Raw genomic sequence first — 41,799 nt, 5'->3', positions numbered from 1 at the left:
GAGCGAGACAAACCGTGAAACAGAAATCAGGATGATTTCGTTTTTGAATGGTTCTAACGCGGAAGTCGGAATCGACTTCGGAGTCCCCGCAAGCGCAAAAAGGGTTTCAGAGTTCGGTTTTGCCGAGCACTGGAACCCATTTGCGTACTGCGCCGTTCATATTTTATCTAAGTAAGGGGATTGTGTCACAGCCCCTCATCAAAATTATTTAGCCTTCGTACTTTTCACCCTTGGTGCTCTTGCTCAAGTCGACCTGCCGGAGCGGAATCATGTGTGTCCGGTACCGAATCTTGTAGTAGAAGAACAGGACTAGGAACAGTGGCACACTCATGTAGGTGATTAAGATGTTCGACCAGTCCATCTTAGCAAAGGCCTCAACGTTTTGCCCACAGATAACCACGATACAGAGGATGAAGGCAAAGATCGGGCCAAACGGGAACAGGGTCGCGTGGTACTTCAACTCATGCACGGAGTGGCCCTGGGCGATGAACGCCTTGCGGAAGCGGAAGTGCGAGATAGCAATTCCCAGCCATGCGATGAAACCGCACAGTCCAGAAGCGTCGGTCAGGTACATATAAGCCTGCGGCACCACAAACTGGGTGGCAAATGCCAGCGTCGAAACAATCATCGTAAAGATCAGCGCGTAGATCGGAATCCCCCGTCGGTTAACGTAGCCCAAGAAGCGCCAAGCGTAACCCTCCCGCGCCTGGGAATACAACATCCGGGTGGAGGCGTACAGACCAGAGTTGGCGGCCGAAATTACTGCCGTCAGGATTACGGCATTCATAATGCTAGCAGCAACCGCCAAGCCGGCCCGCTTGAAGATAATCGTGAAGGGACTCATCGTAATGTTTTGCACATCTGCATTCATCAGGTTCTTGTTGGTGTACGGCAAGATGCAGGCAATCACGAAGATCGCAAAAATATAGAAGAGTAAGATCCGCCAGAAAGTCGAGTGAATTGCCTTTGAAATCGACTTTTCCGGGGTCGCGGCTTCCCCGGCCGTAATCCCGACCAGTTCCGTCCCTTGGAAGGAGAAACCAGCCACCAGGAAGACGCTGATTACAGCTGGTGCCCCGCCAACGAAGGGGGCCTGCTTGTAGTGAAAGTTGCTAAAGCCCACCGGCTTGCCGCCCATGATTCCGAGGATGATTGCCACCCCGACCACCAGGAAGACGATTACGGTAACGACTTTTACTAGGGCCAGCCAATACTCGGTTTCCCCATAGGAACGCACGGAAAGGTAGTTAATCAAAAAGATCAGGACCAAGACCACCGTGCTGAAGACCCAGCTAGGTACGTGGGGCAGCCAGAAGTTCATCACAATTCCGGCACTGGTAACGTCAACGGGAATCGTAATTGCCCAGTTAAACCAGTAGTTCCACCCCATCGCAAAGCCGAGGGCCGGGTCAACAAACTTGGTTGAATAAGCCGAAAACGAACCGGTCAGCGGCATGTAGGTCGCCATTTCGCCTAGACTAGTCATCAGGAAGAAGACCATGATTCCCATGATAACGTAGGCGGTTAGGGCGCCCCCCGGCCCGGCGGTGGAAATTGCGGACCCTGACGTGATAAAGAGCCCCGTTCCGATGGTTCCACCGAGCGCAATCATTGCCAGGTGGCGGGTTTCAAGGGTTCGCTTGATATGCCCCTCCTGGTGCCCCTGTGTACTTTCTGCCATATAACAATCCTCCAAATAATTTCTTTGAAGAGGAAAATAAAAAGCCTCCCAACGGTGACCCCGTCAGAAGACTCCATTAACTTCTTAAATTAACGAATCAATCTTTAGGAAGCGCTCCGCAGCTGTGCGACAGTCTATGATCTCTTAAGTCATAGCCCAACGGCTGACAGCAATAAGGCCACCGCCGTTTCGGCACCTTCCCCTTTCACGGCTGGTCCAGCGCTTATTCGCCTCGCAACCGCTACTGATGAAAAGTGCAACCTCTTCATTTCATCAATATTATACACTCTTTACCGGTGACTGCAAGGAACTTTTTCCCACAGCATTTGGTTAGCCGTTTGCTTCACCAGTTGAAAGCCCGCTCGCCGCAGGACCCCTTGCGATGGCAAGTTATCCTGGTCGGTAATTGCAAGTGTGGCTTGTCCCGACCAGTCAACGAAGGCGCGAGCGGCTTCCGTCATAATTCCCCGGCCCCGACTGGTCGGTGCCAGGAGGTAGCCGAGCTCAACTGCTGGTTTCTTAGCTAATTCAGCCGGTTGGGTGAAGAGCAAGCCGAGGATTAGCTGGGGTTGCTCTTGCCCATAAATGGCGTAAAAATCCCCAGTTTGCAAGAGAAAGTCAACTTCAAAACTGGTCGGGTGCAAGTTCGTAAAGGTGAGCCGGGCGCCTTGTTGGATTGTCGGCTCGGCGAGCAATTTAGCCAGCTGCCCGTCACGGTCTTGGGTAATTTTTTTAATTATTAAGCGGTCAGTTGTAATCATGATTATTTCCCGGGAAATTAAAAAGGCCGGGCGATTGCTTCCCTAACCTTTTCCATTACTAGATATTAGAACTCGACAGGAACGGCACCTGTTTCAGCCGCGGTGCCCAGGCCACGTATAGCCATTCGGCGACCTGCAGCCAGGCGTAGGCCAACAGCATCGCACTGATGGTATCGAACGGCCAGTGAGCGTACAGGTATACTCGGGAAATTGCCACAAAGAAAATAACAAATACAATCAGAATTTGGCAAATCGTCCGTACCGCGCGTCGCTGAACCAACGGCAGGACCACGAGCAGGATAATTGCTGCTACTAAGAAGATGCCCAGCGTATGGCCACTCGGAAAACTGTACCCATCATCTGCCGGCAGGTGCTGTGCTGGCCGGGCCCGCTTAACGATGTGCTTAACAACCGTCCCGAGCACGTCACCGCCGAGAATGGTTCCGATTGCCCATAGCGCCGGAATCTGGCAGCGATGCAGCCACAAAAAGATGGCGCTAATCAGTACCCATAGCAGGTCCAGCTTAGGACTCGCTAAAAATGATAGCAGGGTCATCAGGGCGTGGAACCAGCCCAGTCCCTCTATGCGCTGGCTGGTAAACAGCGACTGCAAAACGGCATCCATCATCGTAACGACTGATGAATTATACTTAATCAGCAATAATAATGCCAAGAAGAAGCCACCGCTAAGCAGGAAGCGCCGCCACCGATGGCTATCACGTTCAATAAACATATCCTTACTCCTATTTCAAAATAATCTGACAATGGTTTGAGTATACCACAAGGCCTGGCCCGTTTGCAGGTCTGAGATAGAATAAGGCCCGGAGAGCAGCGATTGGCAAACTCCCTGGGCCCGAGCACTTATTAATCTTTTACAACGTTGACTGCCTGTAAACCACGGTCGCCTTCTTCAACGTCAAAAGTAACCTTCTGACCTTCGTCCAGGCTCTTGAACCCTTCCCCTTGAATTGCGGAGAAGTGCACGAACACGTCATCGCCGCTTTCCCGGGAAATAAAGCCGTAGCCCTTATCATTGTTAAACCATTTAACAGTTCCTTGTTCCATTATTAGAACTCTCCTCTGCGCTTACACGCCTAAATTTGTAATTAATTTAGTGAAAATTGGATCCGGTTCTCATAACTGAAACAAACCAACCGCACTTCAAAAACTACAATGGTCAGTATACCACAAAAGCAATCATTAACCTAACTACTTAATAAAGATGTTATGAGCAGCCTTATAAGAGACGTTGATTTTGTGTTCATTCCCGTCTTTTGTGATTACAATTGGGCCTTCAAATGGCTCATGGCGAATTACCCGCACTTCATCCTGAGGCCGCAGGTGTAACTCTTCCAGGTAGGTTAACAGTTCGTGGTTATCCAAGAACCGTTCCAAAACCACCGTTTCCCCATCTGCTGCTTCGGCGAGCAAGCGGTGGCTGACATCCGGAAACTTACCGTTGGCAGACGGAATCACCCCGCCGTGGGGGCAGTGATCCGGGTGCTGGAGAAAGTCATCCAGCGCTTCGGCAAGCCGGTCACTAGTTTGGTGCTCCAACACCTCCGCCTCCGAATGGACATCCGCAAAGTTGTAATGCAGTTTATCCACCAGGAAAGTTTCCCAGAGGCGGTGTTTACGAACCAATTCTGCCGCGTACCGTTGTCCCTTGGCAGTAAGTGAAATCCCTGCATAGGGTTCGTGAACCACCAGCCCCTCGTCGGCAAGTTTGGAAATCATTTCCGTCACCGAACCGGCCGCGATGCCCAGTCCGAGCGAAATCTCCTTATTAGAAACTTTTTTATGACTGCCGCCGAGCTCAAAAATAATCTTCAAGTAGTCTTCTTTCATGGGAGTCAATCTAATTCACCTCGTATTAAATTTGGCCTACGTGCGGTCATCAATGTAATTCTCTGTATTGAATATATTACGATTATAGCATAATATTAAACTGTCTAGTTCGGAGTGCCTAACTTTTTCGTTAGTTCTAAGTACTAATTTTAATATACTAGCAACGAGCAATTTTATTTTGAGGAGTAAACTGCAATGAAAAGTAAAATTACTGGGCAACGGTTCCTCGCCGTCACCCTGCTAAACGTTTTGATTACCGTCGTTGAAATCATCGGGGGCCTGCTCTCCGGTAGTCTGGCCCTGCTCTCCGATGCCTTCCACAACATGGGCGATTCCTTTTCCATCATCCTTGGCTACGTCGCGCAGCAGCTCGGCGGCAAGTCGGAAAATCGAAAGCAGACCTATGGCTACCGGCGGGCAGAAATCTTATCGGCCCTAACCAACAGTCTCCTGCTCCTGGTGATCGCCATCTTCCTAATTGGCGAGGCCATCCAGCGGCTCGGCCATCCCGAACACATTAACGGCCGCCTGATGCTAGTTGTCGCCGTCGTGGGGCTGCTGGCCAACTTCGCTTCGGCCGCCCTCCTGCACTCCGGCAGTCACGACAGTCTAAACGTCAAGGCCACCTACCTGCACGTGTTAAGCGACGCGTTGTCGTCGGTTGCGGTGATTATCGGGGGGATTATCCTCAGCTTCGTTAATATTCCCTGGCTGGACCCGCTCCTAACAATTGGGGTCGCCATCTACATTGGCCTTGAGGCCCTGCCAATTATCAGCCAAACGATTAAGATCCTGATGCAGTCTTCGCCCGATTTGGATTATGATAACATCACCGCTGATCTCAAAGGCGTCGCCGGAGTCAACGATGTCCACCACGTTCACGCCTGGATGATCGATGAAAATCATATTATCTTTTCCGCGCACCTCAATTGCGACGACTTACGGCTGAGCGAAGTGGAGGGAATTTATTCACAGGTTGAGCAAATCCTCCGGGAGAAGTACCATATTTGTCATATTACCATCCAAGCCGAATATGGCCGGGGACGGGACGAAAACCTCTTCAACACCCCGGTTGACAAACAGCACATGATTAACGACAAGGATAACGATAAATAATAGAAGAAACGGAGCTGTGACCCAACCCACGGTTAGGGACTGTAAGGCTAGCCTATCTGGGGTCACGTGATATCTTTAAAGTATTCGGAACTAAAGCGAAAGCCTGCGGCAAAACATAGTTTTGTCACAGGCCCGCTTTTGTGCATCATTACTTAATCTTAAAAGAGTTTCCCGACACCGTAGTGAATCGTGATGGTAATCAGTCCGATAATAATGTTGCGGATAACGGCAACTTTAACGAGGCCGTTCCCCAGCTTAGAACTAATGTACCCGGTTAAGGCGGAAGTAAAGGCCACGGCGAGGATCACCGCGTACCATTTATAGGCTTCTGGCGCCAATGTCATTGCCATTAACGGGAAGAGGCCCCCGGCAGCCGCAGAAAAGAGGGAGGAGAAGGCCGCATCCCACGGGTTAAGGTAGTGGCCAAGTTCAATGTCGTACTTGACCCGGACCACCGTTGCCAAGGGTTTCTTTTTCAGCAAGTCGGCCGCAATCGCAGCGGAGGTTTCCCTGGAAACACCCTTGTTGACGTAGTAGTCAGTAACTGCCTGCAGTTCACCCGCAAAATCAGTCTTGAGCAGTCTCTCCTCCTGGGCTACCGCTGACTTTTCGGTATCCTTTTGGGTCGAGACCGAGGCGTATTCCCCGGATGCCATGGAAAAGGCACAGGCTAATAAGTCCGACAGACCGGCAATAAAAATTGTAAACCGGTCGGTAGTCGCTGCCGCCACGGATACCAAGACCCCGACAACAGTTAAGATACCGTCATTGGAACCAAGCACTCCTGCCCGCAGCGTGTTTAGTTTTTCTTCCATTGTCTTCTTTTGCTGTTTAATCTTTACCACTAATTGTCACCCCTTACCGTGCAAATAGCTGACCAATCAGGAAAGTAACTCCCATCGTCAGTAAACCAGCTGCCGCGTTTCGCAGCATCGATTTGACCCGGTTTGACTTGCCAAGAACTGCCGCTAGGTAACCGGTAATCAGGAGAGCAATCAGGACCGCCACCATCGTCGCCCAGATTCGATCGGCCGCTGGCGCCATCGTCACCGCTACCATCGGGAGAATTGAACCGGTAGGAAAAGAGATAAATGACACGATCGCCGCGGCATAGGGGCTGGTAAAGTCCTGAGGGTTGAAACCGTACCGTTCTTGGACGACCGCTCCCAGTGGATCCTTTTTCATCAATTCAGCCGTCGCCTGGTGTGCTAGTTGAGGGTCAATGTCTTGTTCCTCGTATTTCCGCTGAACATAGTTAAATTCGTGCTGATACTGCTCGCTTAACCGTTGTTTCTCATTAATAATGGCCATTTTCTGGGAATCTTTTTGGGTGGACACCGAAACATATTCCCCCATACACATTGAAATCATCCCCGCTAAGCTACCGGAAAGCCCGGAAATTAAAATTGAGTACGCATTGCTGGTCGCCGCGGCAACCCCAATGACGATTCCGGCAACCGAAATTATCCCATCATTTGCGCCCATGACACTGGCACGAAGTACATTGACCTTTTGTGCCAGTGACATCTTCTTTTTCGCCATGATGGTTCCTCCCTTCGTTTTATTTAGAATCATTTTAACATTGGCAGTAAATACATTCAAGTAATTATCTGCTAACGTTGTATTTACTTAGAATGATTAAAAATAATGTTAGCAGTTAAAAAGCGATAACCGTTACTCGGCTATCGCTTTTTAATGGCTATAAAACGCTATTATTAATCCTATTCGTATGTCTGAACCGCGGTTGTCCGAATCACAAAAACAGACGTCCCCGCATGCCGGGTCATGTAGGAAGCCTGGGACCCAACGGCCTTCCGATTGCCCCATTTGCCAATGGAACCGATAATCAGCAGGTCAGGCTGGAAAGCTGGGATTACGTGGTTGCAGATTCGCTCAGCTGGACGTTCACCACGGTCAACAATCCCGGTAATCTTCTTCGGGTCCACGCCGTAGTCAATAGCAGCTTGAACGTATTCGTTAACCCGTTTCCTCAATTCGTCCTCAGTACTGTGAACGTAATCCTTATCAAGAATTTGGTAAACATTAATATTACCAGTTTCCAAGATCGAAACAATCCCTAACTCGGAGCCGTCACGCTTTGCCTTATCCACAGCATAGGAAAAAGCCGCCCGGGCGTCCGGTGCATCATCAACACCAACGAGGATCTTTTTGAACTTCTTTGGCTTAATTTCAAACATTAGTATTCCCCTCTCTAGGTTAGACTAACGGCAATATTACCGTTAACGTTCCACTAACTATGTTACTACTAATCTGTAATTTGTAAATAAAATTTTTGGGGGTCCTAAAAGAAAATTATAAGAGCTCAGATATATTATTTTGAAAAAGCTAATCCTCCATTTTAAAATACTAATATAATAAATTAATTATTTGTCTATTAAAGCGTTTACATAAGTGTTATAGTTAGAAATGGTAATAGTTGTGTGTTTTGAGAGGAGTGTATAATTATGGATAAAAAGGTCACTAGTTGTACTGCTATGCTCGTTGGTAAAAATGCCTCTATCGATGGTTCGACAATGATCGCCCGTGACGAAGATGGGTATAACGGAATCAATCCTAAGACATTTAAAGTCTTCCCTGCTAAGGATTACACAGGCGAACACTATGTTTCAGATTATAATGGTTTAGAGGTAGATATGGATGGCAAAGGATGCCGTTATACCGCTACTCCAAATGGAGCACATCAACTCAATGACGGTCACGGTGTTGGTCGTTGGGACGAACAGGGGATCAACGAATACAATGTTGCTATGAGTGCAACGGAAACTGAGTCAACCAATCCTCGGGTTTTAGGGCATGATCCACTAGTTGAAAATGGTGTAGATGAGGACTCAATGGTTTACCTCGTTCTTCCATTTATCAAGTCCGCCCGTGAAGGGGTACAACGCCTTGGCAGTCTAATTGAAAAATATGGAACTGGTGAAACTAATGGGATTGCCTTCAGTGACAAGGATGAAGTTTGGTACCTGGAAACCGCTGGTGGACACCAATGGGTAGCACAACGGATCCCAGATGATGCATATGCCATTGCTCCTAACAATATGTGCATTCAGGAAATTGATTTCGACGATCCAGATAATTTCATGTACGCTGCGGGGATTCGTGATTTTGTCGAAAAATACCACCTCAACCCATATCCAGATAAATTCAACTTCCGGAAGATTTTTGCTACTGAAGATGAAGCCGACGCTTACTACAACACGCCGCGGACTTGGTATGGTCAAAAGCTCTTTAACCCATCCATTGAGCAAGAACCAACCAGTCAGGATATGCCATTCATTCGTCAACCAGAAAAGAAGATTGCGGTCGAAGATGTGGAATTTTTCCTATCCTCGCACTATAACCAAACCCCTTACGACCCAATGGGAACCTATTCCTCTGGTAATTCAGATGAAATGAAACGGTTCCGTTCAATTGCCCTTGATCGGAACCAAAGCTCATGTATCCTCCAAATCCGTAATGATGTTCCTGCAGAATACGCTGCAATTCAATGGATTAACTTTGGCTTTTACTGCTACAGTCCTTACGTTCCATTCTTTACAAACATTAATGACACTCCGGCTAACTACGCTACTGCTTCGGAGACTTTCCACCCTGAAAAGAGTGCTTACTGGATGTACAAGCTCTTACAAGTTATTGTTGAACCACGTTATCACGAATTTATCAACGAGGTAAATGCCTTCCGCGATAATGCACAAAGCTATGGAATTGGTAGAGTTGATAATGTTCTAGAAAACGCAAAAGGAAAAGAAGGAAAAGAATTAACAGACTATCTAACCGCTGAAAATAATATTACTGCTCAACACGTCAGTGAAGCGGCACAAAAATTAATCAATAGTCTTGTTCATCAAACATTGCTTAATTCCAAATTCCAGTTTGAACGAGGAGATAATTTATAATTAGGTTTCATACTAAGAATAATCAATAAAGGCCTACTTTGGGCCTTTATTTTATTAAATCCACTTCTACTTTCGATTAATATAAAAGAGACATCCATGAAGAAAATTTGGATGTCTCTTTTTTGTTCCTATCTATCTGCTGACACAGTTTTTTAATCTTAATTTTTTTGATCCAGGTGCACCTTTTTGTACTTGATACTTACTAGGGCCTTTCTTACGACTCATATTCTAATCGTACCAGCCCATCATAGACTTTTACGTTCTTGAAGCCCTCCTCTTATGCAATGAAGAATGGAACACAAGCACGCCATCCAGTACCACAAATAGAAGACAACCTCCTGATCTGGCGTGATTTCCTTTTCCTTCCAATTCTTACATAATGGTCAAGGAAACGATTCTTCCAGGAATATTGCTAACATTTTTATCACTGCAATACTGATTGGCATACTTGCTGGTCTTGTATTTGAGGTTAACTCTGTTAATCATTCATTTGGCAGCTTTTCTATTATCAGTCCCTTACTGTCCTGGTATGAATTTCTAAAAGGTAGCGGTGCAGGAATTCAGCCTAGCTGGGGAAAGTATTTTGTTTTAGGCATTATTATCGGTTCATTCACTTGTGCACTTACACGTAAAAGCTTTGATGCCAAGTTAAAATTTTCAGAACTTATTGGCGCTATCTTAGGAGGAATACTGATGGGATTGAGCGCCGGACTTTCTAAGGGCACCTTTACATCCAACGGATTAGTCTATACCGCAATGTTGCCTATACAAGGGTGGCTAGCACTACTATTCATCATACTTGGCTGTTAGTCAGTTTCCCTTGTAACTCTTATCGTCAAAAAGCTTCTCTAATACCGAATCTGAAAACCAAACCGTTGCTTATCCCCGGTCAGCCGGGCAACATGGCGCTCCATGACGCGACGGCGCTGGCCAAACATCATCCAGACAGTCAAGAGAATAAAAACTACGAGTTCACCGGCAATAACCGTCCAATCGGCTGGGCTAACTTGGTTCCCCTTCATGGTCGTCGCGCCTGTTGCCATGAAACTCAGCAGGTCAAACAAGCCGTGCATTACCATCGTTAGCCACAACTGTCCCGTATAAACATAGACAACCGCGAAAAACAGTCCTAGGCCCCCCGCGGCAAGCGCTTGGTAAACCGTCACAATCCAACTCTGTTCAGCAATGTTCATCAAGTGCGCTAAGCCGAACAGTATGCTACTAGTTGCCAACGCCAAGGGAAGCCGGCACTGGTAACTACGCCAAGCGTAAAACAAAATGCCGAGAATCGCAAAGCGGAAAAGGGTTTCCTCAGCAACCGCCGCCCGAAATGCCATTAGCAGTGCGGCCCAACTAAGACGGCCCAGCGTCGGGAGTCCCCCGGCGTTTACTAGCGTCATCATTAAGTCAATCACTACCAAGCCGAGGAAAATCCACCAGTTAAAGTCTCCGCTCCAATGAGGCTTCAAGCCTGGCCAGGATAGGTGCCAAGCCCGCATCGCCGTCATAATTAAAATAAAGTAGGCCCCCGCGCCCACCGCACCGGTCGATAATGTCTGCAGTAAAAACTGATTATTAATCAGGTCGGTTGGCAACGCAATCAGCGGAATTAAGACAACTTGAAAGGTCAAAAGTGCAAAAACAAACCGCTCCAGGCTCAGTTTCAATTGACCACCAATTACACTGGCAAAGGGGGCAAACATTAGCAAGTAATAGATAATCATCAGTGATACGACGCCCCGGGATGGCAGCCGTAGCAGGGTAATTATTTCCCGGGTAATAACATCCCAGGCAATCACTAGAATAAACGGCTGCAGGATTCCCTGCAACCAGGCATTGCCCCGCTGGACCACGACTGGCAACCGCGGAATCAATTCTACTGCCAAACCAATCAGCAGGATAATGACTAGCAAGAGCAGCCCGCTGGCAACCCGCTGCCGGCCCAATTCAAAATTACGTACCATCATCATTGCCAACACTAATAGGGTTGTCCCAATTTGAACCCGATACCAGATCCGTAAATAATCTCTTCCGGTCATATAGGTTTCTTCCTTTCAGCTTAAATCTCGAAAATAATTGCTAGTATTGATGATAACAGAGTTTTTAACCGGTTTTAAGCAGAAATCCAGAAAAGCAATTCCCTAACCATAAAAAAGAGGCTGGGAATTAACTCAGCCTCTCTTTGCTATTTTAAGCTAGTAATGCAACAGCGCAGTGTTCAAACGCTGGTCAATCAGCATTTGACCACCCCCGAATAGGCTTGCTGCGCGTCGATGGAGATGGGACTACGAACTAGGCAAGCTAGTTCTGCCCCATTCACACATTTTATGCCTTCACCGCTTCTTCTTTCTGGTGCTGTTCGTCCTTGCCTTCACGTTTCTGGTGGTTAACCGGTCGCTTGTCGTTTTCCTTTCCCCGCCGGTTATGGTTCGGGTGCCGGTAATGGTGGTTTTCAGACCGGTTATTCCCGTTGAGGATCGTGACCATCGGAATAATCACTGGCCGCCGACCAGTCCGTTCAAAGAGCAGTTTTTGCAAACGACTCACGATTGTCCGGTTCAACGCCCGCTGATCGACGTGCTTGTGGTTCTTGAAGGTATTCAAGATTGCCCAGAATACTTCATGGTTAGCCGCCTTAATCAATTCCTGCGACTCATGCATATAAACAAAGCCCCGGGAAACGATATCCGGTCCCGCTACGATCTGGTAGTCTTTCAGGTCAACCACCGCAATCGCCGTCACAACCCCTTCTTCTGACAGCAGCCGCCGTTCGCGAATTTCTGGGTTACCGACCGTGTCACCGGCATCCCGACCATCGATGTATACGTCACTAACGCTGTCGATATGGTCAGCAATCCGGCAACTATCCTTAGTCAGTGCCAAGACATCCCCGTTGGCGAGGATAAAACTATTTTCCCGCGGTACCCCGGTCAGCTCAGCCAGCTTCGTGTGAATCTTTTGCATCCGGTATTCACCGTGGACGGGAGCAAAGAATTTCGGCTTCATCAGGCGCAGCATAAACTCTTCATCAATCTGCCCACCGTGACCAGAGGTGTGGATATTATTGACATAGCCGTGAATGACGTTGGCACCACTCTCCTCCAGCTTGTTAATCAGGGCGTTCACGCTGGTCGTATTCCCCGGAATCGGGTTACTGGAAAAGACCACCGTATCTTCCGGCTGAATGGTAATTTGCCGGTGGGTACCGTTAGCAATCCGGCTCAGCGCCGCCATCGGTTCACCCTGGGAACCAGTACACATAATCAGGACCTTTTCCGGCGGGTAGTTGTTAATTTCGTTTTGGTCAATCAAGGCGTCCTCAGGAATATTGAGGTAACCGAGTTCCTGCCCCGCAGCAATCGCATTTTCCATGCTCCGGCCAAAGACCGCGATCTTTCGTCCCTGAGCAATCGCGGCGTCGGAAGCTTCCCGCAGCCGGTAAACGTTGGAGGCGAATGAAGCGAAGATGATCCGTCCCTTAATTCGCTCAAAGATCCGCCGGATGTGAATATCAACCCACCGTTCCGACTTGGTAAACTGTGGCCGTTCCGCGTTCGTACTGTCGGACGTGAGGAGCAGGACTCCCTCGTCACCCAGCTTGGCCATCTGTTGCAGGTTTGGCCCTGGCAAGCCCCCAACCGGAGTTAAGTCAAACTTGAAGTCCCCGGTCTGGATAATTGTCCCCTGCGGTGTATGCACCGCCACACCAAGTGTGTCAGGAATTGAGTGGGTCGTCCGGAAGAAACTAACCCAGAGTTTCTTAAAGTGGACTTCGTCGAATTCGTTGATCTCATGCAGTTCTGCATTCCGCAAGAGGTGCTTTTCCTCCAGTTTCCCCTTGATTAAGGACATTGCAAAGGGGCCCGCGTAGATGGGAACGTTGACCTTTTGCAAGAAGAACGGCAGACCGCCAATGTGGTCTTCGTGACCGTGGGTGATAAAGATTCCCTTAATCTTATCCTTATTTTCGATTAAGTAGTCGTAGTTTTGGATAACGTAGTCGACCCCGAGCAATTCGTCTTCGGGGAACAGGACCCCGCAGTCAATGATGATAATCTCATCTTGGAACTGAACACAGTACATATTCTTCCCAATTTCGCCTAAACCGCCCATTGCGTAAAAGGCCACTTCATTATTCTTAATTTTTAGTTTTGCCATAATACCTTTCTTTCCTTTTTTCGATTTTGATTAACGTTACTGTCATAACGGAAAAACAGTAAGCTAAAAGAGCCGCTTTGTCTGAACAAGGTCGGCATCAATTATTCATTTAGCTAATTACTATCATTTAAAATCCGTACGTAAAACTAAGGTTATTTTAACACATCTTTGGGGTTAGCGGTAGTAAAAGAAACGGGACCGGAAAGCACCATCTTCCCCGGTCCCGTCAGCAATTAACACTTAGTCTTCCGTTGGCAGCTCCTCTTCCTGACTTTCCCAAGCTGCTTGCCAGTCTTTTACCGGTTCCCCATCATCAGTAAACTTAATTGCCGGTAACTTCGTCAAAATCTCTTCGTAGTAGGGCTTAGAAAGGCGAAAACTCTCAGCGGCCAGTTCAGCACGGCCCATGAAGCTGTTCTGGTCAAGAATTTCGTTAATGGAACTAATCAGACCATTATCAACTTTCGCCCCAAGGATCTCCAAACTCTCCCGTTTGTACTGGCCCACGTAAAAGGCAATGAATGACTTTAGGGCCGTAACTTGGGCGTCTGTACTTAAATCTTGATAGCTTTTTCCTTCTGTACTCACAAATACCGCTTCTCTTTTCTTAATTACTTCCACCATACCACAAACGGTCGAACATGGTTAGTGGCGGTCCGGCTTTACCGGTCGGCTGTACAGCCTGGTTCCCTTCTGGTCAACTACCGCATAGATTTCCTTTTCCGGGTCGTCGGTCAGAGTGCCCAGAATCACTTCTCCCTTCTTTGGGCCCAGTTGTGTGATTGCCTTAACCTGGTCAGTAATGAAGGTCCGAAAAACCTTCCCCAGTTCCTGACGTTGCCGTTCTTTGTCCACCGCCGTCGCTAAGGTAAAGCCCTGGTCAAGGTAATGTTTAATTGTTGCGACCCGGAACAGGGTCAAAAAACTAAAGTAGTGATTTTTATTCTTATCACTCTGCTTAGAGCTAATGTAGCCTTTCCGTTCCCAGTAGCGAATTTGACTTGTCGAAACCCCCGTCACGTTGGCTAATTCAGTCACGCTAATCCGTAAATGTTCATTGGTAATCAGCTGTCGAAATTGTTTTCCCAGCACCTTGCTACCTCCAATTGCTAATAATTTATCGGTTTATTTTAACGATTTTTCGCCATCTTTGTCAAATAATTTGACAAAGATCTTAAATAGTTTTATCATTCATACTCGTTAACTTTTCGAGAAAAGAGGTTTTTGCCGTGAACAACGCTGAACAAGTTCCCGTGGACATCAGCGGCCATCCCTACAACCGGCAGCTGATGGTTCTCATCCTCCTGGTCGGGGCCTTTTGCACAATTTTAAATCAAACCATCCTTTCAACCGCCTTTCCGGCGTTGATGGATGCTTTTTCCATTAACACTTCTACTGTTCAATGGTTAACAACTGGCTTTTTGATGGTTAACGGGATCATGATCCCAGTCTCTGCCTTTCTAAGCAGCCGGTTCAACACCAAGGACCTCTTCGCCATCGCCATGGTCATCTTTGAATTAGGAACGGTCATGGCCTGGCTGGCCCCGTCATTTCCGATCCTGCTAACGGCCCGGTTGGTCCAGGCCGTCGGGGTCGGCATCAACATGCCGCTGATGCAAAACATCATGCTGACCATCTACCCGCCGGAAAAGCGGGGTGCCGCGATGGGGATCAACGGGCTGGTGATCAGCCTGGCCCCCGCAATCGGCCCGACCCTGTCCGGATGGGTCATCGATAACTTCAGCTGGCGCTGGCTCTTCGGGATGATTGTCCCGATTGCTGGGATCGTTATCATCGCCAGTTTCTTCCTGGTGAAAAACGTTATTCCGAACAACAAGCCGCACCTGGACTGGCTGTCGGTAGTTCTATCTACCGCCGGTTTCGGTAGTATGCTCTATGGTTTCTCCAGCGTTGGTGACAAGGGCTGGACAGACCCGATTGTGCTAGGCTCAATCGTCGTCGGGGCCGTCCTGGTCACCCTCCTGATTCTGCGGCAAAACAAGTTGGACGAACCATTCTTGGAATTCAAGGTCTTTGCCAGTGGTGAATTTACTTTAGCAACCATCCTGAGTTCGATCGTGATGATGGCGATGGTAGGGGTTGAACTAGTAATTCCCCTCTACCTGCAGATCATCCATGGAATGTCGGCCTTCCACTCCGGGTTAACCCTATTGTTCGGGGCCCTTTTAATGGGGATTATGAGCCCGGTTACCGGGAACCTCTTTGACCGTCACGGTGCCAAGCGGCTCGCTGTCACCGGGATGCTGCTCCTCACTATCGGCACCCTGCCGTTCGCCTTTATTACCCGGGAAACGCCAACCATCTACATCGTCTTCCTGTACGCCATCCGGATGTTTGGGATTTCGATGGTCATGATGCCCGTTACTACGGCCGGAATGAATTCCCTGCCCTTTAACCTGATTTCTCACGGTACGGCCGTCAACAACACAATCCGGCAAGTAGCCACCTCCGTCGGAACGGCGGTTATGATTTCCGTGCTGACCAACGTCACTAACAATGCCAAGCCCGGACACGCGCTGCTTAAACAATCACCATTGCAGTACAAGTCTCAAATGATCGACGCCACCCTGCAGGGCTACCACGCGGCCTTCTGGTTTGCAATTGGGTTTTCCCTGGTCGGCCTGGCGCTAACCTTCCTGGTAACGAACGGCAACGGTGTGCACCTCAAATTGGACTCTAAGGACATCAAGGAAGGGGCGAATAAGTAATGATCATTATCATCATGTTTGGTGCGGCCATCGCGATGTTTGCCAGTATTATGTTTATTGAACATCGCACCAGCCGAATTATTCTCACCACGGTCTGCGGGCTGCTTTTTGCCGGTGCGACCCTTGTGATGACCCTCAATTACAGTCAGCACTTCGGAATGCACCAGGTGACAACCACCACCCGGAAGACCATTTACTCCGCCTCAAACTCTGCCATGCCCCTGGCCCTTTACCAGCCAGTCGGCACCAGCGGCCGCGATGACGTCTACATTTACAACGTCCAGACACGACAAAAGACGCCAAACCACACCCAGGCCAACGAGTTTACGACGAGTAAAATCAAGTGGACGAACCGGGCAACTCCCGAACTAGTCACTACGGAAACCCGCTGGCGCTATAACAACCGCTTTTTTGCGGCCCTCTACCGGTGGTCCGGAATGGACGGCACCCTAGTTAAGCGAACGAACACCTTAGAATATCCGCGCACCTATGTGAAGCTGACGGTCAAGCAGGCCGACCAGTTAAAGAAACAGGCCCAAACGCCCGCCGCCAAGCAGGCCCAGGCAGTAGCTCGTCAGCAAGGGAAAACTGCCGTAGCGAGTGCTGTCCAAGCAGCCTTAGCCAAGAATTCCCACCTAAGTGCCCAGCAAATCCAGCAAGTTTCCCAACGGGCCGAGCAACGGTTCCAGGGGCAGCTGGTCAGACAAATGTTAAAAAATCAGCAATAAATAACAAACAACCTAAGATTTATTCAGCGCGGAACTGATCCATGCTGGACGATCTTAGGTTGTTTGCTTTTAAAACTCATTAAATTCTTCTGGCAGCGGTGACGTAAAGGTCAGTTGCTCCCGACTAAAGGGGTCCAAGAAGGCCAGCCTGCTAGCGTGCAGGAGCTGGTGGTCCGCCCTGGTTAGGTCACCACCGTATAAGTGGTCGCCAATCAGCGGGTGTCCTTTTGAAGCCAGGTGGACCCGAATCTGGTGGGTCCTGCCGGTGTGCAGCTGCAAACGGAGACGGGCCCAGTCCGGCTCCTGGTCCTCAACCCAGTATTCGGTGACTGCCTGCTGGCCATCCGGGGCGATTATCCGGGCAGCCTGCCCCTCCCGGCGGACAATCGGCTGGTCGATAATGCCATGGCCGTCCGCAAACCGCCCACTGACCACTGCTGTGTATTCTTTGAGCATCCGGTGCTGCTGGACCTGCTGGCTGATCATGCTCGACGCTACGTGGTGCTTGGCGACCAGGAGCAGGCCGCTAGTGAAACGGTCCAGCCGGGTAATCAGGTGGGGCCGCAAGTCTTCGCTCCCCTGCTTTTCCAAATGCCCCTTCACCCGGTTGAGGACGGTGCCGTTAGTGATGGATGGCCCCGGAACCGAAGTCACTCCCGCCGGCTTATCGATCACCAGCCAGCTATCATCCTCATAAACCACCTTCAACGGTTCATGGCTCACCGCCACCGTGGGATCGGCCGGCTCGGGTGCCACCTTAATGGTCAGGGGCTGGTTCGGCAGGATCTGGGTGGTCGGCCGGACTACCCGGTGATCGACCAGGAACTGGCCCTGCCCCTTCTTAATCTCGTTAAAGAGCCGGTGCCCCATTCCCAGGGACTGCAAGAATTTCTTGATCTTCACCGGCTTCTGACCAGTGTAGCGCCACGTCGCTTCCATTTGATTGACCTCCTTAGCAGCAAAAAAGAGGCTGGGGAACTCCCAACCTCTTGCGTATCGTATACGGTCCGTACGAGACTCGAACTCGTGATCTCATCCGTGACAGGGATGCGTCCTAAACCAACTAGACCAACGGACCATTCGGCAACAAATAAAAGTATACGAAATTTTCTCGTACCCGTCAACTAAAAATCGGCAAATCCCCCATAATTAATTTCAGAATAGCTTATAATGAAATTACTGTACTAAATCTGAAGGAGGAGTTATTAACTATGCAAACACTTGGTAAGCACCTGGTTGCCTGGTGGGAAAAATATTCGCGAATAATCAAGCTCCTGTTTATCACGTCAGTCCTCGTCTTCGTCATTCACGCTCTCGGGAATTTCTTCAAGACCGTCAAATGGCACCAAGTTGGGGCCGGGCTGGCCAGCTTATCCTGGGAGAGCATTGTCCTGCTATTCGTTGCCGGTTGCGTTGCCGTGATTCCAATGCTGGGCTACGACTTTGCCATTCTCCACTTTCTACCCGGTAAGTTCAAGAAGTCCTACGTCATCCGCTGCGGCTGGATTACCAACACGCTGACGAACATTGCCGGCTTCGGGGGCATCCTGGGGGCTACGCTGCGGGCCTACTTCTACCGCCAGAACGCCAGCAAGAAGGAAATCCTGCTAGCAATTTCTAAAATTGCGGTCTTCCTTCTCTCCGGTCTTTCAATTCTCTGTTGGATTGCCCTGGTCATCATGTTCGGCTTCCATGACGGCGGCCATTTTAACCAGTATTCAATCTGGCTCATCGGTGGCGGCCTCTACTTCCCCGTCGTCTTTTACTTTACGATTATCAATAACAACAAACTCTTCAAGGAAGTTACGCCCAAACTGGAGGCCTTTATTGTCGGCAGTTCCACCCTGGAATGGCTTTTCGTCGCCCTCTTCTTCCTTCTGGTCGGCTGGTGCCTAGGGGTGCGGGAAAACCTTATCAACGTCCTGCCACTCTATGCGGTTGCCCAGGTTCTGGGGGTTCTCTCAATGATTCCCGGTGCGCTGGGGTCCTTTGACGTCATGATGATTTTTGAGCTCTCCTTGCTGGGAGTTCCGCGTACCACCATCGTCATCTGGCTCCTGCTCTTCCGGATCTTCTATTACATTGTCCCCCTGCTCCTGGCCGGACTGATGTTTGTCCACAACCTGGCTCACCAGGTCAACGCCTTCTTCGACGGTCTGCCGCTGATGCTGATGCGCAAGGCCGCCTACTACCTGATTACCGCCTTCATGTACCTATCCGGGATCCTGATGCTTTTGACCGCTTCAATCCCCGACCTCACCGCGGAAAATAAAATTATCCAAAAGCTGTATCCCTACACCTTCTTCTTCATCCACCAGCTAACGACCATCCTCTTTGCCATCGCCATGCTGGCCTGTGCACGGGGACTGCAATCCAAGGTTCAGCGGGCCTACCTGCCGACCCTCCTGCTCTTGCTGATTGGAATTGCAAATACCATTTGGAACCTGGGTACGCTACGGCTGACCATCTACCTGGTGATTGTCTTCATGCTGGTCTTGATGTCCCGCCACGTCCTGTACCGGAAAAAGCTCCAATACTCCATCGGCAAATTCGCCATTGACGGCCTGATTTTTGCCAGCAGCTGTATCCTGTACGTCATCGTCGGGGTGATCAACGCCCCCCAATACATGAACAAGCACCATATCCCGAGCTTCCTCTTCTTCCCCGGTGAAAAGGTCTGGCTATCCGGCCTGCTGGGGCTCGGCCTGGGCTTGCTGCTAATGCTGATTATCATCCGCTACTTCATGGCCGGCTTCGACCCCTTCAACCACGTGCGGAGCTTTGACGCTGGCCGAGTCCAAGCCGTCATCGACCAATTCGGCGGCAGCGAAACCAGCCACCTGGCCTTCCTGCGTGATAAAAGTATCTACTACTACCAGCAAGACGGCCAGGACCAGCTCTTTATTATGTACCGCCGGAAGTATGACCGCTTAGTAGTCATGGGTGACCCCGTCGGCAACCAGGCTGTCCTCCGCGACGCCATTCGTGAATTTGTCCGGGCCGCCGACGCGTACGACTACGAAATCGTCTTTTATGAGGTTTCCAGCAAGCTGACCCTGCTGCTGCATGAATTTGGCTTTGACTTTATCAAGATTGGCGAAAGCGGGCTGGTGACCCTGGCCGACTTTACCCTCGCCGGGAAAAAGCAGCGGTCGCAGCGGGCCTTGATGCACAAGTTCGACCGGGAAGGCTACCAGTTTAGTGTCGTCAAGCCGCCGTTTAGTGACCAGCTCATGCAGGAACTCAAGCGGGTTTCTGACAGCTGGCTGGGGGAGCAGGTCGAAAAGGGCTTCTCCCTCGGCTTCTTTGACCCCTACTACATCAACCAGGCTCCCGTCGGCCTGGTCCGGGATAAAGACGGCAAGCTAGTGGCCTTTGCCACCTTTATGCCCACCGGCAGCAAGAAAATCCTGACCATCGACCTGATGCGGCATAGTAAGGACGCCCCCTCGGGAATTATGGACAAGATTTTCATCAGTATGTACCAATACGGCCAGGAAAATGGCTACACCTACTTTGACTTAGGGATGGCGCCGCTCTCCAATGTCGGCGAGTACCAGTTTAGCTTCCTGGAAGAAAAGGTGGCCCACTTCATCTACGAGTACGGTTACCACCTCTATGGTTTCCAGGGCCTGCGCCGCTACAAAGACAAGTACGCGTCCATCTGGTCGCCCCGCTACATTGCCTACCGGAAGAAGAATTCGCTAGTGGCAAATATGCTGATTGTCGTCAGCGTGGTCAACCAGCGAATCGACCAGCAGAAGCGCCACCTCTGGATGTGGTGGTTGAATAAGTAACGTAAATGAAAGTGTAGCTAGTCTTTAGAAAGCGCAAATAGGGTTCCAGAGTTCGGCTTTACCGAGCACTGGAACCCATTTGCGTACTGCGCCGTTCGTATTTTATCTAAGTAAGAGGGCTTATGTTACAGCCCCTTTATTATACTTATTTAATTTCCCGGACCGTCAACCGGTCAGGCAGGTGGTAGACCTTGGGACGGGTCCAAGCCAGCATCTCGTCCGTCAGCTGCAATTTGGTGGTATCACCGCGGTGGTAGGACTGGAAGTAATACTCCCGCCCCTCCGCCACCGTCACGGACCGGTACACCGAATAGGTTGGCTGGTGACGGCGGTTCTGGGGAACGGTGACGCTGTCCAAGAGGTGGAGCTCACTGGTCACCCCGGTCAGCTTATCGGCTGGGACGTCTGACCGTTCACGGAGGTACGCGGCCCGGATAAAGCGGGCACTCGGTGAATAGTAACCGGGCGGGTTCGCTTTGCCAGAAAGGCGGCCCGTCGTCACCCGCGGCGTATTTAATGGTACCCGTCCCGCCCGAAAAGCCGGCGTAAAGTCGACATACCGCTCCATCTGCCGGAGCTGACGATCGAAGTCAGGACTATTAGTAACCACCCCGAGCGGATTCTCAATCACCCGCATTGGCTGCCGGGTCGGTTCCACCACTACTACCCGGCCGCTAGGGTCAGCAAGGGCAAAGTGCATCTCAGCTTTGCCAAACTTAACGTCGTTATGGACATCACTCATCAGTTCAATTTCTTCCAGGTGGTCGACCAGGTCCGCCACCGACTTAAAATTGCCCAGCAGGTAGAGGACAAATTCATAGGCCGCCAGCTGAACCTTCGCTGGATTCGGCTCATCAACCAAGCGGGCACCATTGTCGAAAGTCAGTTTCTGGGCCATCAAGCCGTACTCGTTGACACCGTCGGAAACATCCGCGCGCTGGGCAGACAGGCTCCCGCCACCGACCAGGGCATACTGATTTTCGTAAACCCGGTGCTGGTAGACTGACGCCCACTTAAAGTGCCGGGGCAAAAACAGCGGCGACACGGCTAACACCGGCCAGTCCATCGTCCGGGCCAGCAGGTGGGTTTGGTCCAGGGTGACCTGGTAAATACTCGTACACATCGCACTTCCCCCTTTCACTTAATTATTATAAGGAGTTTCCAGGGAGTGCCAATTAATATGTCCCGGGAAATATTAAGGGCCCTGTGTGAATCTGAAGGCAAATCGCCAGCTCAGCTTTTGCAGGGCCCATTATTTTTTACTTTTGCGCCATCAAATAATCATACAGCATTTCGTGCTTGATCTGCTTGGTATCCAGGCCGAGCACCTCAGCAATCCGAAAGGCAAACGCCAGGGCCGTTGCCGGTCCCCGGCTGGTCACAACCTTACCGCCCTCATCGACGACTGTAATGTCTTCCTTGAAGTGGGCGTCGGTTGCCAGCTGAGCAATTTCCTTTTCAAAACCGGGGAAGCAGGTGTAGTCGCGGTGATCCAGCAGGCCGTACGCCGCCAGGGCGGTTGGCGCCGCACACATTGCCGCATTCCACTTGCCCGCTGCATTCCGCCGCCGCATCAAGTCTGCCAGCTGCTTATTGGCGCTCAGCTTTTGAGCACCGCCACGGCCGCCAGGGAAGGCCACCAGGTCATAGTCAAGCAAGTGGTCATCCAGAACCGTGTCACAAGTCAGTTCAATCTGGTGGGCACCAGGAACCACCTGGCCCTCCAAGCCCACCATCGTAACTTCAACCCCCATCCGGCGCAGGACATCGACAATCGTCAGTCCCTCAACTTCTTCACAACCGGGTGCAAATACAACTGCTACTTTCGTCAACATAATCACCTCATCAAGCTACTTATTAACTACTTTAACAACCATTTCCATTACCGCGTCCGCTTCTGGAATCTGATAGAGCGGGTAAATGTGAAACAGGCGCCGACCGACATGGTAGTCTACCGGTATCTGCGCATCCCGGAGCTTTTGCACGAGCGCGTTAACATCAGGGTACATTATTTCCCGGGTTCCCGCAACTAAATGGATGTCGCGAACCTGGTCCAGGTTGCCATAAAGCGGGCTCACGCGAAAGTCGCGGTGGCTGACGTCCCCAGCCCAGAGTTGGCCGATTTGCCGGAGCCCCCAACTGGCTAAAGTGACGTCAGCTTCTTCATACTTTGTCACTAACGGGTTGCGCAAATCCAGGTCCAGCCACGGAGAAAAGAGGATCAGGTGGCCCGGCTGCGGCAGCCCCCGCTGGCCGAGGTACTCGCTGAAGCCCAGTGCTAACCCGGCTCCGGCTGAATCCCCCATTAAGGTAATATCGCTCGCGGGCAGGCTGCCGTACAGGCTGATATACAGCTCAGCAAGCTGCTGGTAGGCCGCCCGGAAGTTATAATCGGGCGCCAATGGGTACAGGGGGACGATGACCCGGGCTCCCGTACATTGGGCTAGGCGGTTTAAGTATTCCCAGTGGGTCTTGTCGGGCTGCTGGAGGTAGGCACCGCCCGCCAGGTAAACAATCGTGTGCTGGCCAGCCCCCTGTTCATTTAGGGTATAAATCGGCATCCCATCCTGGACCGCCTGGTGGAGCCGGACCGTGAACTGCACCTCTGGCAGCACGTAGGTTTGACGGTTAGCCTGCCGGGCCGTAGCGACTAATTGTTCAAACGCCTGGGGGTCCGCTAGGGAGTGCTTAAAGCCGCTCAATTGGATCCCCATCTCCACAAAAGTCGACTTGTTAGAACGGTTGTGACCACAGCGGCGCAGCTCCTTCATGCTTGACTCCAAATTGTCGGCCACCCGGCCAGCAATCCCCGATCGCCATAATTTTAATCGCTCCATCACCGTGTCGCTCCCTTCCTGTCCTTTTTCTACCATCGTAACACGCTTACCAGTTCAATTTTGTTAAGATTTAATTTAGAATAGGGAGCAAAGGAAGTGCCAGCAATGCATCAAGAATCGTTATTTGCCCAAACCAATTCGGCCGCCACCCCGCTCGCAAACCGGGTCCGGCCGGCCAGCCTAGGAGAATTTGTCGGTCAGCAGCACCTGATCGGTCCCCACCGGGTCCTCCGGGAACTGATTGAAAACGACCAGCTCTCGTCACTGATTTTCTGGGGACCGCCGGGCGTCGGCAAGACCACCCTGGCGGAGATTATCGCCCAGCAGACTAAGGCCCACTTCGTTACCTTCTCCGCGGTTACCAGCAGCATCAAAGACATCCGCAAAATCATGCAGGAGGCCGAGCAGAATCGCGAGTACGGCGAGCGCACCATCTGCTTCATTGACGAAATCCACCGCTTTAACAAGGCCCAGCAGGATGCCTTCCTCCCCTTCGTCGAGCGGGGCAGTATTATCCTGATCGGGGCCACGACCGAGAACCCCTCCTTTGAGATTAACTCCGCCCTGCTGAGCCGGTGCAAGGTCTTCGTCCTCAAAGCCCTGACGACGGCCGACCTGGAGGAGGTCATCAAGCGGGCCCTAAACCACCCGGCGGCCTTTCCCGAGCTGGAAGTTGATTGTCAGCCGGACGCCATCCACCTAATTGCCCAGTTTGCCAACGGCGACGCCCGGGTAGCCTTAAACACCTTGGAGATGGCGGTCCTCAACGGCCAGCGTGACGGCAAGAAGGTCACCATCACCGAGCAGGACCTCAGCCAGCTGATCAACACCAAGTCGCTGCGCTACGATAAACACGACGAGGAGCACTATAACATCATTTCGGCCCTCCACAAATCAATGCGCAACAGCGACGTCGACGCGGCGGTTTACTGGTGCTCCCGGATGCTGGATGGTGGCGAAGACCCGCTCTACATTGCCCGGCGCCTGGTCCGCTTTGCCAGCGAGGACATCGGCCTGGCGGACACAAACGCCCTCAACGTTGCCATCAACACTTTTCAAGCTTGTCAATTTCTGGGAATGCCCGAGTGTGACGTCCACCTGACGGAATGTGTAATTTACCTCGCCTGTGCGCCCAAGTCCAACGCCGTATACACCGCCCGCCAGCGGGCCAAACGGGTCATTAAGAAAACCGGCAACCTGCCCGTTCCCCTGCAAATCCGCAATGCCCCTACTAAGCTGATGGCGGGCCTTGGCTATGGCAAGGGTTACCAGTACGCCCACGACAGTAAGGAGAAGCTAACCACCATGACGACAGTGCCCCCAGAAATTAAGGACGAGCACTTCTACCAGCCAACCGACTCCGGGCGGGAAAGTCGATTTAAGGCCCGGCTGGCCCAAATCAAGCAGTGGCATGACCAGCATCCAGAAATTTAAACAACGGTCTTCGTAACTGGCACCGCCAGCACGAAGACCGTTATTTAATTTTAGTGTGTTTTTTCCGGATGACTGCGCAGGGCCAGAGGAAAGACGATCAGCAATGCCGCCACGATCAGGGCCAGCGCCGCAATGACAATGTTGCGGTAGCCGCCATACAGGATCTGCCGCATTGACGGCACCAGTGCCGCGGGCAGCTGGTTGGCCGTTTCGGCATTGGAAAGCTTATTCAGCATCCGCAGCGTAATGTCGCCGTGACTCTGCCGAACACCCCGGAAGAGCTCCTGGTTTAGGATTACCCCATACACCGCTGCCATCAGCGTTTGACTGAGGATCCGCAACAGGTAGCCCAACGAGGTCGCAATCGGCACGTCGCGGAGTTCCGCATCGGTCTGGACGCTGATTTGCAAAATATTAAAGACCAGGCCAACGCCGAAACCTTCAAAGGCCCCCATTAAAAGGAGGAGCCAAAACGGGGCCGTCCGCCCACCCAATAAGATTCCGCCAAAGGCGATAAAAATCGTCACCGCCCCGCAAGTCACCAGCCAGTATTTACCCCAGCGGTCCTGGAGCAGCGGCACCAGTTCGGAGCCGATGAAATTGGTCACGGCCCCGGGGATCTGGGTCATTCCCCCAAGGAGGGCACTCAGGCCCAGCAGGCCCTGCGCCCACATTGGGATGTAGGTGACAAAGGCGATGAAGGATCCCCAAATAATCACGAAGAGTAGGAAGTCAAGGACTAGTTCGCGGTTTTTAAACAGCCGGCTGGGGATAATCGGGTCCACGGCCCGGCGGTCAACCTGCACCATCCAGGCTAGCAATAGGAGGCCGCCAACAAAGAGCAGGGCGACTAACCAGTCGGCGGCACTCCCCACCAGCTGGACCGCCACGAGGATCATCACCAGGCTCGTCACGAGCAGACCCGCGCCCAGGTAGTCGACCGGCTTGCCCACCGCCTGCCGTCTCGGACTCTGGTAAAAAATTGCCACCAGGGTAATCGCCAGCAGGGCAATCGGTACGTTAACGTAGAAAACCCAGTGCCAGCTAAGGGTATCGACAATCCAGCCGCCCAGCAACGGCCCAATAATTGAGGCCGTCCCGAAACAGGCGCTGGAAATCCCCAATACCGCCGCCCGCTTCCGCAGGTTCTGGTATATTTCCGCGTAGACAATAAAGGGAATCGTGTTCATTCCCCCGGCCCCGATTCCCATCACCGTGCGGGCAATGATAAACCAGCTGATGTTCAGCGCCAGCCCCTGAAAGATGGCCCCGGCCACAAACAGGACGGTGGCGGTGATATAGGCCCGCTTGTTGCCCTGGTGCTCACCCATCTTGCTCCACAACGGGGTTGCCACTGCCATCCCCAGCAAAAAGGTTGCGACAATCCAGCCCATGTATTGCAAACCGTGCAGGTCACTGGTGATGGCTGGCAAGGCCGTATTGACAATTGTCGCGTCCATCCCCGCCATAATGTTCGATAGGAGCAGGGCGCCCGTGACTAATGATCTCCGGCGGTTCTTTTCCAAACTATTTCCTCCTTAATTCATAATTTTCCACGTTATCTTTGTAATAGTTAAGAACTAACAAGAGGCTGGTGAGAAAACATATTTTTCTCCCAACCTCTTGTCTTTCGCCGCGCAGCAAGCCTATTTGGGGTTGGTCAAATGCTGATTTACCAGCGTTTGAACTGCTAGCCAGCTACCGCGCTGTTGCATTATTATCTATAAATTTAGTCTAGAAGGTTGAGTTAACTCCCAGCCTCCGTCTCATTTTGCTATTCTTTCTTTGGTAAGGCAGCCACCAGGCGGCCCAGCTTTTGCCAGTCTTCCTGCACGGTCGGTAGGAGCCGCCGCGCGTATAAAATGGCCGCCGGGTGGTACATCGGCACTAGCGTGTACTCATTAGGCGACCACTGGTAGCCCCGGCCGTCAGAAGCCGCCTGCTGAATCGGCTGGACCAGCTTCTGCCCGTGCAGGTCGCCAATATTGGCACTTGGCCCCAGCAGCCGTTGCAGGGCGGTATTGCCCAGCGGGACGATTATTCGCGGCCCAACCGTTGCCAGCTCCCAGTCGAACAGTGGGGCAAAGGCCAGGACCTCCTTTTTGGTGGGGGTCCGGTTCGGCCGCTTCTCAACCAGCACACCGGTTTTCTTGTCCCGTACCCGCTTGATTGAGTAGGGACGCTGACGGACGACACTGGTGATGTAGGTGTTGTTCCGTGAATAGCCGATTGAATTGAGGAGCTTCATCAGTTCCTGGCCCGAGGCCCCGGAAAACGGGATATTGACCTGCTCCTCGTGGCGGCCGGGCGCCTCGCCAACAAGCATCAAATCGGGATGCAAAGGTCCCTGGCCGGGGGTAAAACCTGCCAGCGGGCGGTCCGCAGTCCGGGCACGGACCTGGTCTAACAAAGCTTGGGGGTATTTAATTATCACGCTCTACCACCTCGTCTAACTGTTCTAGCCATTATGCCGCCACTTGGTGTCCGTGATAATCCGGGCGGCAATCAAGCCCAGGGGCAGGAAAATAACGATCAGCAGCGCCTTCGTCAGCCAGAGGGCCCCCACGCTAATCGAAGTCAGCCCAATATTATACATCGCCCGGTACATATACAGGCCCGGCACCATGATGACAATTGACGGTACGGTAATCGAAATCTGCGGGTAACGAACCTTCCTTTTGACGATCCAGGCCAATAGGCCCGCAATCATCGCCCCCACGAAGGCCGCGGGACCCGCGGGAATGTGCGCCAGGTCAACTAGCTCCAGCCGGGTCGTGTTGGCAACCGCGCCGATAATTCCGGCCAGGGCCGCCATCTTCGGGGTACTGTTAAACATAATTGAGAAGCCGAAAACCCCGCAAAAGCTGGCTGGCAGCCGCAATAGCATGTAAACCAGCGGGGTCAGCGCCAGGTGGGGAAAGTTTTCCGGCCGGAGGTTAACCGCCATCGCCACCACCCAGCCGACCAGCGTCGCCACGACAACGATTAACGCGGCGTAAGCCAGCCGCTCAAGCCCCGACCGCATATCCAGCTTGGAAAGGTCCAGGCCGCTCGTGATGAAGGGAAAACCAGGAATAACGAAGAGCATTGCCCCAATGTAACCGGCCTCGTGGCGGGAGCTAACGTTGAAGCCAAACTGTAAAATCGTTAGGGCCAGCAGGTAACTCAGGCAGGCCACCGCCACCGCCACACTAATCCCGGCAAACATAGTAATGTGGCGATCCCGCATCTTGCGCCGGACGTAGTTGCCCAGGCCGGCGCCAATAAAGCTGCAGACCATTTCCACCGGGCCGCCACCGAGAAGGAACACGAAGGCGCTGCAGGCCAGGGCCGCGGCCAAGCCTACCTGGTAGGGCGCGTACTTTCCCCGGGAATGGGTAATGTTTTCCAAGCGGGCATGGATGTCCCCGATGGTCATCGTATCACCATGTTCGTCAAAATCCTGAACAAACTGTTCCATGTAGGACAGCTTGGTCGTGTTGACCCCCGTGGTCGGCAACGACAGGGCCTGCGTATAGCTATGGTGGGCGTCCATGCAGGTATACTCCAGCGACACCAGCCCAATGTCAACCGAACAGGTCATTTTTAACTTCCGGGCGATAATGTTCATCGAATCACGAACCCGCCAGGCCCCCGTCCCGTACGACAGCATCATCAGCCCAATCCGCCCCACGATGGCGGCCCGCTCAACCAGGTTGGCCTCCTTGGCCGGAGTGAAGTTATCATTGGTAAAGAAGTCATGCCAGGGAATGGCCATGTGGTGCTTAGTAGATAAATGGGGTGTTGGCTGAAATTTGTCTGATTGCAACTCGTCTTCCTTGCTCATAAAAAGCTTTCCCTCCGCTAATGTAATTGTTCGCGCTAATTTACAATTATCATTATACGTCCCTTGTCAACTTTGCTTAGAAAATCACTTGAGTTCCTTGAGCCGGTCAACCAGCAGTTCCTCCTCTGGGCTGAGGACGTAGCCTTCCCGGACCGCTACGGAAATCGTAAAGTTGACCGGGATCGGGTCTTGAATGTCGAGGGCGGCAATCCCCGGTTCATTTTGAATCGCGCTTTTCACCATTAAGCTGATGCCAAAGTCCTGGCGAACCAGCTCCTTAATCCAGGAAATATCCGGCATCCGGCAGGCCACCATCTGGGGCTTAATCCCAGCATAGGTACAGTAGGCCTGCAGGGCCGCATAGTGGACGTACTGGTGGTCAAAGTTGACGAAGCGTTCGTTCGCCAGTTCCTTAAAAGAAACCGTCTTGCGTTTAGCCAGGGGATGGTGGTCACTGACGATAATGTTAAACGGCAGGCTCGTTACCAGGTGGGCATAGATGCCGGGCTCATCAATCAGGTTATTAGAACCGAGAACCGCAATGTCGATCTTGCCGTCCTGCAGCTGCTTGAGGAGATCATGGGACCCGACCGAAATAATCTTCAAGCGTTGCAATAAGTCATCGGGCAGGTTCTCCACCAGTTGGGAAATCGCCATCTTCCCGATGATTGGCGGTAGGCCAAAACGAATCTGCCGCTTGTTGGCCCGGTTGATTTCCTGGTGGGCCAGGTCGATTTTCTTATTGATCAGCTTGGCGTTTTCAAAGAGCATCATCCCGCTGCGGGTCACCATCTCGTCCCGGTGGACCCGGTCCTTGCGAATCAGCTGGGTATTGAATTCCCGTTCCAGCCGCTGAATCGACTGGGTGATCGTCGGTTGGGAAACCTTAAATAGCTTCGCCACCTGAGTATAATTTTTATATTTGACCAGTGCCACAAAGTACTGGAGATCACGGGTGTTCATTGTTCTCATCCCCTTTACGCTAATAATCTTACGCTAAAAGCGCGGGAAATGAAAAGGAAAAATCAGAATTCACCGTCCCCGGCTAAAATAGCTTATAATTAAGGAGAAAGGAGGCGGGGCAATCATGGCCCAATTCAAAGCAATTTCCGACTACTTCGACCAACTGGTCTACGCGATCGGCAACTACCACTACAACTGGCACCCCAGCATTGAACTGTTGATGGTCATTCGGGGACGGTTGACCATCAACATCGACGGCTACCAGTTTCAACTAGCGCCCCATGACCTGATCCCGGTCAACGCCAACCAGGGGCACGCCACCCTGGCGACGGCACCGGCCACCCTCGCTATCCGCACCCAGATTGATCCCCGCTTCTACCAGGAACAAGGCGTCCAGCTCAGCCGGGGGGAGTTTCGGCTGAACTGTGCGCTAGTACCCCGCCACCCTCGCTATCCGCAGTTGCGCCAGGCCATCGCCCAGCTCTACCTGGCAAGCAGCCCCTTTGAAAAGAACAGCGCCGCCTTCGCGATCGCCAGTCTCCTATATGAACACTTCTTCGTTCCTACCGCCACTGACCGCCTGCCCCGCCAGCAGCAAAGCGAGCAGTTTACCCGGGTCGCACGGGAAATCCAGCTCCACTACCGGGAAGCACTCAGCCTGGGCCAGCTGGCAGACGAGTTTGGCTACTCCAAGTCCTACTTTTCCAAAAGTTTCAAGCAGCACTTCGGGATTGGTTTTTACGAATACCTGACCCGGGAGCGGCTCCAGCACGCCCTCAGCGAATTGAATGGTTCTCCGGCCAAGATCAGCACGGTGGCCCTCAATAACGGCTTCACCGAAATCAAGTCCTTCAACCTGGCCTTTAAAAAGCACTTCGGCATCACCCCGTCCGCCTACCAGGCTAAGTTTTCACCCCAGCTTAAAACCGTCGACGTCGCCTTCCAACAGCCCCTCTCCCCCCAGCAGGCCGCAGGTGCCAAGCGGGAACTTCAACGGCTGCTGGCCCCCGCGCCCGCTGAAGCAGCCGTCCCGGTCTGCGATAACTGCACCTTTCGGCAGGACGGCCTGCGCTATCACCAGCTCAGGGCCGAATTGCAAAAGCTGCTTGATGACAAAAAATGACCTGCCAAATTATTGACCCGTACAAGTAACAGTTGAATAACCCCGGCCCAGCGGGAGTGAGACAGAAGTCGGTTACGACTTCGTTTTCGAACCCCCGCGAGCACAAATAGAGGTCTAGAGTTCGGCTTTGCCGAGCTTTAGACCTCATTTGTGTACCGCGCTGTTCGCGTTTTAACTGAGTAAAAGAACTTATGTCACGGCTCCTACTGGGCATTTTTTGTCCTCCCGGGGCGGGAAGCGGGGGGGCGGATTCCCGTCTGCTCACGGTTTTACCACCCCAAAATCCCTTAACGACTGCATAGCTAGTTTGTGATAATTACCACATAATGGAAACTGAAATTAAGGAGGGAATTCTTATGCAGTACACCTATACCGAACCAACCTTGAGCAAGAAGGGCGCCCAACTGCGCGACCTGCTGGTGAAATACCTCGACATCTTCAGCCACCGGCTCCCCGATGACGTCACCAAAAAATTAGTCGAGTATTCCAAAATCGAAGTCGACCCGCTCCAAAAGATCGTCTACGACACGATGATGGAAAACCAGCGGCTGGCTGCCGAAGCCGACGTGCCGAGCTGCCAGGACACTGGGACCCTGCAGTTCTTCGTTAAGGTCGGCACCAAGTTTCCACTGATCGACGAGCTGAACGAAATCCTGGTTGACGCGACCTACCAGGCCACCAAGATTGCTCCGCTGCGGACCAACGCCGTCCAAACCTTTGACGAATACAACACCAACATCAACATTGGGGACGGAATCCCGGGAATCTTCACCCAGCTGGTTCCCCACAGCTCCGACATCGAAATCTACCCGTACATGGCCGGTGGCGGCTGTACCCTGCCCGGCGTCGCTAAAGTCTTGATGCCTGGTGAAGGCTACGAAGGGGTGACCCGCTTCGTTATGGACCGGATGACCACGTACGGCGTTAACGCCTGCCCACCGCTGCTCGTCGGGGTCGGGATCGGGACTTCCGTCGAAACCGCGGCGATGAACTCCAAGCTGGCTCTGCTGCGGCGGGTTGACTCTTACAGTTCCAACCAGCGGGCCGCCAAGATGGAACACCTCCTAGAAGACGGGATTAACGCGATTGGCCTGGGGCCGCAGGGCTTTGGCGGCAAGAAGTCCGTCATGGGGGTTAACATCATCAACACCGCCCGGCACCCCTCAGTAATCGGGGTCGGTGTTTCTACCGGCTGCTGGTCCCACCGGCGGGGCCTAATCAAGCTCGACCAAGATCTGAACTACGAACTACCAATGAATAAGGGAGTTGAATTATAAAATGAAGACCTATCATTTAACCACACCAATTTCCGCCGACGACATCAAGGACATCCGGATTGGCGACATCGTCTACCTTTCCGGGACGATGGTGACCTGCCGGGATGATGGCCACCGCCGGGTCGTCAAGGAGGGCCTGGAGATGCCCGTTGACGTCCGGGACAAGGCCATCCTCCACGCCGGCCCGATCATCAAGTACCTGCCAAACAACCAATACGAAATGGTCGCCGTGGGGCCCACCACCTCGATGCGGATGGAAATGTTTGAAGAAGAGTTCGTCCACAAGACCGGCGTCCGCCTGATTATCGGCAAGGGCAGCATGGGGCCGGGAACTGCACGGGCCTGCAAGAATGACAAGGCCCTCCAGCTGGTCTACCCGGCTGGGAACGCCGTCTATGCCGCCAAGCACGTGGAAAAAATCGTTGACGCTAAGTGGACCGACCTGGGGATGCCGGAAACGCTCTGGGTATGCAAGGTCAAGGACTTTGGCCCCCTGATCGTTACAATTGATACCAACGGTGACAACTTCTTTGACGCTAAGAAGGCGGAATTTAACCGGCGCAAGGAAGAACAGATTAAGAAGATTAGCGAGCAGGTTCAATTTATTAAGTAATACGTATACATTAATGAGAATGGGAAATAACCTTCTCGACAAGGCGTATGGATAACCTAGAACGATAGTTGGCACGGAACGGGCCGGCTAGCGTTCGTAGGCAAATAGCCTTGCTGCGCGGCGTTAGACACTAGCCTTGTGGTTACGACACGAAGTTAGCCTGTAGGTTTTCCACGTTATCTTTGTAATAGTTAAGAACTAGCAAGAGGCTGGTGAGAAAACATAGTGCCGTTTTCTCCCAGCCTCATTTTCGTATTATTTTCGTAAGTATCGATCATCATTAGCATTAACGTCAATGGATTTGAAGCGTTCAACTTTCATATGTAAGTCATACTTTTCCCGTAATTGTGCTAATTCTTTCATCATTGGAGAATGGTGATGAAGATCCAATGACTGCTGGTCGTGCCAACTATCGATTAACATGATTGTCTCAGAATCATTTAGTGGTTGAAAGTATTCATAGCGTTCGTTCCCCTTTTCCTGCCGAATACGATCGGCTAACCCACTCTGTTCCATTTCCCTAGCAAATGCCTGAGCGCTGCCACCTTTCCCAGTGTAGTATAAATTAACGGTTAAACTCATTAGTCAGTCCTCCGATCTCTAAAGCAACTTAACTTAAACATTATCTCCGGTGCTGGTCCAAGAACTCATCCATCAGCTCGTTAAAGGCCCCCGCCTGCTCGGCCATCACCACGTGGCCGGACTGGTCAACGGCCGCATGAGTAACATAAGCGGGATTAGCCGCCGCCAGCACGTCGGCAAAGCGGCCGTCAAAGTAGGGACTCTGGTTGGCCGTCACCAGCAATAGCGGTACCGTAGCTTTCTCGACTGCCGGTCGCCAATCTTTCTTAGCGTGGTCATATAGTAAGGGGAGGTTCTCAGCCCGGACAAAGGGGAACATCTCCTTCTCCGGTGCCAATTGGTTCAACACCTGCTTAGGCACCCCGTTCAGCGTTTCCCGGACGTTGCCGTGCTCCTTGAGCTTCAGCCGGTAGGATGCCCGGGTGATGTCCATGTAACCGTAAGGCCACTGGGCGGTATTGAGCATCTTCGGCGACTGGTCAATGGCAATTGCCCCCCGCACCGAAAAATCCGGGTAGCGCTGGAGGAAGCCGTAAATTTCGGCGGCCCCCATCGAATGGCCGATCAAAACCGGCCGCGCGACTTGCAAACCCACTAACAGTTCGTGGAGGTCCGCAATCAACCGGTCCACCGAAGCCAGGTCCGCCGTGTGGCCCGACGCACCGTGGTTGCGCTGGTCATAAGTAATCACCTGGTAGCCACGGTCCAGCAGTTCCGGGACCTGGAGGCACCACACCTGCTGGTAGCCACCAAAGCCATGAACTAAAACGACCGGCTGTCCACTGCCCCTGACCTGGTAGTTAATCCGCACGCCATCACTAGTCCGAAAGTCCATCGGCCAGCCCCTCCTTTACTAAGGTCAAGAAAATCGTCACAATCACCAGGTCGGCCGTCCCGCCCAGGCTCAGGTGCCGGCTGGTAAACTCCCGTTCCAGCTGGGATAGTTTAGCTCGGCCGGCCGCCGTCGTAATTCCCCCCGCTGCCAGACATTCGTCGACCCGAGCGTTCTTCCAGTCCAGGATCGCTGGGTCACCAGCCCGCTTCACCAGGGTAGAGTCTTCGGTGTAGCGGGCCAGCACTAACATCGTCTGGATAATCCGCTGGTTCCAGTCACCAGTAGCTGCCAGCATGGCAGGCAAGCCGTGGTCAAAGACCGTCGGGTAGCCCGCCTGCGCCTCGCCACGGATCCCCGTCAGCCCGTACCGTTGGTATTGCCGTTCCCCGGCCGTCCGCTGCTTGGCCGCCGGCGGCGCTTGCAGATCGGTTTGCACCAGTCCAGCCAGGAGCTTCTTCACCGTTGCCTGGACAGCAGCCAGGTCAACCTTCCCACCCCGACGCCAGCTATCCGCCACCGCCAGTGTCATGATTCCCAGAGAGAACACGGCCCCCTTGTGGGTATTGATCCCGCCGGTTGCCGTAAACATTGCCTGCTCAGCCCGCTTGCCAAACTCCCGCAGCTCTTTAAACATCAGCGGATAATCCGCTGAACGGCCGTGCAGGCCCAGGGTAGCCGCCTGGCTTAAATAGCGACGCAGGCTCAGGGAACTATTGACAAAGGTAAAGGCGTCCATATCGGGGTGGGCACCGTGTTCAACCGGGTCCACTAGGCCCGGTTTCGGCCACGCCAGTACCTCATACAGGAGGGCCCGCTGGGCAAACGTTACCAGACGGTCACGCACCCGCTGGCGCTGTTCGGTCGCTAGTGCCGTCCCAATCAGCGCGCTGACCGCCGCCTGCAGTTCACCCACCGAATGCCGGCGGGACCGGCCACATTCCTTCGCAGGCCGGCCGCAGACAAAACACCGCCGCGCCGGCTGACCACTATCCGCCCGGGAAAGAGGAACCACCTGACCAGCCCGCTTGACCAGGACGTCCAGGTCAAAAAGGCGGTGACTGGGCTGGCCCTCCTCAAACCGGGTCGTCTGCTCCTTGATAATTGGGGCGGCCGCCTGAACCAGGTAAAAGCGCTCCGGCCCGGTGCCGGCGTCCAGCCACTCCGTATCCTGGTAAAAAAGGGTCCCCGCCGCTAGCCAGGCTTCTTCCAGTTGCTTGAGGCCAACCGTAAAGAACTCCTGAATGGCCCGGTTATTCTTAATCGGCCCCGGAACATTGAGCTTCGCGGCCACCACCGTCATGTCCGGATGAGCCGCCACCAGGCGTTGTTGAAGGGCCGCCCGCCGGTCCTTATTTGCCAGCACCGCGGGAATATCCTGGGGCTGGCCCGTTGTAAAGATGTTTGTCATTGTAGGCTCCTTTCACGTTTGTCCGCGTTTGCTCATATGTATTATAAAACGGGTGGGATTCCATGTAACCGCACCCGTTTTATCAATTCTTAAAATTAGTCTTTAATCTGCTTTACTTCGTCAATCAAAGTCCCATCTCGGTATTCAACCAGGGCGACGGTCCGGTCGGTGTATTCGATTGGCTTTGGCTTGCCAACGATCCCTTCGGCCCGCTTTTGCAGTTCGTCGATTGAAACCAGCGGAATGCTTGGTGCCTTCTTGAAGGCTTCAATTAGGTCCTTCCGTGCCGGGTTAACGGCCACTCCGACTTCAGTAACCAGGACGTCAATGGATGAACCCGGCGTAGTGATGGAGTTAACGGCAGGAACAACGGTAGCAATCCGGCCCCGAGTCAGCGGAGCGGAGATGATCGTCATCTTGGCAGTCCCAGCGTCCTGGTGGCCACCAACGGCACCCCGGATAACCCCGTTGGAACCAGTCAGCACGTTAACGTTGAACTTGGTGTCGATTTCCAGGGCAGACAGGATGGCAACGTCCAGTTGGTCAACCATGGCACCCTTGTTGTCAGGGTCGGCGTACCAGGAACCGTCAATTTCGATTTGGCCAGGGTTAGACTTCATGCTGGAAGCAGCCCCTTTGTCAAAGTCTTGCACGTCCATAACCCGCTTAACCAGACCTTCTTCAAGCAGCTTGACGATTGGTGAAGTCGTCCCCCCGCAAGTGAAGGCAGCCGTAACGTCGTTGTCCAGCATAGATTGACGCAGGTAACGGGTAACGGCCAGTGAAGCACCACCAGTACCAGTCTGGAAGGAGAAGCCGTTCTTGAAGTAAGGTGAGTTAACGATCACGTCGTTAACCATCTTGGCAATCTTCAATTCCTTCGGGTCCTTAGTAAAACGGGTCGCCCCGCTGCCGATCCGGTCTGGATCTCCGACCTTGTCAACCTTCACGACGTAGTCGACCTGGGTCTGTTTAATTGAAGCAGGCGTGTTCGGGTAGTCGGCGATGGTATCGGTCAGGAGAACCACCTTGTTGGCGTACTGGGCGTCCACGAGGGCGTAACCCAGGGAACCAAGGGCGGATTCGCCGTTCATCCCGTTGGCGTTCCCCATCCGGTCAGAGTTCGGAACACCCAGGAAGGCCACGTCAATTTTGATGTTGCCGTTTTCGATGGACCGCGCACGGTTACCGTGGGAACGGAAGATGACCGGGTTCTTCAAGAGACCGTGGGAAACGGCTTCACCAAGGCTGCCCCGCATCCCGGAGCTGGTAATATTAGTGATGGTGCCGGCCTTAATGGCTTCAACCACCTTGTCGTTCATTACCCCGGTCAAAGAAGATGGAGCCAGGGTCAGGTCCTTGTAGCCCATCTTGATGATCTTGTCCATCACCATGTTAAAGACGTAGTCCCCGTTCCGGAAGTGGTGGTGGAATGAAATCGTCATCCCGTCCTTCAGGTTGTCCTTGATGACCTGGTCTAAGGAGTCGACCAGCTTGTCATCCCCCTTGGTGACGCGGACGTCGTGGCCCGTGTAGTGAACCGTTGGGTGGCCGATTTCAGTGCTTTCAAATGGTTTGTAGTTAGTTGAATTTAAGATTTCGTCTGAGATTTCACGACCGACACTATTTTTCAATGTATTCACCCTCCTCGTTAATCAGGTTGGAAGCCTTGGCTAAGCGGATTACCCGTTGGGCCCGCAGAACAACTGGACGGTCAACCATTTGACCGTTCATGGAAATAACACCGGAACCCTTCTGGTGGGCTTCTTCAATCGCCGCTTCCACGTCCAGCGCGTTTTCGATTTCCTTCTTGGTTGGCTCGTAAACCTTGTTGACCCAGTCGATTTGCCGTGGGTTAACGAGGGACTTGCCGTCGAAGCCGAGTTCGTGGATGTGCTCAGTTTCCCGCTGGAAGCCTTCCACGTCATTCATGTTGGTGAAGACGGTATCGAAGGCCGCAATCCCCGCAGCCCGGGCCGCGTGCAGGATCATGTTCCGGGCAAATTCCAGTTCCGCGCCGTCTGGGTACCGGTGGGTCTTCATGTCCGTCGTGTAGTCTTCGGCAGACAGGGCCAGGCCAATCATCCGGTCGGTACTTGCGGCGATTTCTGGGGCGTTTAAAACACCCTTCGCGCTTTCGATGGCGGCCATGACGTGGGTCGAGCCGGGTTCGCGGCCAAACTTCTTTTCCGCTTCTTCGACCACCTTAACCAGGTCGAGCATCATTTGAGCGGATTCAACCTTTGGCAGGCGGACAACTTCGATTCCGGCCTTAACCATGGCGTAAACATCGTTCTTAAAGTATGGCGTGTCAAGCCCGTTGACCCGGACAACCAATTCGGAGTCGCCGTAGTCCTGGGTTTGCAATGCTTCGTAAACCAGCATCCGGGCAGCATCCTTTTCTGACATGGAAACAGAGTCTTCCAGGTCGAACATAATGGAGTCCGCACCGTAAATCCCAGCATCCTTAACCATTCCGGCGTTGTTCCCCGGAACAAACATCATGGTCCGACGTAAACGTTCTTCCATTATTAAAATACCTCCCAGTCTGGTTGATCTGTAGTTTCCAGAGCCCGTTGTGCGGCCGCCATCGTCCGGGCCTTCACAACACAGTCCAAGGCCCCCTTGTCAACGGCCTTGACGTTGGCATTGTCAATTCCATAGGCGTGCAGCGTCTCGGTGATGACCGTGCGAATTTGGTCGCCGTACAGCTCCTCCACTGAGGAATCCAGGTCGATATTAATTCCGTTGTCGCCCTTGCTCAGGGTGATTTGGATATCGGATGATTCCAAAGTTCCTGCCAGTGCAGTCTTCTTAATCTCCATTATTCTAAACTTCCTTCCTTAATGCGTGCTCTGAGATCAGACCAGTGATTTTGAATAAATGAGCGCGTCGTTTGTGGGACATACTTTTGCACCACCGCTAATTCATCGTTAGCAATCGCTGCTCGTACCTTCGTGGCTGAAATCACGTCCTGGTCGGCATTAGCGGCCCGGTCCAGGACTTTGACCTCAACCTCAGGTGGTAGAACCCTAGTTAACTCTTGATTATAAATATCAGTTGTCGGCGAGAACGGCTCGCTGCCGACGTAGCGCCGCGTGATGTTTAACGGCGCGGCAATCTGCTCCTTAAAGAGGGTGGCGTCCAAAGCGGCCTGAAAGTGGGCCACGTTTTGGTCGTCTTTAAGGAAATAGGCCGGAAAGGTGGCGTAGGAAACCATGTAATCCCCGCCAGGAACCACCGTCACGTTGTCCAAGTCGGCACATCCCGCTTGAACCAGCTGGTAACGTTCCGAAGCGGTGAAGAGGGAGGCTTCCTGGCTGACCACGAAGACGTAGACGTGGTCGTTTTCCTTGCTGGCTTGCTCCACCAAGTAGCGGTGGCCGTTGGTAAAGGGGTTGGCATTCATCACGATACCAGCAATTTGACTATCGTCCTGGTCGGCAAAGTGGGGCAGGTCCTGGATGTAGTCGTGAACGTCCGGAGTCCCGCTTTCCATGATGGCCCCGTCGTCAACCACCGCCAGGGCGTGAAAGCCAACAAAGCCGAAGCTCTGAACGTACTGGGGTTTGGTAAAGACGAAGAGGTGGAAGCGACCCATCGTTGCCGCCTCGCTCACCAGCTTGCTGACCAGCTGATTAAAGGTTTCGCCATGACCCTTCACTTTGGAACAAACCGCGATGTATTTCAAGACCCTGCCGGCAATCGAACCGGTCGCCATGATCTCGCCGTCCGCTTCCCAGACGAAGGTCCGCTCAACCTGCTGGGTTTCCTTTGGCGAAAACTCGGTAATTCCCGTCTTTTTGAGAAAGGCCTGCCACTTGGCAAAGTTGCGCTTGATGTGAATGTTGCTTTCACGGACCTGCATACCCTTCCTCCTTTTTAATTACTGCTTATTGGCGGCATAATCTTTAACTGCCTGCGCAACCGCGTCAACTACCCCGTCATCAAAGACCCCCGGGACGAAGCGATCAGCCGTCGGTTCAGGCACTAGCTTGGCAATTCCCTGGGCAACCGCCTTCTCCAGGCCAAAGTCCACCTTGTTCAGGTCGGTTGCCAGCAGGCCCTTGTAGAGGCCCGGGAAGACTAGGATGTTGTTAACCTGGTTCGGGTACTGGCTCGAACCGGTTGCCATCACCTGAACCCCCGCCTCATGGGCCACGGCCGGGTCAATTTCCGGCTTTGGGTTGGCCAAGGCAAAGATAATCGGGTTATCTGCCATCTGCTGAACCTGGTCGGCACTCAGAACGTCGGCGTCGGATAGGCCGATGAAGACGTCGCGACCCCGGACAGCCTCGTCCAGGTTCGCGTAGCGGGTCTGGTCGCTGCTCTGCTTGACCAGGTCCGTCTGGTAGTGGTTATATTCCGTGCTGTCCGCGTGGACCGGACCGTGAATGTCAACAAAGCTGATGTTTTTAATCCCAGCCGCGAAGAGCAGGCGGGCGGTCGCAACACCCGAAGCACCGACCCCGTTGATGACGACCTTCAAGCTGGCCAGCCCCTTGCCCACCACTTTAGCGGCGTTGATCAGGCCCGCCAGAACGACAATGGCCGTCCCCTCCTGGTCATCGTGATAAACGGGGATGTCGACCAGTTGGGATAGTTTTTCCTCGATTTCAAAGCAGCGCGGGGCGGCAATGTCCTCAAGGTGGAAGCCGGCGAAGGACGCCTGCATATTCTTCAAAGTATTAACGACTTCGTCCGGTGAAACCTGCGCAATTGTCAGCGGCAGGGCGTTGACCCCAGAGAGGTCTTTATACAGAAGTGCCTTGCCCTCGACGATTGGCAAGCCCCCGGCCGGCCCGATATTGCCCAAGCCCAGCACCGCGGAACCGTCGGTAACTAACGCCACCAGCTTACCGCTCAGCGTGTACTTATCCTTTAATTCCGGGTAGCGTTCAATCAGCTTTGAAATAATCGCCACGCCCGGCGTGTATGCTTCCCCGAGTTCCTGCTTATTGTGTACCGCGAATTCTGGTGAGATGGCAAGCACCCCGCGGTGTTTCGCGTGAAGTGATAATACTTCTTCGTCTTTCATTATTAGCATCCTCCAATCACTAGGCCTAGTGTACTATCTTTTTTAAATGTTGTAAATATAAGCGGAAATTTTAAAACATTTCAAAAAAGTCTGGGTGAAATTAAATGCTATAATCAACAGTAGCAAACTTTTAACAAAGCAGGTGAATAATCCATGGATGCAGCACATCGTCAGCTCCTGGCCAGCCTCGCACAGGACTACTACCTGAGCAAGATGGCCATCAGTGACATCTCGAAAAAGTACCAGCTCAGCCGCTACCTCATCATGAAATACCTTGACGAAGCACTGGCTTCGGGAATCGTCAGCATTAATATCCACACGAACTTTGATCGGAACGCCAAACTGGAGCGCATCCTCCAGCAGCATTTCAAAATCAAAAACCTCATTGTGATCAAGGACCCAACCAACCCCCAGGACCGCGACCAAATCATCGCGACCTTTGCGGCCAACCAGGTTCAGTCATTGATTAGGAACTGCCATACAGTCGGGCTGACCTGGGGTGAAACCATCTACACGATGCTTGACCACTTCAACAAGCAGACCGCCAGTCAGCTGACCTTTACCCAGTTTATGGGCGAAAATATGCGCTACCACTCCTCGGCCGCTTCGATGCGGATGGTTCAAAAGGCCGCGGCGAAGTACGACGTTCCCTACCAGACAATTCCGGGACCCCTCTACGTTATCAATGACCAGGCCCGGACCGCCCTCTACCACGAGCCAGCCTTTACCGCAGCGTTTGCGGCCGCCAGCCGGATGGACATCATTATCTGCGGGCTTGGCACCCGTCAGTCGATCAACAGCATCCCGGCCTGGCAGGAAAATACCGCCCGGATCTTCCCCGGGGTTGACCTGGGAAAGATTGCCGGGATGGCGTTTGGCCGGCCCTACGACCTGCACGGCCGGTTCCTAGTGTCCCCGGAAAACGACAAGACCCTCTCCATCCCCCTCGACCAGATCATACAGGTTCCCCGGCGGCTCGCCATCGTCCAGCGGAAGTCAAAGTTTCAAGCGGCGCGTGGTGCTTTGGAGGGGAAGCTCTTCACCGACATGATTCTGACCGAGTCGGTCGCCCTGCGAATTACCGATGCCTTAGGAATTTAGGATTTAAAAAGGAGTGGGAAATAACCT

General features: G+C 52.7%; 39 protein-coding genes, 1 tRNA gene and 1 riboswitch. Of the genes, 11 read left to right on the top strand and 29 right to left on the bottom strand.

The annotated features are described in order from the left end of the window. Window positions 1-208: 208 nt before the first annotated feature. The 5 genes from HMPREF0494_RS06120 to HMPREF0494_RS06100 form a co-directional block, all read right to left on the bottom strand. Window positions 209-1,681 (bottom strand): amino acid permease, encoded by a 1,473-nt coding sequence (locus tag HMPREF0494_RS06120; protein ID WP_007124090.1) that lies wholly within the window; start codon window positions 1,679-1,681, stop codon window positions 209-211. Window positions 1,682-1,782: 101 nt separating this feature from the next. Beyond that, window positions 1,783-1,955: riboswitch (Lysine riboswitch) on the bottom strand. A gap of 16 nt (window positions 1,956-1,971) precedes the next feature. Further along, complete coding sequence (locus HMPREF0494_RS06115; protein ID WP_007124089.1) at window positions 1,972-2,442, bottom strand: GNAT family N-acetyltransferase; 471 nt, start codon at window positions 2,440-2,442, stop codon at window positions 1,972-1,974. 58 nt (window positions 2,443-2,500) lie between these two features. Next, entirely contained in the window at window positions 2,501-3,175 is a 675-nt protein-coding gene (locus tag HMPREF0494_RS06110; RefSeq protein WP_007124088.1) for a phosphatase PAP2 family protein, read from the bottom strand. 131 nt (window positions 3,176-3,306) lie between these two features. Then, window positions 3,307-3,507 carry a cold-shock protein gene (locus HMPREF0494_RS06105; RefSeq protein ID WP_007124087.1) on the bottom strand — a complete coding sequence of 67 codons (201 nt, stop codon included), beginning with the start codon at window positions 3,505-3,507 and terminating at the stop codon, window positions 3,307-3,309. A gap of 144 nt (window positions 3,508-3,651) precedes the next feature. After that, a complete protein-coding gene (locus HMPREF0494_RS06100) occupies window positions 3,652-4,299 on the bottom strand; it encodes a metal-dependent transcriptional regulator (RefSeq protein WP_040458859.1) in 648 nt (215 codons plus the stop codon). 186 nt (window positions 4,300-4,485) lie between these two features. On the opposite strand from HMPREF0494_RS06100, the gene HMPREF0494_RS06095 reads away from it, so the two are divergent. Further along, complete coding sequence (locus HMPREF0494_RS06095; RefSeq protein ID WP_007124085.1) at window positions 4,486-5,406, top strand: cation diffusion facilitator family transporter; 921 nt, start codon at window positions 4,486-4,488, stop codon at window positions 5,404-5,406. A 158-nt stretch (window positions 5,407-5,564) separates the two neighbouring features. Here HMPREF0494_RS06095 and HMPREF0494_RS06090 read toward each other — a convergent pair whose 3' ends face one another. The 3 genes from HMPREF0494_RS06090 to HMPREF0494_RS06080 form a co-directional block, all read right to left on the bottom strand. Continuing rightward, window positions 5,565-6,221, bottom strand: a complete 657-nt coding sequence (locus HMPREF0494_RS06090) for a VIT1/CCC1 transporter family protein (protein WP_187368713.1) — start codon at window positions 6,219-6,221, stop codon at window positions 5,565-5,567. Between the two features lie 43 nt (window positions 6,222-6,264). After that, window positions 6,265-6,948, bottom strand: coding sequence for a VIT1/CCC1 transporter family protein (locus HMPREF0494_RS06085; protein WP_040458858.1), 684 nt, complete (start codon window positions 6,946-6,948; stop codon window positions 6,265-6,267). 179 nt (window positions 6,949-7,127) lie between these two features. Next, window positions 7,128-7,604 (bottom strand): universal stress protein, encoded by a 477-nt coding sequence (locus HMPREF0494_RS06080; RefSeq protein WP_007124082.1) that lies wholly within the window; start codon window positions 7,602-7,604, stop codon window positions 7,128-7,130. 267 nt (window positions 7,605-7,871) lie between these two features. On the opposite strand from HMPREF0494_RS06080, the gene HMPREF0494_RS06075 reads away from it, so the two are divergent. Together HMPREF0494_RS06075 and HMPREF0494_RS06070 are read left to right on the top strand one after the other, a co-directional pair. Continuing rightward, window positions 7,872-9,323: a C69 family dipeptidase gene (locus HMPREF0494_RS06075; RefSeq protein ID WP_007124081.1), complete on the top strand. Its 1,452-nt coding sequence runs from the start codon at window positions 7,872-7,874 to the stop codon at window positions 9,321-9,323. A gap of 348 nt (window positions 9,324-9,671) precedes the next feature. Then, complete coding sequence (locus HMPREF0494_RS06070) at window positions 9,672-10,133, top strand: YeeE/YedE thiosulfate transporter family protein (RefSeq protein ID WP_007124080.1); 462 nt, start codon at window positions 9,672-9,674, stop codon at window positions 10,131-10,133. A gap of 38 nt (window positions 10,134-10,171) precedes the next feature. Here the strand turns inward: HMPREF0494_RS06070 and HMPREF0494_RS06065 are convergent, their stop codons facing one another. The 4 genes from HMPREF0494_RS06065 to HMPREF0494_RS06050 form a co-directional block, all read right to left on the bottom strand. After that, window positions 10,172-11,362 (bottom strand): CPBP family intramembrane glutamic endopeptidase, encoded by a 1,191-nt coding sequence (locus HMPREF0494_RS06065; protein WP_007124079.1) that lies wholly within the window; start codon window positions 11,360-11,362, stop codon window positions 10,172-10,174. 286 nt (window positions 11,363-11,648) lie between these two features. Further along, the gene (gene rnjA, locus HMPREF0494_RS06060) at window positions 11,649-13,481 is read right to left on the bottom strand and encodes a ribonuclease J1 (RefSeq protein WP_007124078.1); all 1,833 of its coding nucleotides are present in this window, start codon (window positions 13,479-13,481) and stop codon (window positions 11,649-11,651) included. A gap of 240 nt (window positions 13,482-13,721) precedes the next feature. Next, the gene (locus tag HMPREF0494_RS06055; RefSeq protein WP_007124077.1) at window positions 13,722-14,105 is read right to left on the bottom strand and encodes a DUF3368 domain-containing protein; all 384 of its coding nucleotides are present in this window, start codon (window positions 14,103-14,105) and stop codon (window positions 13,722-13,724) included. A gap of 21 nt (window positions 14,106-14,126) precedes the next feature. Then, window positions 14,127-14,573, bottom strand: coding sequence for a MerR family transcriptional regulator (locus HMPREF0494_RS06050; protein WP_007124076.1), 447 nt, complete (start codon window positions 14,571-14,573; stop codon window positions 14,127-14,129). Window positions 14,574-14,770: 197 nt separating this feature from the next. On the opposite strand from HMPREF0494_RS06050, the gene HMPREF0494_RS06045 reads away from it, so the two are divergent. Continuing rightward, window positions 14,771-16,210, top strand: a complete 1,440-nt coding sequence (locus tag HMPREF0494_RS06045) for an MDR family MFS transporter (RefSeq protein ID WP_187368714.1) — start codon at window positions 14,771-14,773, stop codon at window positions 16,208-16,210. Then, complete coding sequence (locus tag HMPREF0494_RS06040; RefSeq protein WP_007124074.1) at window positions 16,210-16,938, top strand: DUF4811 domain-containing protein; 729 nt, start codon at window positions 16,210-16,212, stop codon at window positions 16,936-16,938. Before HMPREF0494_RS06045 ends, HMPREF0494_RS06040 begins: the two co-directional genes overlap by 1 nt. A gap of 69 nt (window positions 16,939-17,007) precedes the next feature. Here the strand turns inward: HMPREF0494_RS06040 and HMPREF0494_RS06035 are convergent, their stop codons facing one another. Continuing rightward, window positions 17,008-17,877 (bottom strand): RluA family pseudouridine synthase, encoded by an 870-nt coding sequence (locus HMPREF0494_RS06035; protein WP_007124073.1) that lies wholly within the window; start codon window positions 17,875-17,877, stop codon window positions 17,008-17,010. A 64-nt stretch (window positions 17,878-17,941) separates the two neighbouring features. Further along, window positions 17,942-18,016: transfer RNA gene (locus HMPREF0494_RS06030), tRNA-Asp, on the bottom strand. Window positions 18,017-18,149: 133 nt separating this feature from the next. On the opposite strand from HMPREF0494_RS06030, the gene mprF reads away from it, so the two are divergent. Further along, complete coding sequence (mprF, locus tag HMPREF0494_RS06025) at window positions 18,150-20,735, top strand: bifunctional lysylphosphatidylglycerol flippase/synthetase MprF (protein ID WP_007124072.1); 2,586 nt, start codon at window positions 18,150-18,152, stop codon at window positions 20,733-20,735. Window positions 20,736-20,880: 145 nt separating this feature from the next. On the opposite strand, the gene HMPREF0494_RS06020 is transcribed toward mprF, so the two are convergent. From HMPREF0494_RS06020 to HMPREF0494_RS06010, 3 genes are all read right to left on the bottom strand, one after another. Continuing rightward, window positions 20,881-21,858 carry a linear amide C-N hydrolase gene (locus tag HMPREF0494_RS06020; RefSeq protein ID WP_007124071.1) on the bottom strand — a complete coding sequence of 326 codons (978 nt, stop codon included), beginning with the start codon at window positions 21,856-21,858 and terminating at the stop codon, window positions 20,881-20,883. A 136-nt stretch (window positions 21,859-21,994) separates the two neighbouring features. Then, entirely contained in the window at window positions 21,995-22,567 is a 573-nt protein-coding gene (locus HMPREF0494_RS06015; RefSeq protein WP_040458926.1) for a DJ-1 family glyoxalase III, read from the bottom strand. Between the two features lie 18 nt (window positions 22,568-22,585). Beyond that, window positions 22,586-23,572 (bottom strand): alpha/beta hydrolase fold domain-containing protein, encoded by a 987-nt coding sequence (locus HMPREF0494_RS06010; protein ID WP_040458856.1) that lies wholly within the window; start codon window positions 23,570-23,572, stop codon window positions 22,586-22,588. A gap of 105 nt (window positions 23,573-23,677) precedes the next feature. On the opposite strand from HMPREF0494_RS06010, the gene HMPREF0494_RS06005 reads away from it, so the two are divergent. Continuing rightward, window positions 23,678-25,006 (top strand): replication-associated recombination protein A, encoded by a 1,329-nt coding sequence (locus tag HMPREF0494_RS06005; RefSeq protein WP_007124068.1) that lies wholly within the window; start codon window positions 23,678-23,680, stop codon window positions 25,004-25,006. 50 nt (window positions 25,007-25,056) lie between these two features. On the opposite strand, the gene HMPREF0494_RS06000 is transcribed toward HMPREF0494_RS06005, so the two are convergent. The 4 genes from HMPREF0494_RS06000 to HMPREF0494_RS05985 form a co-directional block, all read right to left on the bottom strand. Continuing rightward, window positions 25,057-26,475, bottom strand: a complete 1,419-nt coding sequence (locus HMPREF0494_RS06000) for an MFS transporter (protein WP_007124067.1) — start codon at window positions 26,473-26,475, stop codon at window positions 25,057-25,059. A 305-nt stretch (window positions 26,476-26,780) separates the two neighbouring features. Next, complete coding sequence (locus tag HMPREF0494_RS05995) at window positions 26,781-27,440, bottom strand: uracil-DNA glycosylase (RefSeq protein ID WP_007124066.1); 660 nt, start codon at window positions 27,438-27,440, stop codon at window positions 26,781-26,783. Window positions 27,441-27,464: 24 nt separating this feature from the next. Continuing rightward, window positions 27,465-28,832 carry a threonine/serine exporter family protein gene (locus tag HMPREF0494_RS05990; RefSeq protein WP_007124065.1) on the bottom strand — a complete coding sequence of 456 codons (1,368 nt, stop codon included), beginning with the start codon at window positions 28,830-28,832 and terminating at the stop codon, window positions 27,465-27,467. 84 nt (window positions 28,833-28,916) lie between these two features. Next, window positions 28,917-29,795, bottom strand: coding sequence for a LysR family transcriptional regulator (locus HMPREF0494_RS05985; protein WP_007124064.1), 879 nt, complete (start codon window positions 29,793-29,795; stop codon window positions 28,917-28,919). Window positions 29,796-29,919: 124 nt separating this feature from the next. Between HMPREF0494_RS05985 and HMPREF0494_RS05980 the strand changes: the two genes are divergently transcribed. The 3 genes from HMPREF0494_RS05980 to ttdB all read left to right on the top strand — a co-directional run bounded on the left by HMPREF0494_RS05980 (window position 29,920) and on the right by ttdB (window position 32,808). After that, window positions 29,920-30,918, top strand: a complete 999-nt coding sequence (locus HMPREF0494_RS05980; protein WP_007124063.1) for a helix-turn-helix transcriptional regulator — start codon at window positions 29,920-29,922, stop codon at window positions 30,916-30,918. Window positions 30,919-31,274: 356 nt separating this feature from the next. Continuing rightward, on the top strand, window positions 31,275-32,195 hold the full coding sequence (gene ttdA, locus HMPREF0494_RS05975; RefSeq protein WP_040458854.1) for a L(+)-tartrate dehydratase subunit alpha: 921 nt from the start codon (window positions 31,275-31,277) through the stop codon (window positions 32,193-32,195). A gap of 1 nt (window position 32,196) precedes the next feature. Then, entirely contained in the window at window positions 32,197-32,808 is a 612-nt protein-coding gene (ttdB, locus tag HMPREF0494_RS05970; protein WP_007124061.1) for a L(+)-tartrate dehydratase subunit beta, read from the top strand. Window positions 32,809-33,063: 255 nt separating this feature from the next. On the opposite strand, the gene HMPREF0494_RS05965 is transcribed toward ttdB, so the two are convergent. The 8 genes from HMPREF0494_RS05965 to HMPREF0494_RS05930 form a co-directional block, all read right to left on the bottom strand. Next, a complete protein-coding gene (locus tag HMPREF0494_RS05965; RefSeq protein WP_007124060.1) occupies window positions 33,064-33,390 on the bottom strand; it encodes a putative quinol monooxygenase in 327 nt (108 codons plus the stop codon). Window positions 33,391-33,430: 40 nt separating this feature from the next. Beyond that, window positions 33,431-34,225, bottom strand: coding sequence for an alpha/beta fold hydrolase (locus HMPREF0494_RS05960; protein ID WP_007124059.1), 795 nt, complete (start codon window positions 34,223-34,225; stop codon window positions 33,431-33,433). Beyond that, window positions 34,209-35,633 carry a triphosphoribosyl-dephospho-CoA synthase CitG gene (citG, locus tag HMPREF0494_RS05955; RefSeq protein ID WP_007124058.1) on the bottom strand — a complete coding sequence of 475 codons (1,425 nt, stop codon included), beginning with the start codon at window positions 35,631-35,633 and terminating at the stop codon, window positions 34,209-34,211. The genes HMPREF0494_RS05960 and citG overlap by 17 nt, the downstream gene beginning before the upstream one ends. 95 nt (window positions 35,634-35,728) lie before the next feature. Then, complete coding sequence (citF, locus tag HMPREF0494_RS05950) at window positions 35,729-37,267, bottom strand: citrate lyase subunit alpha (protein WP_007124057.1); 1,539 nt, start codon at window positions 37,265-37,267, stop codon at window positions 35,729-35,731. Further along, window positions 37,257-38,162: a citrate (pro-3S)-lyase subunit beta gene (gene citE / locus HMPREF0494_RS05945; protein ID WP_040458853.1), complete on the bottom strand. Its 906-nt coding sequence runs from the start codon at window positions 38,160-38,162 to the stop codon at window positions 37,257-37,259. The genes citF and citE overlap by 11 nt, the downstream gene beginning before the upstream one ends. 2 nt (window positions 38,163-38,164) lie before the next feature. Continuing rightward, a complete protein-coding gene (gene citD, locus HMPREF0494_RS05940) occupies window positions 38,165-38,458 on the bottom strand; it encodes a citrate lyase acyl carrier protein (protein WP_007124055.1) in 294 nt (97 codons plus the stop codon). Continuing rightward, window positions 38,458-39,501, bottom strand: coding sequence for a [citrate (pro-3S)-lyase] ligase (gene citC / locus HMPREF0494_RS05935; RefSeq protein WP_007124054.1), 1,044 nt, complete (start codon window positions 39,499-39,501; stop codon window positions 38,458-38,460). The genes citD and citC overlap by 1 nt, the downstream gene beginning before the upstream one ends. Before the next feature lie 18 nt (window positions 39,502-39,519). Further along, entirely contained in the window at window positions 39,520-40,671 is a 1,152-nt protein-coding gene (locus HMPREF0494_RS05930; RefSeq protein ID WP_187368712.1) for an NAD(P)-dependent malic enzyme, read from the bottom strand. Between the two features lie 153 nt (window positions 40,672-40,824). Here HMPREF0494_RS05930 and HMPREF0494_RS05925 point away from each other — a divergent pair, with 153 nt between their 5' ends. Further along, window positions 40,825-41,772 (top strand): sugar-binding transcriptional regulator, encoded by a 948-nt coding sequence (locus HMPREF0494_RS05925; protein WP_007124051.1) that lies wholly within the window; start codon window positions 40,825-40,827, stop codon window positions 41,770-41,772. Window positions 41,773-41,799: the final 27 nt, after the last annotated feature.

It is taken from the genome of Limosilactobacillus antri DSM 16041 (assembly GCF_000160835.1).
Classification (GTDB): domain Bacteria; phylum Bacillota; class Bacilli; order Lactobacillales; family Lactobacillaceae; genus Limosilactobacillus; species Limosilactobacillus antri.
This window is presented reverse-complemented; position numbering and strand designations above follow the sequence as displayed.

Bases quoted from the DNA above. Each gene is read 5' to 3' on its own strand.
- HMPREF0494_RS06120 (WP_007124090.1), bottom strand. From the start codon at position 1,681: ATGGCAGAAAGTACACAGGGGCACCAGGAGGGGCATATCAAGCGAACC.
- HMPREF0494_RS06115 (WP_007124089.1), bottom strand. From the start codon at position 2,442: ATGATTACAACTGACCGCTTAATAATTAAAAAAATTACCCAAGACCGT.
- HMPREF0494_RS06110 (WP_007124088.1), bottom strand. From the start codon at position 3,175: ATGTTTATTGAACGTGATAGCCATCGGTGGCGGCGCTTCCTGCTTAGC.
- HMPREF0494_RS06105 (WP_007124087.1), bottom strand. From the start codon at position 3,507: ATGGAACAAGGAACTGTTAAATGGTTTAACAATGATAAGGGCTACGGC.
- HMPREF0494_RS06095 (WP_007124085.1), top strand. From the start codon at position 4,486: ATGAAAAGTAAAATTACTGGGCAACGGTTCCTCGCCGTCACCCTGCTA.
- HMPREF0494_RS06090 (WP_187368713.1), bottom strand. From the start codon at position 6,221: ATGGAAGAAAAACTAAACACGCTGCGGGCAGGAGTGCTTGGTTCCAAT.
- HMPREF0494_RS06085 (WP_040458858.1), bottom strand. From the start codon at position 6,948: ATGGCGAAAAAGAAGATGTCACTGGCACAAAAGGTCAATGTACTTCGT.
- HMPREF0494_RS06080 (WP_007124082.1), bottom strand. From the start codon at position 7,604: ATGTTTGAAATTAAGCCAAAGAAGTTCAAAAAGATCCTCGTTGGTGTT.
- HMPREF0494_RS06075 (WP_007124081.1), top strand. From the start codon at position 7,872: ATGGATAAAAAGGTCACTAGTTGTACTGCTATGCTCGTTGGTAAAAAT.
- HMPREF0494_RS06065 (WP_007124079.1), bottom strand. From the start codon at position 11,362: ATGACCGGAAGAGATTATTTACGGATCTGGTATCGGGTTCAAATTGGG.
- rnjA (WP_007124078.1), bottom strand. From the start codon at position 13,481: ATGGCAAAACTAAAAATTAAGAATAATGAAGTGGCCTTTTACGCAATG.
- HMPREF0494_RS06055 (WP_007124077.1), bottom strand. From the start codon at position 14,105: ATGGTGGAAGTAATTAAGAAAAGAGAAGCGGTATTTGTGAGTACAGAA.
- HMPREF0494_RS06045 (WP_187368714.1), top strand. From the start codon at position 14,771: ATGGTTCTCATCCTCCTGGTCGGGGCCTTTTGCACAATTTTAAATCAA.
- HMPREF0494_RS06040 (WP_007124074.1), top strand. From the start codon at position 16,210: ATGATCATTATCATCATGTTTGGTGCGGCCATCGCGATGTTTGCCAGT.
- HMPREF0494_RS06035 (WP_007124073.1), bottom strand. From the start codon at position 17,877: ATGGAAGCGACGTGGCGCTACACTGGTCAGAAGCCGGTGAAGATCAAG.
- mprF (WP_007124072.1), top strand. From the start codon at position 18,150: ATGCAAACACTTGGTAAGCACCTGGTTGCCTGGTGGGAAAAATATTCG.
- HMPREF0494_RS06020 (WP_007124071.1), bottom strand. From the start codon at position 21,858: ATGTGTACGAGTATTTACCAGGTCACCCTGGACCAAACCCACCTGCTG.
- HMPREF0494_RS06010 (WP_040458856.1), bottom strand. From the start codon at position 23,572: ATGGAGCGATTAAAATTATGGCGATCGGGGATTGCTGGCCGGGTGGCC.
- HMPREF0494_RS06005 (WP_007124068.1), top strand. From the start codon at position 23,678: ATGCATCAAGAATCGTTATTTGCCCAAACCAATTCGGCCGCCACCCCG.
- HMPREF0494_RS06000 (WP_007124067.1), bottom strand. From the start codon at position 26,475: ATGGCGGGGATGGACGCGACAATTGTCAATACGGCCTTGCCAGCCATC.
- HMPREF0494_RS05990 (WP_007124065.1), bottom strand. From the start codon at position 28,832: ATGAGCAAGGAAGACGAGTTGCAATCAGACAAATTTCAGCCAACACCC.
- HMPREF0494_RS05985 (WP_007124064.1), bottom strand. From the start codon at position 29,795: ATGAACACCCGTGATCTCCAGTACTTTGTGGCACTGGTCAAATATAAA.
- HMPREF0494_RS05980 (WP_007124063.1), top strand. From the start codon at position 29,920: ATGGCCCAATTCAAAGCAATTTCCGACTACTTCGACCAACTGGTCTAC.
- ttdA (WP_040458854.1), top strand. From the start codon at position 31,275: ATGCAGTACACCTATACCGAACCAACCTTGAGCAAGAAGGGCGCCCAA.
- ttdB (WP_007124061.1), top strand. From the start codon at position 32,197: ATGAAGACCTATCATTTAACCACACCAATTTCCGCCGACGACATCAAG.
- HMPREF0494_RS05965 (WP_007124060.1), bottom strand. From the start codon at position 33,390: ATGAGTTTAACCGTTAATTTATACTACACTGGGAAAGGTGGCAGCGCT.
- HMPREF0494_RS05960 (WP_007124059.1), bottom strand. From the start codon at position 34,225: ATGGACTTTCGGACTAGTGATGGCGTGCGGATTAACTACCAGGTCAGG.
- citG (WP_007124058.1), bottom strand. From the start codon at position 35,633: ATGACAAACATCTTTACAACGGGCCAGCCCCAGGATATTCCCGCGGTG.
- citE (WP_040458853.1), bottom strand. From the start codon at position 38,162: ATGGAAGAACGTTTACGTCGGACCATGATGTTTGTTCCGGGGAACAAC.
- citD (WP_007124055.1), bottom strand. From the start codon at position 38,458: ATGGAGATTAAGAAGACTGCACTGGCAGGAACTTTGGAATCATCCGAT.
- citC (WP_007124054.1), bottom strand. From the start codon at position 39,501: ATGCAGGTCCGTGAAAGCAACATTCACATCAAGCGCAACTTTGCCAAG.
- HMPREF0494_RS05930 (WP_187368712.1), bottom strand. From the start codon at position 40,671: ATGAAAGACGAAGAAGTATTATCACTTCACGCGAAACACCGCGGGGTG.
- HMPREF0494_RS05925 (WP_007124051.1), top strand. From the start codon at position 40,825: ATGGATGCAGCACATCGTCAGCTCCTGGCCAGCCTCGCACAGGACTAC.